We start from the raw sequence: 54,806 nt of genomic DNA, 5'->3' as shown, positions 1-54,806 counted from the left end.
CCTTTATCCGCCTGCCGCCTTCCTGTCGCGCACCGCCCAAAAATCAGACGAACTATGCGGCCGCCCGATTGCGCCGGGCGATACCGTCATGCTGCCAGTCTACGCGCTGCATCGCTCACGCCTGTTGTGGGATGATCCAGACGCATTTAATCCCGACCGTTTTGCCACCGGAAACAAGATCAACCGCTTCGCCTACCTGCCCTTTGGCGATGGCCCGCGGGTCTGCATCGGCATGAGTTTCGCCCTCCAAGAAGCAATAATCATCCTTGCAACGATCTTGTCGCGGTTCAAATTCACACGGGTGGAGGGCAAAGACCCCGCCCCCGTGCTAATCCTGACATTGCGCCCCGAAGGCGGCGCTTGGTTGAACACCGAAAAGGCCTAAAACTTGTAGTCTTTCGGGAAGCCATAAGGCGGGCGTTTGCCCACACCGGCCCGTTTACCAAGCCATTCGGACATGTCTGGCTCATGACGGGTTTTGCCACCGCCCATGCCCCAAGTCAGACCCTCGGCCCAGCCAAATGTGGTGATATCCGACAGACCGCCGTCCAACTCGAACGAGCCTTGCTTGCCTCGCGCCATGTTGTACTTTTGAAGCCGCACACCCTTGCCGCGACCCAGTTCAGGCAGCTCAGTCGTCGGGAATACCAAAAATTTACCGTTCTGGCTGACAATCGCTACGTGATCGCCGCCAATCGGCTTGCAAATCATCGCCCGCACGTCGTCTTTGACATTTAGCACCTGCTTGCCGGTTCGCGTCTGCGCCACGATGTCATCCTCGGACACCATAAACCCGTCGCCAGCAGTCGACGCCACCAGCAGTTTGCGCGCAGGAACGTGGATAAACATGTCCACAATCTCGGCCTCATTGGGCAGGTCCACCATCAAGCGCAACGGCTCTCCCATGCCACGACCACCGGGCAAATTCGCCGCCAAAATCGTGTAGAACCGTCCGTTAGAGCCAAACACCAACACCCTGTCCGTGGTCTCTGCGTGGAACACAAAACGGCTCTCGTCGCCGTCTTTGAACTTCAATTCTCGGGTCAGGTCGATATGCCCCGTCATGGCGCGGACCCAGCCCATTTTGGAGCACACAATCGTCACCGGCTCGCGGTCGATCATCGCCTCTAGCGGCACTTCTGCAATCTCGGTGGCTTCCGCAAACAACGTGCGCCGCGCGCCGCCTTCGCTGTCTTTGCCAAACAATTTGCGCACGTCGCGCAACTGCCCAACAATCTTTTTCCACTGCAAATCTTCGCTGTCCAACAGATCTTCAAGCCCTGCGCGTTCCAGCATCAACTCGTCACGCTCGCGCTTCAATTCCATCTCTTCAAGACGGCGCAACGAGCGCAGCCGCATGTTCAAAATGGCCTCGGCCTGCACCTCGGTCAGCGACGGGTCGCCCGTGCGTTTGATCGGCCCGACATAGTCTTTCTCGTCCATCGCACGCGGATGGGTCTTGCCCCAATCCTCAAACATCAGACCCGATTTAGGGTCATCGTCGTACCGAATAATATCAATCACCCGGTCGAGGTTCAGGAAGGCAAGAATGAAGCCTTCCAACACTTCCAAGCGGTGGTCGATCTTCTCGAGCCGGTGCGTCGAGCGCCGTTGCAACACCTCGCGGCGGTGATCGATAAAGGCGCGCAGCACCTCTTTGAGCGAGCAAACCTTAGGCGTGCGCCCGTCGATCAACACATTCATATTCAACGAGAACCGCACCTCTAGATCAGAACTGCGGAACATCATCCCCATCAGGACTTCCGGATCCACATTCTTGGACCTCGGCTCCAATACAACGCGCAAATCTTCGGCAGATTCGTCGCGAATATCCGCAAGAATTGGCACTTTCTTGGTCTGGATCAGCTCGGCAATCTTCTCGATCAGCCGCGATTTTGGCACCTGATACGGGATCTCGGTCACGACAATCTGCCAAAGCCCGCGCCCCAGATCCTCAACCTCCCACTTGGAGCGCAACCGGAAAGAGCCGCGCCCCGTGCGATACGCCTCTAGGATGTTCTCGCGCGGCTCGACGATCGTGCCACCGGTTGGAAAATCAGGCCCCGGCACATGCTCCAACAAGGTCTCGTCGCGGGCATTTGGCGCCTTAATCAGATGGATGCAGGCGTTGATTAGTTCTTCAATATTGTGCGGCGGAATGTTCGTCGCCATCCCCACAGCAATCCCCGATGACCCGTTGGCCAGCAAGTTCGGGAACGTCGCGGGCAGCACCGAAGGCTCTTCCAAAGTGCCGTCATAATTGGGCCGATAATCGACCGCGTTCTCGTTGAGACCTTCCAGCAGCGCTTCCGCCGCCTTCGTCATTCGTGCCTCGGTATACCGCGCCGCCGCCGGATTATCACCGTCGATATTGCCGAAATTGCCCTGTCCGTGGACCAACGGATAACGGACGTTAAATTCCTGCGCCAAACGCGCCATCGCGTCATAAATCGCAGCATCACCATGCGGATGATAGTTGCCCATCACGTCGCCAGTAATTTTCGCAGACTTCCGAAACCCGCCGTTCGACGCCAGCTTCAACTCGCGCATCGCATATAAAATTCGGCGGTGAACAGGTTTCAACCCGTCGCGCGCATCCGGCAACGCCCGATGCATAATCGTCGACAAAGCATAGGTCAGGTAGCGCTCGCCAATGGCGCGGCGCAACGGCTCGGTCAACTCATTCGGCTCGGTCAGGGAGGTATCGGTATCGTCGGACATGAATGCTGTGTAGCGATGCATTCAAGCAGGGTAAAGACGCCAGATTTAGCTGTTGGGGACTAATTCAGACGGTTTCCCCGTGGCCATTCCATGCTAGGGTATGACAAAAGCATTTATATACCTTTGGGGGGATTTATTCGTGTTTAAGTGGGTCATAGGCCTTTGCGCCGTAATGTTTGGAATTTTGATGCTCCTCGGGGAGCCAACAGCCGAGGAACTTGCGGCCCGTGAAGCCCGCACCGCGCAACAAATAGCGCGCACAGCCAGCGCCACACCCACGCCTGCGAGTGTCGAAATCGCCGCCGTACCTGCCGCCCCCGCCCCTGCACCCGCCTTAGAGAGCGTCAGCGCTGTGGCATTGGTCTCGGCCACCACTGACACCACTGAAATCAGCCCGGCACAGATCCAAACCGCCTCCATCGCGCCCGCACAAACCACCCCCGCCCCCAGCACAGGCAACATCCACCGCGTTACTGGCAAACGGGTTAACCTGCGCTCCGGACCATCGACCACAAACCCCATTGTCGGGCGCGCCGTGCGCAATGACAGCGCCGAGGTCATCGAGATTTTGCCCTCGGGCTGGGCCAAGGTCTACATCCTTGAGACTGGCATCGAGGCCTATATTTCCGCTCAATTCCTCTCGCCTGCGGGCTAGCCGCTTCACGGCGCATAAAATGACACGGACCTCATGACACGCAAAACCATCCTGATCACCGGTTGTTCTTCCGGCATTGGCTACGACACGGCCCACGCGCTGCACAATCGTGGCTGGCGGGTCTTCGCAACCTGCCGCAAGCAAGATGACTGCGACCGCCTAATCAGCGAAGGCTTGGAAAGTTTCGTGCTGGATCAAAGCGATACCGCCTCCATGACCGCCGCCGTCGAAGAGACCCTGACCCGCACCCGTGGCACCCTTGATGCGCTGTTCAATAATGCGGCCTTTGGCATCCCCGGCGCACTCGAAGATTTGCCCACCGACGCCTTGCGGTCAATTTTCGAGACCAACCTATTCGGGTATCACGAATTAACCCGCCAAATCATCCCCGTCATGCGCGCCCAAGGCCATGGTCGCATCCTGAACTGCTCCTCCGTGCTGGGCTTTGTGACCCTGAAATGGCGCGGGGCCTACAGCGCCACCAAGTTTGCCATGGAAGGCCTGACCGATACCCTGCGCATCGAGATGCGCGACACAGGCATCGACGTTATTTTGATCCAACCGGGTCCGATCACTTCCAAAATCCGCCAGAATTCCATTCCCCACTTTGAGAAGTGGATCGATTGGCGCTCTTCCATGCGCAAATCCCACTATGAAGACGTGCTCATCAAACGCCTCTACGAAAGCCGCGATCCCGACACTTTCGAGCTGCCCGCCTCCGCCGTCAGCCATAAGGTTTGGCGCGCCCTAACCGACAGTAGCCCCAAGGCCCGCTACATGATCACCACCCCGACCTATCTGATGGCCGCGCTAAAGCGTTTGCTGCCGACCTTTGTGCTGGATTGGCTAATTAACCGCATGTGAAACGGGTTCGCTTTTCGCGCCCGCTCGGGTAGATGCTAGGGGACCAGCGAAACAAACGGGGGGCTAAAAATGGCCGACGATCCGCTTTTCATACTTGTTGTGATTGCCTGCCTCATCGTCTTGGGGATTTTACTCGTCGGAATTGGCGGCTTCGCTAAGGGCGGTGACTTCAACCGCAAACATGCCAACCGCATCATGCGCTACCGCATCGGGGCTCAGTTTGTTGCCGTGGCTTTGATCCTGATCTTCGTGTTCGTTCGTCGCATGGGCGGGGCGTAACCCATGGTTGTCTTGAACAAAATTTACACGCGCACTGGCGACACCGGGGAAACAGCCCTTGGCAACGGCACCCGCGTCGCCAAGTTTTCCGCGCGCGTTAACGCCTATGGCACCGTGGACGAGACCAACGCCACCGTCGGCCTTGCCCGTCAGCACGCAACCGGCGCGGTGGATACCCAATTGGCCGACATTCAAAACGACCTGTTCGATTTGGGCGCAGACCTGTGCCGCCCTGATATGGAAGACGATGCCAAGGCCGAGTACCCCCCCCTGCGCCTTGCCGCGACGCAGGTTGAGCGGTTGGAAACCCAGATCGACGCCATGACCTCCATCTTGGAACCCTTGCGCTCTTTCATCCTGCCCGGTGGTTCGGCTCTGGCCGCGCAATTGCACCTGTGCCGCACCGTGTCACGCCGCGCCGAGCGCCTCACCGTGGAGCTATCCACCGTGGAATCAGTGAACCCGGACGCGGTGAAATACCTCAACCGATTGTCGGATTGGTTTTTTGTGGCCTCCCGAATGGCAAATAATAACGGCATGGACGATGTTCTTTGGGTTCCCGGGGCCAACCGCTAGCGCAAACATCTTGCGTTTGTAAATTTATCTGTGCTTTTTTCCTTAAACGCGGCGTCATGATACCATTCTGCGTCGATTTTAACCTGTTTTCCGGTCCAGCCCTCGGCTATCCCAGAAGCTGAAAATACAACGTGCCCAATTTCAGGCACAGATCTATGGAGATACCGCCGATGAAGGTCCTCGTACCCGTCAAACGTGTGATCGACTACAATGTGAAAGTTCGCGTCAAAGCGGACGGCAGCGGTGTCGATCTTGCAAACGTCAAAATGTCCATGAACCCGTTCGATGAGATCGCGGTCGAGCAAGCCATTCTCCTCAAAGAGACTGGCAAAGTCGACGAGATCGTGGCGGTTTCCATTGGTGTCAAACAAAGCCAAGAAACTCTGCGCACCGCCCTTGCCATGGGTGCCGATCGCGCCATTTTGATTATTGCAGCCGATGATGTGCACAATGACATTGAGCCGCTGGCTGTCGCCAAATTGCTCAAAGCCGTCGTTGATGAAGAACAACCCGGCCTCGTGCTGTGTGGCAAACAAGCCATCGACAACGACATGAACGCCACCGGCCAAATGTTGTCGGCGCTGCTGGGCTGGTCGCAAGCCACCTTCGCCTCCGAGCTGGACATCGACGGCGACAAGGCCGTTGTCACCCGCGAAGTCGACGGCGGGCTACAAACCATCAAGGTTAATATGCCTACCGTAGTCACCGTGGACCTGCGCCTGAACGAGCCGCGCTACGCCTCGCTGCCCAATATCATGAAGGCCAAGAAAAAGCCGTTGGACGAGAAAACCGCCGCCGATTACGGCGTCGACACGGCCAACCGCCTGACCATCGTGAAGACCACCGAGCCAGAAACGCGCAAAGCTGGCGTCAAGGTTGCCTCGGTCGAAGAACTGGTCGCGAAACTCAAAGACGAAGCGGGGGTGCTCTAAATGGCTGTTCTTTTGATTGCTGAACTAACCGGTGCCGATCTGGCTGTGGATGCCACCGCAAAAGGCGTCACCGCTGCCAAAGTCATCGGCGATGTAACCGTTCTGGTTGCCGGCGCTGGGTGCGCTGCTGCCGCGGATGCCGCCGCCAAGTTGGACGGCGTGTCCAAGGTGCTTTGCGCCGATGACGCGGCCTACGGCAACGGCCTGGCCGAGCCTTTGGCCGATCTGATCATCTCGCTCGCAGATGGTTTTGAACACATCGTCGCGCCTTCTACGGCCTCGGCCAAAAACGTGCTGCCGCGCGTCGCGGCTTTGCTGGACGCGATGGTTATCTCTGATGTGACGGCTGTTGTTGACGCCAGCACGTTCGAGCGCCCTATCTACGCAGGCAACGCCATCCAGACGGTTCAATCCGGTGATGGCAAGAAAGTCCTGACCGTTCGAACCGCCAACTTTGACGCCGCAGGCGAAGGCGGATCGGCACCTGTTGAGGCCGCAACCGCCGCCGCAAACCCCGACCTGTCAACTTGGGTCGAGGACAAAGTTGCAACGTCTGACCGCCCAGAACTGACCTCCGCAGGGATCGTTGTTTCCGGCGGCCGCGGTGTTGGCTCGGAAGATGACTTCGCGCTGATCGAAAAGCTTGCCGACAAGCTGGGCGCCGCCGTTGGCGCGTCCCGTGCGGCAGTCGATAGCGGCTACGCGCCGAACGACTGGCAGGTTGGCCAAACCGGTAAGGTTGTGGCCCCGGACCTTTATATCGCCATCGGTATCTCCGGCGCGATCCAGCACTTGGCTGGTATGAAGGATTCCAAAATTATCGTTGCGATCAACAAAGACGAGGAAGCTCCGATTTTCCAAGTCGCTGATTACGGCTTGGTCGCCGACCTGTTTGACGCCGTTCCAGCGCTCATCGACGCGCTATAAGCCTCTCGCTCACAACATTAAAAGGCCCGCTTCGGCGGGCCTTTTTCTTTTCCGACCAGAACTACAAAACACGTAGCAAACGTTCCGCAATTTTAGAATGCGCCGAAACGCCAATCATTTCCTGTGCCATTGGCATCTCCATGGCAGAAAAAACCATACCATCCAGCTTGCCACGATCATGCGCAATATCGACCTCAATGATCTCGTCAACTACACCCGTCAGTCGCCCAACCAAAGACGCGTCCAAAAACAATGGCTCTGGCCCTAAATCCGCATTTGAGCACAGCTCAGGCTGAGGCTCTCGAAGCCACAATAGCACGCGTCGCCCCTTGATTTGGCGCAACATTAGATCCATTCGGTTAAACCAGGCCGCGCGAAGCTCCATCTCAATCGCGGCAAAGCGTTGCGGCGATATCGTTTTCAAGGACGTCAGCATATGCCTTGTGAATGAAAACTCGGAGAAATCCACCTCCCGGAAAATCGACTGCAACAAAGCCGACGCCTTTAGAAACCTGTCATTGCGGCGCGCGTGAACCGTATAAAACCGGTTCGACATATTCTGTGCACCCATGACTTGAACAACCGTCACCTGCGCATTGCTGCAAAGCCCCATTAGCGACCCGTCATGCACGAAGGCATCCACCCCGGCGTTAACAGCGCTAAAGTTCGCGCAAGGAATACCTTTGGCATCCTCCACTAATTCAGCAAACGGTTTTTCAACAAACTTTCCGTAGGTCTCGGTCCCGCCAATAAAGGCGATATACTCCTTTTTCAGGCTACGCCTTGGTCCTCGAAACAACAGTTTCGACTGCCCATAGCGACATTGTTGATAATCTAATGGACTCGCGTCCGGTCTCACATAGGCCATTGCCCCACCTCTATTTCGACTCACCCAAAACTACTTTCGCAGCCGCAGATTGCCAAAAAGCTAAAGTGTTAATTTTTGAAAAATTTTAGCCTTCATGCCGCCCTTGCACGTAGCCCTTACGACAGCCTATCTTGACCGTAATGGCGATGGAGAAGGTGAACATGGAAATCTCAAAAGTAGGCGTTGTCGGTGCGGGTCAAATGGGCAACGGCATAGCCCATGTGTTGGCGTTGGCCGGGTATAAAGTCCTGCTCAACGACATCTCTCAAGATAGCTTGGACACCGCGATGGAGGTCATAAAAGGCAACTTGGACAGGCAGGTAAGCCGTGAGAAAATTTCTGCGGCCGACCGTGATGCAGCCATGGCCAACATTTCCACCACGTTGAAACTGGCCGATTTAGGGCCGTCAGATTTGATTATCGAGGCCGCAACCGAGCGTGAAACCGTCAAAAACGCAATTTTCGAGGACCTGCTGCCGCATATCCTTCCGCACACGATTTTGACCTCGAATACTTCATCAATTTCCATCACCCGTCTGGCATCCCGCACCGACCGCCCGGAAAAATTCATGGGGTTCCACTTTATGAACCCGGTCCCGATCATGCAATTGGTCGAACTGATTCGCGGCATTGCAACGGACAAAGAGACCTATGAGGCCTGCCTCACCGTTGTGGAGCGTGTCGGAAAAACCGCCGCCAGCGCCGAGGATTTCCCTGCCTTTATCGTTAACCGCATCCTAATGCCGATGATCAACGAGGCCGTCTATACTCTCTATGAGGGCGTCGGCTCGGTAAAATCCATCGACCAATCGCTAAAACTCGGGGCCAACCATCCCATGGGCCCGCTGGAGTTGGCCGACTTTATCGGACTAGATACCTGCCTTGCTATCATGAATGTGCTGCACGAAGGGTTGGCTGATACGAAATACCGCCCCTGCCCGCTGTTGACGAAATATGTCGAGGCCGGTTGGCTGGGCCGCAAAACGCAGCGCGGGTTTTACGACTACCGCCAAGACCCACCCGTCCCAACTCGGTAGCGTTACGTCTTCGCCAAAACTTTCAGAGCCAGCGTTTTTTTACGCAGCCAGGCAACAAAACCGCGTGGATTGCTGGTCCATTTCTTGATCTCTTCGGGATCAATCGGCACGCCCACAATCGGGGCCTGCGGCTTATACAACGCATGACGGACTTCATAAATCAGCAGCCCTTGGCGCAGAGTTGATGAGATTCTATTGGCGATTTGATACGCTCTCGAGTTCTGCCCTTGGAAAAATATCGGCACGACTTGCGCGCCAGAGCGTTGGATCATCTTGGCAGTAAACGGGTTCCATTCGGCCTCAACTGCTGGGCCAAAGGTGGTCTCAGACGTGGCCACCACGCCAGATGGGAACAGCACGATCACGCCTTCATTCTTCAGATGCTCCATCGCTTTACGCCGCATATCCAGATTTTGTTGCAGCGCGTCAGCCTCATGCGGAAACGGCACCGGGATCATGAACATATCAATCGCATTCACACCGGTCAGCAAAGTCCGTGTCAGAATTTTGTAATCGGTGCGCACGCGCCCAATCAACTCCGCCAACACCATGCCGTCCACCAATCCATGCGGGTGGTTCGCAACGATAATAACCGGGCCGGTCTTGGGAATATTGTCGATCTGCTCTTGTGGGGTCGTCAGCTCAATCCCCATCGTATCAAGCGCGTCGCGCCAAAAACCCTGCCCGAACTTCACGCCGCCACGCTCAAATTTACGGATCAGATACAGCAAATGCAGCTTACCGGTCAGCAGTTCCAAAATCTTGATAGCCCAGGACTTCCACGGGTTGGTAAACGTGTTGGCGTAGGACAGGTTGCGCTTGTCATAGGCCACGTATTCCGGGTGATCAAAGGGCACATCCTCGGATGGGGAAACTTCCTTTGGCATCTCGTTCATGTCAGAATCGTCGCTCACTTTCCTTCGCCAAACTTGTCAGCGACCAACGCATCCAGCCCATCCATGGCAGCATCCGCATCAGGCCCTTCTGTGCGCACGTCAATCGAAGTTCCACGCGAAGCCGCGAGCATCAACAGCCCCATAATGCTGTCCCCCGACACATCCATCCCGTCTTTGCTGACTGTAACGCGAGCGTCAAACTGCTCGGCCACCTCCACAAATTTGGCGCTCGCCCGTGCGTGCAGCCCCTTCACGTTCACAATTTCCAGAACACGTTCAACCATGAGAAGTAGACCCACCAAAACTATTTATATATTTACGCCCGGCTTCCATGGCCAACTCAACCGCCACATCGACCTCTACGCCACGCGACTTAGCCAACTTAATCAGCATCGGCAAATTGGCCCCATATAAGATGCGGCGATTGTCGGGATTGCAGGCCAGCAGTGATAAGTTTGATGGCGATCCACCGAACATATCCGTCACAACCACGACCCCATCACCGGTATCAACGCTATCAGCAGCCGCACAAATTTCAGCCTGCTTGTCGGATCTGTCGTGGTTCTCTTCAATCGTAATTGCGCGGATGCCGGTCAGTTTCCCAACCACATGCTCCACGGCCGACAAGTATTCCCTTGCCAGCCCGCCGTGTGCGACGATGACTATACCGATCACCCGATCAACATCCCGTTTGTGTGTCCCCAACGCCCAGCACTGCTCGACGTTCTAATTCCCGATGCCTTATAGACACTTGCCACCCCTTATTTGCAAGGGCCTTACCCATCATTTCCGCTACGGCAACTGAACGGTGCTTTCCACCTGTGCAGCCCAACCCAATAGTAAGATATGATTTACCTTCGTCATGAAACGCTGGAAGAAGAAGGTCAGCCAACCCCATCAACTTGTCAAAAAACGGCTCGAAACGCTCATCCCCCTGCACATATGTCGTAACTTTTTCAGTCCTGCCAGTTAGGTTTCGCAGCTCCGCATCCCAATGCGGGTTTCGCAAAAACCGGCAGTCAAAAACCATATCGACCCCATGCGGCACTCCTCGTTTATACGAAAAAGAGTTCAACGAGACTGACAGACCGGCTTTTCCCGGCGTCCCAAACAGCTTGGTTAGCTCGTCTCGCAACTCGTGTGGCGACAAATCTGACGTTTCAATCAACAGGTCACTGCGAGATTTAATTGCGCCCAGCAATTGCTCTTCGCGCTGAATGCCGTCTTGCAAATTTTCACTTGGGGCCAACGGATGTGGGCGGCGCGTCTCTGAATATCGGCGGATCAAAACCTCTTCTCGAGAATCAAGATACAACAGGCAAATTTCAGCATCAGTACGCTCAGGCAACTCATTGAGCAAAGTCATCATTGCCTTCGTCGTAAAGTCCCGATTTCGGACATCGACACCAAGCGCCATCGAGCGCTCCAGAGGTGGGCCATCCAATAATCGTGGAATCAAGGACAACGGCAGATTGTCTATTGCCTCGAAGCCCAAATCTTCCAACACATTAATTGCAGTCCCACGCCCGGACCCTGACGGGCCGGTAACGATTACCAGTTGGTGCGGCTTGGATGGCAAATCAGTATGCGTCATTGCACCATTCAATCGTGAAACCCGTGCTTTAGAAAGTGGAAAACCGACGCTGCAAAATGCGGGCCCTCAAATTTATTCAAAAGAAACAGCTCATGAGCACCAAATTGGGCACGTTTCATCTCTGGCAACCGTTCTTTTGTCACCTCAGCCATATCCAGAACGGCGACCAACTGCGTATGTTCAATGCAAGGGGCTGCCAGAAGACCAAGACCGCGAGCCTCAATCGCCCGAGGCAAAAGTGCAGGCCGTGCGGCCACCACGCCATCGGATCCCCCCGTAAGGTCGCATCGATCATCAGCCACCAAATGCGCGCCAAATGCCATTAGCTGAAGACCCAGCGCCGACTTTCCCGACCCTGAAGGCCCTACAAGAAGAAGGCCCCGCCCCTCTACACTGATGCAGGTCGCATGGATTTGACAAGGAAGTGGCGGGCAAGAAAACAGCATATTCAGTTGATAGCCCCAAAGCTCAGGACAACCCAGATTATTTTCAATCCCTCGGGAGGGCCGCTAACTATGTCGGCAAGCCCACAACAAACCGCGCGCCCAGCGGCTCAGACGTAATGTCAGCATCCGTGGGGCGAATGTTCTCAGCCCAGATCACACCACCATGCGCTTCGATGATCTGCTTAGAGATAGCTAGCCCCAAGCCAGAGTGATTGCCAAACTGGCGTTCTGGGCGCTCAGAATAGAACCGATTGAATACTTTATTAAGCGCCTGTTCTGGAATGCCAGGCCCCGTATCTTCGACCACGACTAAAATGCGGTTGTCACGCCGTCGCGCCCAAATACGTACGGCATCGCCTTCCTCACAAAAGGAGGTCGCATTGGTGATTAAATTTACGAAAACTTGTGCCAGACGCGCCTCAAGCCCGTGAATGATGATAGGCTCATTCGGCACATCTTTGATAAACTCAATCCCGTTTTCTGCAGCCTGTTGCCCTAGATATTCAGTCAGATTATTGACCATGCGCATCAGGTCGAAGGGCTCTTCGTCCTCTTTAACCAGCTCACTATCCAGTCGCGACGCGTTGGAAATGTCACTCACCAACCGGTCTAACCTTCGCACATCATGCTCAATCACATCCAGCAAGCGACCGCGTTGCTCATCGTTTTTGGCAACATGCAACGTGCCAACAGCCGAGCGTAAAGACGCCAATGGATTTTTAATCTCATGCGCCACATCTGCCGCAAACTGTTCATTTGCATCTATGCGCTCATAAAGCGCGGACACCATGCCTCGCATAGCAGCCGATAATCTCCCGATTTCGTCAGGCCGCGCCGTCAGGTCGGGAATTCGAACACGACTAGGACTGACCCTGCGGGCATTCTTATCCTGCCCCAGCTCAGCGGCTGCCGCGAGATCTGACAGCGGGTTTGCGATCGTCGACGCCAGAACCAAGCTCAGCCCGATAGAAACCAGAATTGCGATCACAAACATCTGAAAAATTTGCTCCCGTTCGCTTCGAACCAGATAATCAATTTGCCCAGCCACGGTAGACAGCGCGATAATACCTATAATTTTTCCATTGCTCTCAATCGGTGTCGCAACAGAGAAAATCCTACCCCCCGCGCCATCACGCCCAGTTCGAACCTTAGTCCCCCCAGTCGCGGCCTCCGTCAGAAGCTTTCGTACCTCGTCTTCACCAGTCACATTGGGCACCGGATTGGCATTTGAGCCAACCACACCCGAGATACCGTCCCAAATATTATTCAAAAAGCTCGTAATAACCGTACCACGAACGTCATTTTGAAGGCCTTCAGTCCCCGGCAGTTCTGGGCGGTCGGCCCCTAACGTGCTGGCCAAAAGCGCTTCGCTTGTGGAAAATACAAAAACCTCCACACTCGGCGCGATATCAAGTGCGCTGAGGGTCGCAGCCGGATTAACCAGAGTGCTGTCCTCGGAAATCGCTATTTGGGCTTCATACACATCCGCAATCAGTTGCGCCTCGGACACAAGAGCCACTTCCCGCTGCGCCACAAGACTGTCGCGAAAGGGGTTCAAAAACAGCACGCCGACCACCAAAATGACAAGCGCCAACAGATTGAACATGATAATTTTACGCGCCAACGGCGAGCGGTTCAGCGAAATCAGATTTCGCTTCTCCCTCTTGGTCCTCAGCTCTTGCTCGACACTGTCTCCCGACTGCGTCCAATCTTCGCCTATGACCAGTTCTGCGTTTCTAGCTGGCCGTGCATCCGCCACAGAAAACCTCGACACTAATGACATGTTTAATCTTCGTTATATCTGTAACCGATGCCATACAGGGTCTCAATCGCAGAAAATTCATCGTCCGCTGTGCGCATTTTCTTGCGCAACCGTTTGATGTGGCTGTCGATCGTGCGGTCATCCACATAAACTTGGTCGTCATAGGCCACATCCATCAGCTGATCGCGTGATTTAACAAAGCCGGGACGTTGCGCCAAAGCCTGTAGCAACAAGAACTCGGTGACGGTCAATGACACATCATTGCCCTTCCAAACAACGGTATGGCGCAAGGGATCCATCGTCAGATCCCCGCGCACCATGGTTTGGACCACTTCACCCTCACCGGCCTCGTCTTTGGCAATCGCCTCTTGGCGGCGCAGGATGGTGCGAATGCGTTCCACCAGCAAACGTTGGGAAAACGGCTTGCGTACATAGTCATCCGCACCCATGCGCAGGCCCAAAACTTCGTCGATCTCGTCATCCTTCGACGTCAGGAAGATCACCGGAACTTCTGATTTTTGCCGTAGGCGTTGCAACAAATCCATGCCATCCATGCGGGGCATCTTGATGTCCAAAACGGCCATGTCCGGCATTTTTCGGGTGAACGCATCCAGAGCGCTTTGCCCGTCATTATATGTTTCAACCTCGAAGCCTTCGGCTTCCAGAGTCATCTGAACGGACGTCAGAATATTCCTGTCGTCATCCACCAACGCAATTTTAGACATTGGAAATCCCTTTATACTGCTCGTTGCTCTTATTTTTTTCCATATCATTGACCTTCAGAGTCGCGGAATCAACGAAATTGTGCCGAATCACTGCCTCAACTGTAGATTTTGACGTTTAGGCCCTAATGTTTGACTAATTTGCCGCACATCTTGCAAATGATAACGCTACCATTCGGCCCCCACCCGGTTCCCTCCCAAAACCTGCATGCTATACGAGGGCCAGCTACCCCGCCGGGGGGCACGTGCGGACACATGACCCGCATGATCCAAAATTCGCGGGGTTGAACACTCCCCCGCAACAGGAGCAAAACCATGATTACAGGACGCGTCAATCCAACGCATACGTTGGAAAAGCAAGGTATCACTGGCCTTGGAGGCGTCTACTACAACTATCTGGAGCCCGCCCTGGTCGATGAAGCCCTAAAGCGCAACGAGGGCACTTTAGGCAAAGGTGGCTCGTTTCTGGTTACCACAGGCAAGCACACTGGTCGCTCTCCTAAAGATAAGTTCGTGGTTCGCACTCCGCTGGTTGAAGACACTATTTGGTGGGAAAATAACGCACCGATGCAACCTGACGCCTTCGATGTCCTCCACGCTGACATGCTGGAGCACATGAAAGGGCGCGATTACTTCGTCCAAGACCTGTTTGGCGGCGCTGATCCGGCGCATCGCCTTGATGTGCGCGTCGTGACCGAGTTGGCATGGCATGGCCTGTTCATCCGCCACTTACTACGCCGCCCAGAAGCCGAAGAGCTGGCCACATTCACGCCAGAATACACCATCATCAACTGCCCCAGCTTCCAAGCTGATCCGGCCAAGCATGGCTGCCGCTCGGAAACTGTCATTGCGATGAACTTCGACAAGAAGCTGATCTTGATCGGCGGCACGGCCTATGCGGGTGAAAACAAAAAATCCGTTTTCTCTTTGCTGAACTACCTGCTGCCCGCCAAAGACATCATGCCGATGCACTGCTCTGCCAATCACGCCCATGGCAACCCTGACGATGCGGCGGTGTTTTTCGGCCTGTCCGGCACGGGCAAAACCACCCTATCTGCTGATCCGTCACGCACATTAATCGGCGATGACGAGCATGGCTGGTCCGACAAAGGCATCTTCAATTTTGAGGGCGGCTGCTACGCTAAAACCATCTCGCTGTCTGCCGAAGCAGAGCCGGAAATCTACGCCACCACCGAGAAATTCGGCACGGTGATCGAGAACATGGTGTTCGACACCGACACCAAGGATCTGGACTTTGAGGATGACAGCCTGACCGCCAACATGCGCTGCGCCTACCCGCTGCACTATATATCTAACGCGTCCGATACCGCACTTGGCGGCAACCCCAAGAACATCATCATGCTGACCTGTGATGCGTTCGGCGTGCTGCCCCCCATCGCGCGCCTGACACCGGCACAAGCCATGTACCATTTCCTGTCCGGCTTCACCTCCAAGGTTGCTGGCACAGAGCGCGGCGTGACCGAGCCAGAGCCTACGTTCTCCACCTGCTTTGGCGCGCCGTTCATGCCACGTCGCCCGGAAGTCTACGGCAACCTGTTGCGTGAAAAGATCGCCACGCACGGGGCAACTTGCTGGCTGGTTAATACCGGCTGGACTGGTGGCGCTTATGGCACTGGCTCGCGGATGCCAATCCGTGCAACCCGCGCCCTGCTGACCTCAGCGCTGAATGGCTCGCTAAACGAGGGCGAATTCCGCAAGGACGCCAACTTCGGTTTCGAGGTTCCCGTCTCGTGCGGTGGCGTCGCAGATATCTTGCTCGACCCACGCCGCACATGGTGTGATGCCAAGGCCTATGACGCCCAAGCCGCCAAATTGGTGGAAATGTTCTCCGAGAACTTTGGCCAATACGTCCCCTTCATCGACGAAGACGTAAAAGCAGCAGCAATCGGATGATCCGCAAAGGGGCCTGCGCACTTCTAACCGCTGGCCTCCTTTGCCTTACACCTCTTGCACAGGCGCAGCGTCTTAATGATGCCGCGCCTGATTTGCTATTTGACGCGGATCTGCTCAAAGGGCTGGATTACGGGCTGGTCTGCCCCTCTGGGCGCGCCAAAGAGCTTCCCGCCCCAAACACCCATATCGGGACCATAAAACAGCGCACAAGACGTCAGAAAATCGAAGCCACCACGCAGGTTATCCCCTTGGTCAAAGGCATCGCCTTTGGCGTGGATACGGCCACTCTCAAGGGCACAAACCTGCGCGGCGTCAAAATCACCGTCTATCACCCCGCCTATAAAGGCACCGACGTGATAGAGGACAGCTGGACCACCGACTTCAATCCCAAGTCATCAAACCTGAACTTCTTCGTGTTCGAATTCCCCTTCGAGATGGTTTCCGGTGACTGGGCGTTCCAAGCCACCCATCAGGGCCGCACGCTTTATTCCGTGGGCTTCAAACTTGTCCCGCCAGATCAGGCCCCGAACACCGCAAGCCTATGTAAAGGCGGGCTGTTCTCCTAGCCTATCACAGCGCGCCGGATCAGGTTCAGCCCCGCCAATAACAACACCCATGACGTCACCCGGCGAAACATTTTCTGATCAATGCGGTCCTGCACCTTAAAGCCCAGCCAAATCCCGATCACCGCAGGCACCACCAAAAGCATCGAGAACGGCAAGGTCTCGGCCCGCAACACGCCCGATTGCAAATGCGCCGCCAAAAGCACCACCGCCCCCAGTCCGAACACCACACCTTGCACCCGCATCTGCTCTTTCTTTGGCGTATCTACCGCCGTGAGGTACAGCACCGTCGGCGGCCCCCAAATACCGGACATCCCACCAATGAACCCGGCAAACGCGCCGATCATCACCTCGGCCCTATGGCTGCGGCCCGCCAATTTCGGGCTCCAGCCCAGCAATTGCAATCCAGTGAACCCCGCCACGGGTAGCCCAATTGCAAGATACAGCACCCGCGGCGAAATCAACGTCACCAGTTGTGCGCTGGCAATCAACATCACCGCGCCCACGCTCAAAAACAGTTTAAAATGTGTCAACGACGTCCACGCCGCCCGCACGCCCTGGCGCAAGGCCTGCATCCCGTTCGCCACTACCGTCGGCAAAATCAGCCCCGCCAATGCCAGCTCCGGTGATATGAAACTCGATAACCCCGATATAAATATCGTCGGCATCGCAAAGCCCACCACGCCCTTAACAAAGCCCGATACCAGCCCGATGAGCACCGCCACAGCCAGTAATTCTGGTGATATGATAGTGAATAATGCGTCCATACTCACTCGTAGCGCGTCTGTTTTCTCGGCGCACCCACAAATACGTCACGACACTTTCATTCAAAAATATACTTTCTTACGCATTAAAGTTGTGCTGCACTTGCAAAATGATTATTCCGAAGGAAAGCAGTATAAAGGATTCGATCATGGCCCTAGCGACCCCAACCAACGCTGTCCTTCCCGACCTATTAGTCCTGACCGCAGCAACGCTTCCTCCGGTGAACGACTTGCTAGCTAAGGCCAAAGACCTCATCCGCACACAAACCACTGAAAATGGGCGTGTTTCCGGCGCCTTGATCGAAGAAAACCAAACCGCAGCACACGGCTTTGCATGGCTTGCCACCTACGCCCAGTCGCTCACCCAAATGCAAAAGTGGGCCGAGAAACTGACGCAACAAGGCAAGTTTTCCGAGGTCGAGCAGCTCATCCACCAGATCGCATTCGGCGAATATCTTGGCCAAATTCAAGGCGGCATCCCAATGTCGCAAGGTGAAATTCTGCGCCTGCACGATATCGGCCTAACCCCAGATGACCACCGCGCGCTGGCCACTCCAGAGATCACAGCCCTGTCCACCGCTGGCAACACCCAAGCCGCGCGCACACGTCTTGTTGAGCTGATGCAGGAACGCTCTGCCGAGATCATTATCGGTGCATCCGGCCTTGATGACGAGTTAGAAATGATCCGCGAGCAATTCCGCCGCTTTGCCGTCGAGAAAGTCGAACCCTTCGCCCATGAATGGCACCTCAAGGACGAGTTGATCCCGATGGAGATCATCGGTGAGTTGGCCGAGATGGGCGTTTTTGGCCTGACCATCCCCGAGGAATTTGGCGGATTTGGCCTGTCCAAGGCGTCCATGGTCGTGGTCTCTGAAGAACTCTCGCGCGGCTATATTGGCGTCGGCTCGCTCGGCACTCGCTCCGAGATCGCAGCCGAGTTGATCCTGTGTGGCGGCACCGACGCGCAAAAAGCCAAGTGGTTGCCAAAACTGGCCTCTGCCGAGACCCTGCCCACCGCTGTATTCACCGAGCCAAACACCGGCTCCGACCTTGGCGCGTTGCGCACCCGCGCACTCAAAACTGGCGACGATTACAAAGTCACGGGCAACAAAACATGGATCACCCATGCCGCCCGCACCCACTTCATGACCTTGCTGGCGCGCACCGATCCTGACACGACCAACTACAAAGGCCTGTCCATGTTCATCGCCGAAAAGACCCCCGGCGACGACGCAAACCCCTTCCCGACCGAGGGTATGACAGGCGGCGAAATCGAGGTTCTCGGCTATCGCGGCATGAAAGAATACGAGCTGGCATTCGATAATTTCCACGTCAAAGGCGAGAACCTGCTTGGCGGCGCAGAAGGCCAAGGCTTCAAGCAGCTGATGCAAACCTTCGAGAGCGCCCGCATCCAAACCGCCGCCCGCGCCATCGGCGTCGCGCAATCCGCCCTCGATGTCGCCATCCAATACGCCCAAGATCGCAAACAATTCGGCAAATCCTTGATCGAGTTCCCCCGCGTGTCGGGCAAGCTGGCGATGATGGCCGTTGAAATCATGATCGCGCGCCAGCTCACCTATTTCTCTGCCGAGGAAAAAGACAACGACCGTCGTTGCGACCTAGAAGCCGGCATGGCCAAACTTCTGGGCGCCCGCGTCGCATGGGCCTGCGCCGATAACGCGCTGCAAATCCACGGCGGCAACGGCTTTGCGCTGGAATACAAAGTCAGCCGCATCTTGTGCGATGCCCGTATCCTCAGCATTTTCGAGGGCGCGGCGGAAATTCAGGCGCAAGTCATCGCCCGCCGCCTGCTTGATTAATCAGGCCTAAACAAATGGGGCGCACCGCGCTAAGCTGCGCCCCATGAAACACCTATTGCTCATAGCACTCACCCTGCTCGCCGCCTGCAAAGACGAAACCATCTCTGGCTATGCCACTGAGGGCACCCTTTGGCAGCTAAAATCCATCAACGGCGCGGCGTTCTCTGCTCGCGCAACACTAACCTTCCCAGAACCCGGAAAAATCGCGGGCCAAGCCCCCTGCAATCACTATTTCGGAGCGCAAACCGCCCCTTATCCGTGGTTTGAAATTGATGCCGTCGCCAGCACAAAAATGGCCTGCCCCGATCTGAAATTGGAAAACCAATTTTTGCAAGCTCTGGCAAAAATGTCCCTCTCCGAGGCCACTGGAAATACGCTCATCCTTAGCAACGATAAAGGTGATGAGATGGTCTTCAAGGCCGCCCAATAACCTCCAGCAAACGCCCTCGCGAGGCAGGCAGCGGCTTGTTGCCAAGTTGCGGGGCCATCCATGCCTCCAGAAAATGCCCTGTCGTCGCCAATGCTTCCGGCACGTCGTCCAACGAGCCATCCCCCACACCGCGCAAACACGCAGGCAGGCCCAACAACCGCGACGCCCACTCACCTGCGCCTTGGCGCGACACTGCGCGGCCAGTTCTAGGCGAGACGTAAATCAACTCCTGCATCGCGCCAGTCACCGCACAAGACGACAGATCCAATCCAAACCCCATCTCCTCCAACAGCGCCAATTCCCACTGCACATAGGCCAGCGGCCAGGCGTCACTCTCGCCCAGCAAATCAAAAACCAGCAAAGACCGCTCATATAAATCGGGGTGCGGGTCACGCTCCGCCAGTGCAAATTGCAGCAAGCCACATAGCGCATTCAGCCCCGCCAAGGCTTTTCGATCCCCCATCACCGCCGCCGCACGCGACTTGATAGGCTCCACCGTGAACGCCCCCAAATGCCCCTCTAGGCGCGCGCGCCACGACACATCCAACTGCGCGCCGGGTTGCAATATTGGGGCCATTTTACGCCCAGCCCCGCCGCGCACCACGCCTGCATGGCGGCCATGATCTGGGGTAAACACATCAATGATGGCCGCGTTCTCGCCGTGGCGACGCGCTGATAGCAAGACCCCTTGGCTCCGCCATTCCATCACAAATTCTCCGTTAGGTTAGACCTTCTTCGTCCAGAAGATGGCGCCCTGCCTTATCCTCGACTTCAATCACCCACAGGTCCGGATCGAACCCGCATTGCTTGGCAATCGCCGCGTCGACCTCACCCTCAACACCCTGCGCCAACACGATCCACGCCCGCGCACCCGTCATCAAATCAAACGATCTCTGATATACCGCAGCTTGCCCGTCCAGCGTGTTCATCTTAACCATAACAACCCCCGCCGTCGCATCACCCTTCGTCGTGACAAAGGCGGGTATTGCCACCAGCCGCAACCGTTTCAGATAGGCTGAGACCCAGAAATCTGTGGTCAGCCGATCAGACATTCCCGTCCTTAAAGTCCAGCCCCATCTCGGAATAGCGCTCTTTATCATCCAGCCAGCCAGGGCGTACCTTCACTTGCAGGAACAAGTGCACCTTACGACCTAAAAACTCCATCATCTCTTCGCGCGCAGCTTTGCCCACGGCTTTGATCGTCTCACCTTTGGCCCCCAGAACAATGCCTTTATGCCCGTCACGGATCACATAAATGATCTGGCTCACACGGGCGGAGCCGTCTTTTTGCTCTTTCCATTCTTCGGTCTCGACCGTCATTTGGTAGGGCAGCTCTTGGTGCAGCCGCAGCGTCAACTTCTCTCGCGTCATCTCGGCAGCAATCTGACGCATCGGCGCGTCTGCAAGCTGATCATCAGGGTACAGCCACGGCCCCTCGGGCACCGCACCCGCGAGCCAACCGCGCAACGCATCAATCCCATGGCCTTTTTCCGCCGAGATCATGAACGTCTCCTTAAATTCAAAACGCTCGTTCAATTCCTTGGTCAGCCCTAGCAACGCATCCGCTTTAACCCGGTCAATCTTGTTGATCGCCAGCACCACAGGCGCGCTACCCGCGCGCTCTGCCAAGCCGTCTAGAATTGCCGCGACACCTTCTGTCACACCGCGATGCGCCTCGACCAGCAGCACCACAATATCCGCGTCAGACGCCCCCGACCAAGCGGCGGCCACCATCGCGCGATCCAATCGGCGACGCGGCTTGAACAGCCCCGGCGTGTCCACAAAAATCAACTGCGCCTCATCCTTCATCGCAATGCCGCGAATACGCGCCCGGGTGGTCTGCACCTTATGCGTCACGATCGAGACCTTCGCCCCAACCATCCGGTTCAGCAATGTGGATTTGCCCGCGTTGGGTTCTCCGATCAGCGCGATAAAGCCCGCGCGGGTTGCCTCAGTCATGTCTCTAGCCTTTCCAAAAGCGCCTTGGCCGCAGCCTGTTCCGCTTGCCGTTTTGTCCCTGCCTTTGCCTCAACCAATTCGCCCGAGGCAACAGTCACAGCAATGGTAAATTTTGGCGCGTGGTCAGGACCTTCGCGCTTGATAATCTCATATACGGGCGGCTCCTCGCCGCGCGCTTGCACAAATTCCTGCAAGGCCGTTTTCGGATCGCGCGCATCCGCGTCCACCTCGCTCACCCGCGCGCCCCACAGCCGCAAAATCAACGCCTGCGCCGCGTCAAACCCGCCATCGCGATACACCGCCGCAATCAGCGCCTCCATCGCGTCGCCCAGCAACGCTTCTTTGCGCCGCCCGCCCGATACCATCTCGGATTTGCCCAGTTTCAACACCGCGCCCAAGTCAATCTCGCGCGCCACTGCGGCGCAGGTTTCTTTGCGCACCAATGCGTTGTAACGCGGGGCCAAAATCCCCTCAGCGGCCTTGGTATCGGCATCCAGCAAGGCCTGCGCCATCACCAAGCCCAACACCCGGTCGCCCAAAAACTCCAACCGCTGGTTATCTGGTCGCGTCACCGATGAGATCGAGCCATGCGTCAACGCCCGCACCAGAAACTCCGGCTGCGAAAAGCTATACCCGATCCGCCCGCAAAATGCTGTCAGCTCTGCCGAAACCTTCATTGCAACCACGTCAAACTCCGCCCCTTAATACCCGCCATATTAAACACTACCAAATCCGCACGCCCGATCACATTCTCAAATGGAACGAGCCCAACACCGCCGCCAGCCTGCGAAAACCGACTATCAATCGAGTTGTCACGGTTGTCACCCAGCACAAACATATGCCCCTCAGGAACCACAAATTCCGCCGTATTATCCGCAGCCAGCCCATCGCGTATGTTCAAAACATCATAGGTTCGGCCACCATCCAAAACCTCACGCGCCCGATGCTTCAAACACGCAGCCCCCAACGCAACCACACCGTTAGAGCAGGCAGGTAAACTCCCATGCATCCGCTGTCGGTATACCTCTTCAAAACCGGCCAAGGCCACCTGCTCTTGGCGCGCACCGTTCAACACCAGCACCCCGTCGCGCAATTGCACCCGATCCTCAGGAAGCCCGACCAAGCGCTTGATGTAGTCGTGCTTGCTTACCGGATGTCGAAAAACCACCACATCTCCGCGCTCAGGCAGGGTGCCAAATGGCCCCAAATCTCCGTCACATAACCCCAAAGAGCACATCAGCCGAGGAAAGCCATAAGCCGCGCGATTGACGACAAGATAATCGCCTATCAACAAAGTCGGCTTCATGGATCCTGACGGTATCCAAAACGGTCGAAAGCACAAAATCGCCAAGGCCACGCAGATCGCAAGCGGTGCAAAGAACACCAGCAACCAGCGATATCTCGGCTCTAGCATGTGCCTTAGTCGATCTTCTTGAAGAACCGGTCGCCGCGCCAAGTCCAAAAATACAGCATCCGGCCACCGGCAGAGGAGAATATCACCCGATCAGCCCGCCCCAAAAGGTTGGCAAACGGCACCATTCCAACGCCACCACCCGCCTGAGAAAACCGGCTATCAATCGAGTTATCGCGATTGTCGCCCATAAAGAAGAAATGCCCCTCAGGGACGTTAAACACCTTCGTGTTATCCGCGCCCAGACCATCGCGAATATTCAAAATCGCATGGGTCACGCCGCCCTCCAGCGTTTCCATAGCCTTCTCTTTGACGCAATCCCCGCCGATACCAACAGCACCGTTGCTACAGGCTGGAAACCCTCTAGCAGAGCCTTGCGCCTCATAGGTTTCCACAAACGGCTCAACCGGCACCTGCTTTTGCGGCTTGTCGTTCAAGAACAACACGCCATTCTTCACTTGCACCTTGTCGCCGGGCAACCCGATCAGGCGTTTAATGTAGTCTTGACCACTTACAGGATGGCGAAACACCACCACATCACCGCGCTCTGGATCGCTGGCAAAAATGCGATCAGGGATCGGGCAAATACCAAACGGGCAGCTATATTTGGAATAGCCATAGGCCATCTTGTTCACAAACAAGAAGTCGCCAACCAGCAACGTATCCTTCATCGAGCCCGATGGAATCCAAAACGGCTGAAAAAACAGGCTGCGGAACACCGCCGCAATGGCCAGTGCATAGACCACCGTTTTGACGGTCTCCATGATGGTTTCGGGCTGTTTTTCGCTGCTAAGTGCCATTGTTTTTCTCATACTTTATAGGTTGGTCGCTACATGAGGGCCGCACGGGTCGGAGTCAACCCGACCCACCGACCAAAGCGCGCGCTTCAATCACCACAAAAGCCTGCGCCCAAGGATGGTCATCGGTCAACGTCACATGGATCAAAGCCTCGTGACCGTCCGGCGTCATCTCGCGCAATCGCTCCGCTGCCCAGCCCGTAACCACCATCACGGGCTGGCCCGTCTCAAGGTTACTGACCGCCATATCTTTCCATGAAATTCCCATGCGCAGCCCCGTCCCCAATGCCTTGGAGCACGCTTCCTTCGCCGCCCACCGCTTGGCATAGGTGCCCGCCACATCTTTGCGCCGCTCCGCCTTGGCTTGCTCAATCGGCGTGAACGCGCGGTTGCGAAACCGATCGCCAAAACGCGCCAGCGTGGCCTCGATCCGCTCGATGTTGGCCAAATCGGTGCCGATGCCCAGTATCACGACAATTTGGCCGTCAAAATTTTCAGGCCCGCAAAGCCAAACATTAACCCAAAGCTGATCTCGAACCAGCGCCGCATCTTCTGGTAGCCGCGGATAAATGCTGCCGTGGAAAACAACAAAGCATAGCCAAAGAACACCAGATTAGAGACCGCGAACAGCGCCGCAAACGCCTCCCAAACCGCGCGCGGATCTGACCCCGGCGGCACGGCTATGGCAAAAATCGCGCCCCAGCCAAACACTGCTTTGGGGTTGGTCAAATGCAACAACAACCCCTTCAAATAAACCGACCGCAACCCGCCTTGCTTGGCCTGAACCTTTGCCAGCGGCTTATCCGTCACGCCAGATCGCAACGCCTTAAAGCCTAAATACATCAGATACGCCGCGCCCACGTAGCGCAAAATTTCTACCAACCACGCATTGGCCAGCATCAATGCGCTCATCCCCAGCGCCGCCGCCACGCCCCAAGCCGCCGAGCCACACACGATGCCCGCCGCCACCGCGACCCCGGCCGCGCGCCCCCGCTCCATCGAGGTGCCCGCAATGGCCAAAGTCGCAGGCCCCGGCGAGGCCCCGCCAATAGCCCACGCCAACAACAGCAATCCAAACTCAAACCCGCTCACGCGCGGGCCTCATCCATCACGCGGCGCATCTGCGCAATCGCCGGGCCAAGCCCTTGGAAAATCGCCTCGCCAATGATGAAATGCCCGATATTCAGCTCCACGATTTCGGGCAGAGCCGCCACTGGCCCGACGCAATCATAGGTAAACCCATGCCCCGCGTGAACTTCCAGCCCTAGGCCATGCGCAAGCGCGGCCATCTCGCGCAGCCGTGCAAACTCGGCGTCTCGCGCCTCAAATTGACCTTCCGCATGGGCGTCGCAATAGGTGCCAGCATGCAACTCAATTATATCTGCGCCAATCCGCGCAGCGGCTCTAACTTGACGCTCATCAGGCCCGATAAATAGTGACACGCGGGTGCCTGCCTCCTTAAACGGTGCAATAAAGCCCGCCAGCCGATTGTCGTCTCCTGCAACCTCCAGCCCGCCTTCAGTAGTGCGTTCTTCGCGGCGCTCTGGCACAAGGCAAACTGCATGCGGCTGTGTTGCCAGCGCAATCTTTTGCATCTCATCCGTTGCCGCCATCTCGAAGTTTAGCGGGATCGAAATTGCACCCTTAATCGCAGCCATATCGGCGTCACGAACATGGCGCCGATCTTCGCGCAAATGCGCCGTGATCCCGTCCGCCCCGGCTTCTTGCGCCAAAACAGCGGCGCGCGCCGGGTCTGGCAAAGCGCCACCTCGCGCATTACGCACCGTCGCTACGTGATCAATATTCACGCCAAGGCGTAACTTAGCCGTCATTAGCTCATTCCTTTAGATAGCTCTCTCAACGGATCATAGGGCAACGCGTGCGCAAATCTCAACACCGCTTATTACGCGCCGCTATCTTCCGCTTTCTTGGCCGCTTTACGGCGCCGGATATCTTCCAACTTAGCCTTAAGCCGCCCCTTGCGGCGATTCTGATAGGCCACAATCAACGGCGCACTCACGTAGAAAGCGATCGTTCCGACAATAACACCGGGGATCAGCCCGCCGATCATGTAAGGGAAAAACACCTCATCATAGAAACCGCTCAAGCGATCCCAATGGGCAACGTCACTAGTAAACATCGCCCAGAAATTATCTTTCAGGTCGCGCCAGGCGCCTGCAAACCGGCGACCCAAATTCATGTTCTCTTCGAACTCGGTCCCTAGCAAGAAGTGGCCAGTTTTTAGCGAGACGACCCCAATCGGTAAATACGTCAACGGATTGCCGAAAAAAGTCCCCATAAGCGAGGCCAGAAGGTTGCCGCGCATGATCTTCGCCATGCCCAGCGCGATGAAGAAATGAAACCCATAGAATGGCGTAAAAGTTGCAAATACCCCCGCAAATATTCCACGCGCAATGCGGTGCGGGTCGTCCGGCAGGCGGCGCACACGGTGTTTGACATACTCAAACGCCCGCCCCCATCCGCCTTTCGGCCAGATCAAATGCAGCGCCCAAAGGGCCCAGGTTTTTGGCGTCCGGCGCTTAAACACGTCTCGTTTCTCACCTCTCCGACCCCTCGGGGCCTCTCTTACGGCTTGCGGCTTAAATCTCTGTGGCGCTCCAGCGCAGCCACATCGCTATCGGCCTCAATCGCAGTCTTGACCCCGTGCAAATGCTCGGCGTCTCGCACATCAACATCCACCAGCAGTTGAAAATAATCCGGCTTGCGATCGACGAAATGCATGTCGGAGATATTCGCCTTCAATTCGCCAATCAATGTGCAAATTCGTCCCAGAACACCAAAACTATTCCCGATGGTCAGGGCCAGTGTGACAGTGTTGCTGGCGGCATGTCGCCCCGCGTGCCAATGGATGTCTAACCAACGCTCGGGTTGCTCTTCAAATTCCACCAACGCATCACAGGCAATCGCGTGTACAAACACCCCGTCACCCCGATGCTTGATGCCAACAATCCGCTCGCCGGGAACCGCTTGGCAACAGGCCGCACGCTTTACTTGCAACCCCTCTGGCAAGCCCACAACAGGGCGCGAAACGCCCCCCTCTTCTGCACCAGCCTTGGCTGCCAAATCGGGGTAAATCGCAGTCACAACCTCGCGCGCTGACAGCTCGGTCGAGCCGACATACTCCAAAAGCTGCGACGCATCCGCCAAGCTCAACTCTTTCGCCGCGGTCTCCAACGCCTTATCTGATGCCTTCTTGCCCACATGCTCAAACGCCACCCGCGTCAACTCACGACCCAGTTTGATATAGCGATCACGGTGCTCTTCGCGCAAAGACTTGCGAATCGCAGACTTGGCCCGCCCCGTTACTGCAATATCAATCCACGTCGGTTGTGGCTTTTGCCCCTCGGCGGTGATGATCTCTACCGATTGCCCGTTGCGCAGCCGCGTCCATAAAGGCACCCGTAAGCCGTCAACTTTAGCCCCCACGCAGCTATGCCCGATCCGGGTGTGGATCGCATAGGCATAATCCAGCGGTGTCGCCCCGCGCGGCAGTTTGATCACCTCGCCTTTGGGCGTGAAACAAAACACCTGATCCGAATACATCTCAAGCTTCACATGCTCCAGAAACTCGCCGTGATCATCGGCCTGCTCAAAGCGTTCTGTCATGGAGGCCACCCAAGTCGAGGGGTCCACCGCAAACGGATTTTCCACCCGCGCACCATCGCGATACGCCCAATGCGCGGCCACGCCAGCCTCGGCCACGTCATGCATTTGCCGCGTGCGGATCTGGATCTCCACCCGCTTGCCATCACGCCCGGAAACAGTCGTGTGGATCGAGCGATAACCGTTCGACTTAGGCTGGCTGATATAATCCTTGAAGCGCCCCGGAACCGAACACCACCTCCGATGCAACGCCCCAAGCATGCGATAACACTCATCCTCGGTTTCAGTTATCACCCGAAAGCCGTAAATGTCAGACAGCCGCGAGAACCCTTGCTTCTTTTCCTCCATCTTACGCCAAATGGAATAGGGCTTCTTCGCGCGACCAGCCACCTCGCCAGCAATACCCGCGGCACTCATCTCGGCACGAATGTCATCCATAATCTTTGGAACGACATTGCCGGTTTCCTTTTGCAGGGTAATGAAACGGCGAATAATCGAAGCGCGCGCCTCTGGGTTGATCACCCGAAACGCTAGGTCTTCAAGCTCTTCGCGCATCCAATGCATCCCCATGCGCCCGGCCAAAGGCGCATAAATATCCATGGTTTCACGCGACTTTTGAAGCTGCTTGTCTGGGCGCATATGCTTGATTGTGCGCATATTATGCAGCCGGTCGGCCAGCTTGACCAAGATCACCCGCAAGTCCTTCGACATTGCCATAAACAGCTTACGAAAGTTTTCCGCCTGCTTAGTCTCGGTCGAGCTTAACTCAAGGTTGGTCAGCTTGGTGACCCCGTTGACCAACTCGGCAATCTCCAAGCCAAACCGTTGTTCAATCTCGGAAAATGTAGATCCAGTGTCCTCAATCGTGTCGTGCAAAAGCGCCGTCACAATCGTGGCATCGTCCAAATGCTGCTCGGTCAGCAGCGCTGCAACTTCAACCGGGTGGGTGTAATACGGCTCGCCCGAATGCCGCGTCTGCCCATCGTGCATTTCTGCACCATAGGCATAGGCGTCACGGATCAGGGCTTCGTTCGCTTGAGGATTGTAGGCGCGGACCAATTCAATCAGGTCGCTGTCAGATATCATCCGTTGATCCGCCGCCAGTATTCATTGAGGAGCTTACTTCGGCCCCTGTGCTTCCATTAAGGCCCGCAACAACTTCTCTTCGGACATGTCATCTTCAGCAGGCTTATCCTGCTCAACACCCATAAGAAGCGCCATGGCATCTTCTTCAGGCTCGTCCACCTCGATTTGTGTCTGATTGCTCTCGATCATGCGCTCGCGCAACTCATCAGCAGTCTGGGTCTCATCCGCAATTTCACGCAAGGACACGACAGGGTTCTTGTCATTGTCACGGTCCACCGTAACAGCACCACCAGCCGCGATCTCGCGGGCGCGATGGGATGCCAACATAACCAGCTCAAAGCGGTTAGGTACTTTGTCTACGCAATCTTCAACCGTCACGCGGGCCATTTGGGACTCCAGTCATTCACAGGGGATGTCAGGCAGCACAATTAGGACCCATCAGGAGTGAATACAACCTTAAATCCCACGCAAAATGTTACTCAATCGGCTGAATTGATCGTTTTTCGGCCTCTGATAGGACGTCGAGCAACTCCGTCAGGGATTTTCCCAACACCGGGTGCACCCAATCAGGGGCAATATCCGCGAGGGGAATCAGTACAAAGGCGCGGTCTTGCAGCCTCGGATGGGGCAAAATCAGCTGATCCGGCACTTCTTTCATTTGTTGCTCAAGCGGTAAATCCAGCCAGTAGCGAAACCCGTCTTCATCGGGGGCAACCATCCCATCGAAGTCCAGTATATCCAAGTCCAGCGTCCGCGCGCCCCAGCGCGTGTCCCGCGTACGCCCAAAACGGGCCTCGACCCTATGTAAATGAGCCAGCAGCCCTCTCGCCGACAGACGCGTTTCCACTGCGAAAACCGCGTTCGCATAGTCCGGCCCACTCCCTTCAGGGAGCGCCGGCGACACGAAAAATCGGCTCTCCGCGATGACCTTAACCGAATCACAAGAAACCGCGTGTTTTACTTCGCGGAGGGTGAATAGGGGTGATCCAGCGCTTGACGTCGCGTTACTACCTAGCGCAACATAGGCTATTGTCAGACCTTTGTGATCCTGTGCGGGTTGCGGCATAAGCATTTTTCCTTATGTTCATCGAAGCGCGTTCGCCTACGCCCTTCACTCGGGGATCATTAATCGGACTGAACGCATATCGGAAGGACATTTGATGTTTTACAAAGACGAACGGCTGGCGCTTTTTATAGACGGGTCGAACCTATACGCCGCAGCCAAATCTTTAGGGTTTGATATTGACTACAAACTCCTGAGACATGAATTCATGCGCCGTGGCAAAATGCTGCGTGCATTCTACTACACAGCCTTGCTTGAGAATGACGACTATTCGCCTATTCGTCCGCTCGTTGACTGGCTGCATTACAACGGCTTCACCATGGTCACCAAACCGGCCAAGGAATACACTGACCGCGAAGGTCGGCGTAAAGTCAAAGGCAACATGGATATCGAACTCGCTGTCGATGCGATGGAGCTGGCCCCGCATGTGGATCATATCGTGATCTTCTCGGGTGACGGCGATTTTCGCCCGTTGATCGAAGCGGTCCAACGCAAAGGCGTGCGCGTCTCGGTGGTCTCCACCATCCGCTCCAACCCGCCGATGATCTCGGACGAGTTGCGCCGCCAGGCCGACAACTTCATCGAGCTGGACGAGTTGCGCGATGTTCTTGGCCGCCCGCCGCGTGACAACGACATGAGCTTCTCGCGTGAGCGCGACGTCGAAAAAGTCGAGATCGACTAGAAACGCCAACTCACATGCTAATTGAAACGCCGGGGCATCGCTCCGGCGTTTCGCGTTTAGCGGTCATTCAATCGCCAGATCATAAGTAACCCAAGCAGTGCGCGCCGCCACTTGGTCATACAGCCCGCGTGCGCGGTAATTATCCTCGGCAGTTATCCAGCGCACCACACTCCAGCCACGCCTGCCGCCCTCGGCCTTTACCGCCTCGATCAAGGCCTCCCCCGCCTTCAAACCGCGCGCCTCAAGCGTCACAAACAAATCATCCAGAAACCCGCCTGTTGCCGCCGCCAAGGGGCGCGCAAAAGGCCGGTAATGCGTCAGCCCGACCAAAGCGCCATCCACCTCGGCCACAAATCCGTTCACCTCGTGGTCGCCATCCATCAACCAGCCCCAAACCCGCGCCCGCATCTGGGCTGTCTGCTCCACCCCGTAAAACGCGGCATACCCCGCATACAAGCGCTCCCACGCGTCCCGATCCCCCTCGGCTACTGCCCTGATAACAACTGACATCTCAAATCCTTCCATTTCCTAGCCACTCATCGCGGACCGCCGCTGCTGAATTTCCGCAGGCCAAGTGCTTTTTATATAGGCCAGTACTGCCCTAATTTGCGCATCCGTCAACTCATCATCAAACCCGCGCATATCGCTCTTGTACCCACCGCCAATCAACGCCTCCGACCCAAACTTGGTAATCGCAAACAACTGCTCGTCCCCATGATGCCACGTATGGCCACTTGCATCATGGGGCGGGGCAGGTATCTTGCCATCCGGCCCGCGTGTTTTCCAACCCGCCTGCCCTTCCAGATTAGCGCCATGACACGCCGAGCACGCCTCATCATAAATCAATGCCCCTTCAGCCACGATCCCCGTATCGGTCAACCCTGCTAACTCCGGCGCGCCTTCACGCCCAACTTGCGACCAAACCACGCCCCCGCCAATCATCGCAACCATGGCTCCTACCGCCCAATATACTCTCATGATTTCTCTCATTCTCATCCAACTGACATCCGCTATGCGCCTTCCAGCAGGGGGAGGGTCAATCCGCTAAATTCACACATTTTCGCGAGCGCCCACTGGACCCCAGCCCCCCCAACCCCTATTTCTGAAACCAATCAGGAGAGCGCCCGATGACCAAGCCCCCCCTCACCCTCTACCTCGCCGCGCCGCGCGGCTTTTGTGCAGGCGTGGACCGTGCCATCAAAATTGTCGAAATGGCGCTCGCCAAATGGGGCGCGCCCGTCTATGTGCGCCACGAAATCGTGCACAATAAATTCGTCGTCGACGCCCTGCGCGACCAAGGCGCGGTATTCGTCGAGGAACTGGATGAATGCCCCGATGACCGCCCCGTCATTTTCTCGGCCCATGGCGTGGCTAAAGCCGTCCCCGCCGCCGCCGCCAAGCGTGAAATGATCTATGTCGATGCCACCTGCCCGTTAGTTTCCAAGGTCCACATCGAGGCCGAGCGCCACCACGCCAACGGGCTGCAAATGGTGATGATCGGCCATGCGGGCCACCCTGAGACCGTCGGCACCATGGGCCAACTTCCCGAGGGCGAGGTCATCCTTGTCGAGACCCCCGCAGACGTCGCCACCATCACGCCGCGCGACCCAAACATGCTGGCTTTCATTACCCAGACCACCCTGTCCATCGACGATACCGCCGATGTGGTCGCAGCCCTGAACGCCCGCTTTCCCGCCATCATCGGCCCCCATAAAGAAGACATCTGCTACGCCACCACCAACCGCCAAGAGGCCGTCAAAGCCATGGCTGCCAAGACCAAAGCCATGCTGGTCATCGGCGCGCCGAACTCCTCCAACTCCAAACGTCTGGTCGAGGTGGGCGCCAAGGCCGGGTGCTCCTACGCGCAACTTGTGCAACGCGCCACCGACATCGACTGGCGCGCGTTGGACGGCATTGATAGCATCGGCATCACCGCTGGCGCCTCTGCGCCCCAAGTGCTGATCACCGAAGTCGTCGATGCCTTCAAAGCGCGCTACTCCGTGACCGAGGAACTCGTCGAGACCGCCATCGAGAACATCGAATTCAAAGTCCCCCGTATCCTCAGGATCCCCGCCTAACACCCGGCGTTTCTGACCGCCGCATCGTACTTCGGTTTTGCGACCTGCTATTCTGGGACCGAATGCCAACCCGCATCCCACCTCTGCCAGCGCCTTGACACAATACCTTTTGGTACTATAAATAATGCGATACCAAAAGGTATTGTATTAAATTTCATGTCACCCCGCACAGCACAGGAACCTCAGCATGAGCAACTTAGACTACTCGAAGACGATCAAAATCAGCGCAACACCAGACGCCATACACCAAGCACTGACCAAAGAGATTAGCGGTTGGTGGAGCGAGGATCTGGTCGCTGACACAGAGGCTTTCACAATCGGGTTTGGTGAAACAAAGAAAACATTCAAAGTTATTGCCCCTCCCCCTGCTAAGGGCAACTTCAAGGTTATCTGGGACTGCACCGCAGCAAATCTGCTCCACCCCGATGTTAACACTCCAGACGAATGGGTCGGAACTCAAATCATTTGGACTGTGCATCCTGATGGGGGCACGACAAACGTCACGTTGACCCATGTAGGGCTAAATTCAAGCCTGCAATGCCACGCAATCTGTATTCAAGGCTGGGATCACTTCTTTCTCGATAGCTTCAAAGGCTTCATGATAACCGGCCAAGGAAAGCCCTTCACATCACCCTAGGCCACGCCGCCTAAACACCAAGCCTAGCGCCCCCGCCCTTACCGCCCCAAGAAACCTTGCAGAGCCTTGCTCTTTTCTACCACTTGCGCTCCAATGAGCCATCTATCAGCAGGACCTCAATCATGATCACCGCACAATTCCTTTTGACCGCCCTCGTCGTCGTCCTCGCCCCCGGCACTGGCGTTATCTACACCTTGGCGCTTGGCCTTGGCCAAGGTCGCCGCGCCGCTATCTGGGCGGCCACGGGCTGCACGTTTGGCATCGTGCCACACCTCGCCGCCGCCACACTTGGCCTCGCGGCGCTGCTCCATACCTCCGCATTGCTGTTCCAAGTGGTTAAATTCGCAGGCGTCGCCTACCTGCTCTACCTCGCATGGCAAATGCTCAAACAGGGCGGCGCGCTACAGGTCAGCGGCCAAACCACACGCCAATCGGGCTGGCAAATTGCGCAACGCGGTGCGTTGATCAACATCTTGAACCCGAAACTGTCGATCTTCTTTCTGGCCCTGCTGCCCCCGTTCCTGTCCGGCAACCCCGCCACAATAACCATCGAGATGACCCTGCTTGGCGCTGTCTTCATGGGCCTCACCTTCATGGTTTTCATCCTCTACGGCCTCTTCGCCGCCCACGCCCGTGACTGGATACTCGGCTCCGAGCGGGTGCTGAAATGGCTCAACCGTTCCTTCGCCGCGATCTTCATCGCACTGGCCGGAAAGCTGGCGCTAGAGCGCGCATAACAAGAGGCAACCACATGCTAGACCTAAGGCCCAACTGCCAACTTTGCGACAAAGACCTTGCCCCCAGCGCCCCCGACGCACGCATCTGCTCCTATGAATGCACCTATTGCGCTGACTGCGTGGAAAACGTGCTGCACAACGTCTGTCCCACCTGCGGCGGCGGCTTCACGCCGCGCCCGATCCGCCCCCAAACCGCCTTCCGCCCAGAGCTAAACCTAGGGCTGGGCAACCATCCGGCCAATACCCAGCGCCGCTACCTCAAATTCACCAAAGAAGACATTCAGGCCCACGTCGCCCGCATCAAGGACATTCCGCCCGATGAGCGGTAAGCAACCCTCTTTGAACCTGTCGCAAGTCGCAGGCCAATACGCTATCGCCCGCCTCGCGCCTGATGCGCCTCTTCCATCTTGGGCGGATGGCGCGGGCTTCGTGTCAATCAGCCGCGCCTCGGACGAATTGACTATTGTTTGCCTGCAAAATCGCATCCCCGATGACGTGCAAAGCGACCGTGATTGGTCCTGCCTGCGCACCATCGGCCCGTTCGGCTTTGACGCTGCGGGCATCGTCACCGCCCTGATCACCCCTGTGTCCCAAACCAACATCGGGGTGTTTGTGGTCTGTACCTTTGACGGCGAGCACCTGCTGGTCCCGACCAAAGACATGAACCGCGCCCAAGACGTGCTCCTCCAAGCAGGTCACCGCTTCATCGGCGCGTGACACCGCCGCCCACCAAGACTAGAACGCTGGTGAAACCTGAAAGAGCACCTCTATGAGCGACCCGGACACCCTCAAAGCCTATGCCGCCAAGGCGCAAGACTATGCAAACCTCGTATCACGCACCACGCCTGATGATGATTTGCAGGCCTTCCTCGACGCCATGCCAAAAGGGGGCCGTGTGCTGGATCTTGGCTGCGGGCCGGGCAATTCTGCACGCATGATGCGCGAGGCAGGGCTAAAAGTCGAAGCCTCCGATGCCTCCCCCGAGATGGTCGCCATCGCGCGCGATCGCCACAACATCGACGCCCGACTGGAAACCTTTGACGACCTTTCCGCCACCGCGCATTACGACGGCATCTGGGCCAATTTCTCCCTGCTCCACGCCCCGCGTGCCGATATGCCCCGCCACCTGAGCGCCATCCACAAAGCCCTCAAAACCGGCGGGCTGCTCCACATCGGCTTGAAAACCGGCGACACGGAAGACCGCGACGAGGTTGGCCGCCTCTATGTCTACTACACCGAACTCGAATTGCGCGACCTCCTCGAAACCGCAGGGTTTCGCATCAACACCATCCGTCACGGCGAAATGACCGGCTTTTTGCGCGGCCCAGCCCCCTTCATGATTGTGACCGCATATGCCTGATCTTTTCGCCTATACAGACGGGGCCTGCTCCGGCAATCCCGGACCGGGAGGTTGGGGCGCCATCCTGATCGCGCGCGACGGCACCACCGTGGTGAAAGAGCGCGAACTGAAAGGCGGCGCCGCCGACACCACCAACAACCGCATGGAGCTTATGGCCGCCATCAGTTCCCTTGAAGCGCTAGATCGTCCGACCAAACTGACCGTAATCACCGACAGCTCCTACGTCAAAGACGGCATCACCAAATGGATTTACAGCTGGAAGTCCAAAGGATGGAAAAAGAAGGGCGGCGAGATCAAAAACATCGACCTGTGGAAACGCCTCGACGAAGCCCGCGACCGCCACGATGTGACATGGGAATGGGTCAAAGGCCACGCAGGCCACCCCGAGAACGAGCGCGCCGACGAGTTGGCCCGCGCCGGCATGGCCCCGTTCAAGAAATGACCGCGCTTCTGTTCCTCGATTACGCCGCCGTTTTTGTCTTCGCCCTAACCGGAGCGCTGGTCGCCAGCCGCGCCCAGCTCGACATCGTGGGCTTTGTCTTCATCGCCTGCCTCACTGCGGTAGGTGGCGGCACAGTGCGCGACGTGATCTTGGACCGCGCAGTCTTTTGGGTGGCAGAACCCACCTTCATCCTCATCGCAGGCCTCGCCGCATTCATCGTGTTCTTCACCGCCCACCTTCTAGAATCGCGCTATCGGACAATCCTGTGGCTCGACGCAATCGCGCTCGCCGTTGCCGTGCCTGCGGGCGTTGCCGCCGCCGTCTCTATCGCCTCTGACTGGCCGATTATCCTCATCATGGGCATCGCCACGGGCTGTTTCGGCGGTCTCATGCGCGATGTGGTCTGCAACGAGGTGCCGCTGGTCCTCAAACAAGGCGAGCTATATCTAACTTGCGCCCTAATCGGCGCGACCACGGCGCTCGCCCTGCTCTATTTCGGCCAACCTCTACCTATCGCCCTGCTAGGTTGCGCGCTGGCAACCTTCGCACTTCGTGGCGGATCACTGATCTTCGGCTGGAGCCTGCCCGTCTACAAAAGCCGCCCGCCGCGCGTCTAGCCCAGCACCTCAGGAGGCGTCCAGCCCAGCAATAAATCCGCCAACGGCCCCGCACGTTTGCCCGCACGTTGCGCCGCCAGCACCTCAATGCTACCGTCGCCCGTCCCGATGAAAAACCCACCATCCACCGACACCGCACCCGCCGCCAATTCCTTTGACGCCACGCGCGATTGCAACAGCTTCAACCGCTCCCCATCCGCGTCACACCACGCCCCCGGGAACGGCGACAACCCGCGAATTAGCCTGTCCACCTCAACGGCAGATTTCGACCAATCAACGCGCGCTTCCGCCTTGTCGATTTTCGACGCATAGGTCACGCCAGCCTCCGATTGCGCCTCTGGCGACAGCTCTGGCAAAGCGGCCAAAGCCTGCACAATCATCCGCGCCCCCATGGCGCTCAACCGATCATGCAACCCGCCCGTGGTCTCCGCCCCGTCAATCGCCGTCGCCTCGCGTAACAATACAGGGCCAGTGTCCAAACCGGCCTCCATCTGCATGATGCAAATGCCAGTTTCCGCGTCCCCCGCCATGATAGCGCGGTGGATCGGAGCGGCCCCCCGCCAGCGCGGCAACAACGAGGCATGAATGTTCAAACAGCCCAGTTCTGGCGCATCTAAAATCGCCTGCGGCAGGATCAACCCATAGGCCACCACCACCGCAATATCGGCGTTCAATGCTGCAAATTCCGCCTGCTCGGCTTCGCCCTTCAACGACACCGGATAGCGCATGGCCAACCCCAGCGCCTCGGCGCGTGCTTGCACGGGTGACGGGCGGTCTTTCTTGCCACGACCGGCTGGGCGCGGCGGTTGCGAATAGACCGCAACGACCTCATGCCCCGCCTTGACCAACGCCTCCAAAGCCGAGACCGAGAAGTCCGGCGTGCCCATAAATACGATTCTCATCTGTTCGCCCCCAGAAGAACTCTCATCGCACCAATTTCCTTGCCTTCTTCACCAGCATTTCGCGCTTGGTGCGGCTCAACCGGTCAAAATACATCTTCCCCGCAAGGTGGTCGATCTGGTGTTGAACCGACGTGGCCCAAATGCCAACAAAATCGCGATCTTCAACCTCGCCCGCCTCATTCAAAAACCGCACCGTCACCGCCCGTGGGCGCGAAATTACCGCCGACACGCCGGGCAAATTCGGCGAAGCTTCCTCGTGCTCGCGCATTTGCCCGCTGGCGTGCAACACCTCTGGGTTGGCCATCAAAACCGTTTGCCCCCGCGCGTCCGACGCATCCACAACTGCCAAGCGCGCCATCACCCCGATCTGCACCGCCGCTAAGCCAACGCCCGGCATCGCATCCATGGTTTCTACCATGTCGGCCCAAATTTCGCGGGTCTCGTCGGTAATTTCTGCAACATCCTCAGCCACGCTGCGCAGCCGTTTGTCGGGCCACATCACAAATGCTCGCTTCATGCCCCGTCCTCGTAATCCAAAATCAAAACGCCGTCCAAATGGTCCATCTCATGCAGCACGCAGGCCGCCGCGATCCCCTCAAATGCGCCACGCCGCTGCGCACCATTTTCCGCGATCCACATCACCTCAATCCGCTCGGGCCGCTCAACCCAAACCGGATGATCCGCGATCGACAGACACCCTTCCTCATTGCGCTGCACCGTGTCAGATCGCGATAAAACCTCGGGATTAATCATCACCAACGGGCTGCGCTCGCCCTCCTTCCAAGTGCTATCCATCACGAACAGCCGGATCGCGTGGCCAACCTGCGGGGCCGCCAAGCCACGCCCTGGCGCATCATACATCGTCTCGAACATATCTGCGATCAGCGGCACCCACTGCTCCGCATCAAGCACCGGCATACACAGCTTTCGCAGTATTGCATCAGGGTGCTGCACGATTGGCAAAATCATGCCTGACGCGCCAGTTCACGTTTCAGCTTTACCATTTTGCGAGTGATCATCTGCTTCTTCAGCGGGCGCAGGTAATCAATGAACAACTTGCCCTCAAGGTGATCAATTTCATGCTGCACACAAGTGGCCCACAGCCCGTCAAACGTCTCCTCTTGCGCATTCCCGTCACGGTCTATCCAGCCCACGGTCACATCACTAGGGCGCGTCACATCCGCATATTGCTCGGGGATCGACAAACAGCCTTCTTCATAGGTGTTCAACTCGTCCGATACGGCCAATACCTCTGGATTGAACATCACTAAGGGACGCGGTGTCTCGCCCTCTTTCTTAATGCAGTCCAGCACAACCAACCGATCCAATATCCCCAATTGTGGCGCAGCCAGCCCGATGCCCGGCGCGTCATACATGGTCTCCAACATATCATCTGCCAGCACCCGCAGCTTGTCCGAAATATCGGCAACTGGGGCACAAACCTTCTTGAGGCGCGGGTCGGGGTGGATCAAAATACTACGTTTCATGGCGCTCAGATACCCCGTCCCGCCTCGTGTCACAAGGGTTGCGGAATTCGACCCCGACAGGCAATATTACACCATCCCCGCAGGAGGTCGTCATGCGAAATGCCAAACACTGGAGCGCTGCCCGCTGGGCCAATGCGGGCTTCGGCGCCATCGGTCTAGGCCTCATCGCGGCAAGCAGTTGGCTCGCCCAGATCTCCGGCCAAGCCCCCTTCGTCTTTTGGGCTGTTGGGGTAGGGCTATTTTGCACCGCCCTTATGTTCCAACTGGTCCTCTACCGAGCGCCCCCAAAAACCACAGGTCTCGTTAATACCGCCGAGTTGCGCCACAACACCCTGCGCAATGTGACCTTAGCGGCGAGCGGCACCTGGCTCTATGTCATCGGCGGGGCCATGGTCTGGGCGCAGTCATCCACAGCAGTATTTTTACTTGGCGCGATCCTCATGTTGCTGGGCGTACTCGCCGGCCTTTGGGGTGGGCTGCCCCTGTTGCGCGCAAAGCGCCTGTCGCGCAGCAACCCCGCCCTCACAGACACGCGCGCAACCGTCAGCCAAAACATCTCTTACCGCAACGCCTACCTGTGCGGCCTGCAAGCCGCCGTGATCCTCGCGCTACTATCTTCATGGAAGATCATCACCCTTCATGCCTCCACCTTAGGTTTCATCATCACCGCCGTCATGGTTTTGGCGCAGGTCACCACCTTGGCATGGCGCGAATGGGCCGATGACGCCGCCTAACGCCCAACTCATCGCCCTGCGGCCCCTATCGTTGCACTTCCAGCCCATTTTCGCCCTTGCAGCCCCTCAGGAAACCCGCAACCTTACGCCTAACAAGCAGGAGAGCTGATCCATGAGTTTCGACACCCCAATCGACCGCCGCGGCACCCATTGCGTAAAATGGGACAGCATGGAGACCCTCTATGGCGTCTCCCCCGATGAAGGCATCGCAATGTGGGTCGCCGATATGGAATTTCAGCCACCGCAATGTGTCCAAGATGCCGTCAAAGCAATGCATGACCACGGCGTCTACGGCTACTTCGGTGACGATCACGCCTACCGCGCAGCAATCCAGTGGTGGATGAAAACCCGCCATGACTGGGACCTGAACCCCGATCACATCTTTACCACCCACGGGCTGGTGAACGGCACCGCCATGTGCGTCGACGCCTTCACCTCGCCCGGCGATGGCGTGGTCCTGTTCACCGCTGTCTACCATGCGTTTGCCAAAGTTATCGCCGCCGCAGGCCGCAAAGTTGTCGAGTGCGAACTCACCAATACCGATGGCCGCCTCGAGATGGATTTCGACACCTACGATGCGCAGATGACCGGCAATGAAACCATGCTGATCCTATGCTCTCCCCATAATCCCGGCGGGCGTGTCTGGACCAAATCCGAGCTGCAAGCCGTCGCCGCCTTTGCCAAGCGCCACGATCTGGTGCTGGTCTCTGATGAAATCCACCACGACCTGGTGTTCCCCGGCAACACCCATATTGCCATGGCCAATATCTCTGGCATCGAGGACCGGCTGGTCATGATGACCGCCACCACCAAAACCTTCAATATCGCAGGCTCGCATTCGGGCAATGTGACCATCGCTGACCCGGACCTGCGCGCGCGCTTTGCCGCCCGTATGGCCGCACTTGGCCTCAGCCCCAACTCGTTCGGACTGTTCATGGCCACCGCCGCCTATTCCCCCGAAGGCGCGGCGTGGGTGGATGATCTGGTTGTCTACCTCGACACCAATCGCCAGATATTTGACGCAGGCATCAACGCCATTCCCGGCCTGAAATCCATGCAACTGGAAAGCACATACCTTGCGTGGGTGGATTTCTCTGGCACCGGAATGTCGCGCGAAGAATTCGTCTCCCGCACACAAGATGTCGCCAAAATCGCGGCCAACCACGGCCCGACATTTGGCAAAGGCGGCGATAGCTTCCTGCGCTTCAACACGGCCGCCCCGCGTGCCGTGATCGAAGATGCCGTCGCCCGAATGCAAAAGGCCTTTGCCGATTTGCAGTAGCGCTCGCTACACCTTAACCAACGCCCCGCGGCCCTGAATGACCTTGGCCGCGAGGCTCAACCCGCTCTCGACCGCCGCCGCCACACCCTTGTCGTAGGCCGCAAAGAACCCCGCGTTAAAACTGTCGCCCGCGGCAGTACTGTCCACCACATCGGCCACAACTTGCGGGATGATTTGCCCGCGGAACGCCTTGTCGCAGAAATCAATCGCCCCCGCGCCATTCTTCACCACCACGCAAGATGCGCCCGCGTCCAGATAGCGCTGCATGGTGCCCTGCGGGCCATCATCGCCAAAAAACACCGCCTCGTCGTCATAGGATGGCAGCACAATATCGCTAACGCGCGCCGCCTCCATCACCGCGTCACACATCTGCGCATCGCTGTCCCACAATCTTGGCCGCAGGTTCGAATCGAACGCCACAACGCTGCCCGCCGCGCGGGCGCGCGCGACCTGTTCCAATAACACCTCGCGCCCCCGACCTTCCAGCACGCCCAACGTGATTCCCGAAAAATACACCATCGACGCGCCGTCAAAAGCCCGCCCCAGAACCGCGCCATCCTCGGCCAAAAGCCGCGCCGCTGCTTGACCGCGCCAGTAGGAAAACGACCGCTCGCCGTCTTGCAATTCGATCATATACAGGCCCACGGTCCGGTCATCACGCCGCTGCACATGCGCCGTTCCCAGCCCCGCATCCTGCAACATCGACACCATGCTGTTCGACACCGCATCACGCCCCACTGCCGTGACGAAATCAATCGCCCAGTCCGGGCGCAATTGGCGCGCATACCAGCAGGTGTTAAATGTGTCGCCCGCAAACCCCATGGTGAACTGACCGCCGCCCGACGGGGCCATCTCCACCATACATTCGCCAACTGCTACAAACCGCTCTGCCACCTGACCGCTCCTCAAAAACTCTTATCTCACGGCAATATCGCGCCCTATTCGCGCGCCCGCAAGACCCGTGCTGGTCGCGTCGCCAATGGCCGCCACGCGAACATCAATCCGGTGATCAGCGTCGCCACCAATCCGCCCGCAATGATTGTCAGCGCCGAGCCTATGGCCACCTGAAATTCCGTCTCCATCACAAAGACAGACACAGCCCAGCCCGCCGCGATGCCCGCAAGCAGCGCAATCACCCCCGCCGTCAGCCCCAGCAATGCCGAGCGCAACGCGAAGTTGCCCAACACCGCCGCCCGCGAGGCCCCCAGAGTTTTCAGGATCGCGCCTTCATAGACCCGCGCCTTCTCGCCCGCAGCAGCCGTGCCGATCAACACAATGCCGCCCGTCAACAGCGTCGCCAACGCGCCATAGGTGATTGCAGCCGCAATGCCTTCCAGCACCTCACTGACTCGCGCAATCGCATCGCGAACGCGGATCGCCGTGATGTTTGGATAGGCCTTCGCCATATCGCGCAATATCGCGCCCTCATCCGCCTCTTCGGCGTAAATCGTGGCAATATGGGTATGCGGTGCGCCTTGCAGCGCAGCAGAGTTCATCGACAAAACAAACCCAAGACCACCGCTCGAGAAATCCACCTCGCGAAAGCTGGTAATCTGCGCCTCAATATCGCGCCCCAGAACATTTACCGTCAGACTATCGCCCAGCTCCAAGCCCAACTCGCCCGCCTCTTCCGCCGCGAAACTGATCTGCGGCGGGCCAGCGTAGCCCTCGCCCCACCATTGCCCCGCAGTGATCTTTGTGCCTTCCGGCAGCGCATCCGCATAGGTCAGCCCCCGATCACCGCGCACCACCCAATGGTCGCCTGCGACCTCTAGGGCTGGTTGGCCATTTATCTGGGTGATGACCCCGCGCAACATCGGGGCGCTCTCCACTTTCGACACGCTTGGGCGTGCCTCCAGCGACGCCTTCAACGGCGCCAACTGGTCCGGCTGCACATCCACGATAAAATATGACGGTGCCACTTCTGGTAAATCTCCTGCAATCGCATTGCGCAGGTTCCAGTCAATCTGCCCGACCGCCGCCAGCACCGACAGACCCAACCCCAGCGACACCACCACCGCCTGCGCCTCGCGCCCCGGTCCGCCAATCGCGCCCAAGGCAAAGCGCAATGTGCGCGCGCCGCGCAATCGCCGCGACGCCCAGCGCGCCAAAACCCGCACGCCCATCGCCGCCAGCACCAGCAGTAAAAATGCAGCCATGATACCGCCCGCAGCCCAAAACGTCAGCATCGCCAAGCCCGACAGCCAAGCCGCCAAGCCAACCAGTACCGCCAAAATACCCGCGCACACCACGATCCACACGGGCCTTGGCCAGCCGCTTAGGCCCTGTGAGGCATCCCGAAACAACGCCGCCGCGCGGATATGTTCCGCCTGCGCCAGTGGCCATAGGGTAAACAGCGCCGCCGCCAACCCGCCATACAGCGCCGCCTCCAACAATGGCCGCGCACGGATCGCCAAATCCACCGGCACCGGCAACCGCGCCTCGATTACCGGCCCCAGCAACATCGGCACCACGCCGCCCAAAGCCAGCCCCATCGCAATGCCCAGCGCTGCCAGCGCGCCCACTTGCAACAGATACACCCGAAACACCAAGCTCCCCGACGCGCCCAAGCTGCGCAGCGTCGCGATCACTTCCGTCTTGCCCGCCAAATATGCCCGCACTGCCGCCGACACCCCGACGCCACCCACGGCCAATCCGGTCAATCCCACCAGCACCAAAAACGCCGACAACCGCTCCACAAACCGCGATATTCCCGGCGCGCCGTTGCGCTTGTCGCGCCAGCGAAACCCCGTGCCCTCCAACACGCGCGAGGCCTCATCCTCCAGCGCCTCCAGCGAAACCTCCTCCGCAACCCGAATGCGGTATTCCGTCTCAAACAATGTCCCCGGCGTCACCAAATTCGCGCCCAAAAGCGCAGCGGTTGCCACCATCGTCGGTGGCCCCAGCGTAAAGCCCGCCCCCGCGCTGTCCGGCATCCGCTCCAACGCCGCCATCACCACAAAATCAGCAGCCCCAAGTTTTACCCGGTCGCCCACGTCCAACCCCAAGCGCGCCAGCAACACCGGATCGACCACCGCCCCCGGCACGCCTCCCTGCCCCGCCAAGGCCACGCTCAATTCCATCTGCGGCATCAAGGCCACCGCGCCATACAGCGGATACGCGCCATCCACGCCCTTCACCTGCGTCAACGCCCGCTCCTCGCCCGCCGCCAGCATCGAGCGGAAATCCACGATCTCCGACACATCGCCCTGCGCCTCAAACCACGCGCGCTCCTCCGGCTCCGCGAACCGATAGGTCAGTTGCATCTCAACGTCCCCACCAAGGATCACCGCGCCTTGCTCGCTCAACCCGCCTTCAATCGCACCGCGCACAGTGCCAATCGCCGCAATCGCCGCCACGCCCAACGTCAAACACGCCAAAAACACCCAAAATCCACGCAACCCGCCGCGTAACTCTCGCCGCGCAATCCGCCAGGCCAGGCTCATTGCGCCGCCACCGATACTTTATCGTCCATCACCTGCCCGTCGCGCAGTTGCACCACGCGATCACACCGCGCCGCCAACTCCGACGCGTGAGTGACCAAAATCAGCGTCGCCCCATGTCGATCACGCAAATCGAACAGCAAATCCATCACCATTTCGCCCGTCGCCGCGTCCAGGTTTCCCGTCGGTTCATCAGCCAGCAAAATCTTCGGGCGCCCCACAACGGCGCGCGCCAAAGCCACCCGCTGCTGCTCGCCACCCGACATCTGCGACGGGTAATGCCCGCCCCGCGCGCCCAAGCCCACGGCCTCCAATTCGGCCTCGGCACGCCCGAAAGCATCCTCCACGCCGGCCAGCTCCAACGGCAATGCTACATTTTCTAGGGCAGTCATTGTCGCAATCAGGTGGAAGGATTGGAAAACCACCCCCATATTGTCCCTACGAAACCGCGCTAAGGCGTCCTCGCCCATCGGCGTCAGGTCTTGGCCCAGCACAGATACCAACCCCGATGAGGCGCGCTCCAGCCCGCCCATCACCATCAGGAGAGACGATTTGCCCGAGCCAGACGCCCCCGTTAGCCCCAAGCTCTCCCCCGCCATCACCTCAAACGAGATGCCCCGCAAAATATCCACCACCCCCGCGTTGCCGTCCAACGATAGGGTCAAATCTTTCAAGCGCATCACGGGGTCGGTCATCACAAAATCCTTGGGGTTGGGGCGTACCCTTGTAGATAGCCCCTTAACGCTGCTTCGCAACCTCACGATCGCAACAGTTTTTGCAACGCCCGCGCTGGCCGAGCCGATCACCATCGCGGCCCTCGGCGACAGCCTGACCCAAGGCTACGGTCTCGCCCCCGATCAAGGCTTTGTGCCGCAACTTCAAACATGGCTTACCAATCATGGCGCGGACGTCACCTTGATCAATGCAGGCGTCTCTGGCGACACCACAGCGGGCGGGCTGTCACGCATCGACTGGACCCTGACGCCCGACGTTGATGCCGTCATCGTAGCCCTTGGCGGCAACGACGTTTTGCGTGGCTTGCCCCCCGAGCAGGCCAAATCCAACCTCGACGCCATTCTCGCGAAACTCGCCTCTCGCGAAATCCCCGCGCTCCTTGTTGGCATTGATGCGCCCGCAAATTTTGGCCCCGAATATGAAGCAAACTTTGAGGCGCTCTATACCGACCTCGCCACCGAACATGGCACGCTCCTGTTCCCAAATTTTCTGGCAGGGCTGGCCTCCATTGAGGACCGCGCAATGGTTTTGGCGCAACACATGCAACGCGACGGCCTTCACCCCGATCCCTCCGGCGTCACATTGGTCGTCGAGGCCATGGGGCCCATCGTGCTGGATCTCATCGCCCGCGCCCAGCGCTGAGTTTGTACACCCTGACCGATATTACGTATGCTATGTACCTCTTGTACAAAATCGGCGCTCGCCGCAGCGCAGCACTTGCGAAGCGTCGCGCAATAACATATCAACAACAGTGACCCATACGAAACTTCCTTGCGCACAGGAGCAGCACATGAGCTTCCGCCTACAACCCCCCACACCGTCCCGCCCGAACCGTTGCCAGTTGTTCGGCCCCGGCTCCCGCGTTGCCTTGTTTGAGAAAATGGCAGCCTCTGACGCCGACGTCATTAACCTTGATCTAGAGGATTCCGTTGCCCCCTCGGACAAGGACACGGCCCGCGCCAATGTGATCAAAGCGACCCATGATGTGGATTGGAACACCAAGTATCTTTCCGTGCGCATTAACGGTCTCGATACCCCATACTGGTATCGTGATGTAGTTGATTTACTTGAACAATCCTCTGAGCGTCTTGACCAAATCATGATCCCCAAAGTCGGCTGCGCCGCCGATATTTATGCCGTGGACGCGCTGGTTACGGCCATCGAGGCCGCCAAAGGCCGCGCCAAAAAGATCACCTTCGAGGTCATCATCGAGAGCGCAGCGGGCATTGCCCACGCTGAAGAAATTGCCGCCGCCTCGCCGCGTCTGCAAGCCATGTCACTGGGCGCCGCAGACTTCGCGGCCTCCATGGGGATGCAAACCACAGGCATCGGTGGCACGCAGGAAAACTACTATATGCTGCAAGGCGGCACCCAACATTGGTCCGATCCATGGCATTGGGCACAGGCAAAAATTGTAGCTGCTGCAAGGACTTACGGTGTTCTACCCGTTGACGGCCCGTTCGGCGACTTCTCTGACGACGAGGGCTTCCGCGCCCAAGCCCGCCGCTCTGCCACGCTAGGTATGGTCGGGAAATGGGCCATTCACCCCAAGCAAATTGCCCTCTCAAACGAGGTCTTCACCCCATCAGAGGCGCAGGTTTCCGAGGCCCGGGAAATCCTTGCCGCAATGGCTGCAGCCAAAGCCAGTGGCGAGGGCGCAACTGTCTATAAAGGGCGTCTTGTTGATATCGCATCAATCAAGCAAGCTGAAGTAATCGTTACACAATTTGAGATGATCAACAGCTAGTCAATCGCCCGCCCCATCGTCACATGGGGCGGGCCTTGCACTATTTAATCGGCAAACATACGTCCGTCAGAAGCTCTTCCGGTGCAGTATCTTGCGGCGCATTCAGGTAAATCTCCATTACCGGAGCATCGCGCGGCTCTTCACCGCTCGTAGGCAACCAGACCCCATACAGGTAATCATAGGCGGCTTTCAGTCCCGAATAGGGGCCTTTGTAGTGCATCACGGCCACCTTGCCGCTGGAAATATCTATGTCTTCCATATCCTTAGGCATCTCAAACTCCGCGCCAACCAAAATACCCGCATGGCTGCGCAGCTCGTTTTCCGGCACGGCGCTTGGGTCATCATAGTAAACGCCGGCCATCCCTTTTGCTTGTGGCCAAAGTCCGCGGGACGCGAACATTGCACTCAGCGCCTCGTATTTTTTACCGATCTCAAGATAGGGGCCTTTGTGGGCCAATGCGGCCAAACGGCCCGATGATCTTTCCGTGATTTCAACAGGATACATAGGATGCTCTCCTTTAAGGGTTTCAGGGCGCGGCGACATCAGTGTCCCCTGCGCACGAAATGAAACCGGAGTAAGGCCAAACCCCTCACGAAAGGCGCGGGTGAAGCTGGCCACATTGTCATAGCCACAGCGCTTCGCCACTTTGTCCACGGGCCAATCCTTCTGCACCAGCCAGCAAGCCGCCCGATGCATCCGAATACGCCGCACCGCAGCGGCACACGTCTCTCCCGTCATCCCATGAAACACCCTGTGCCAATGAAACCGGCTCATCGCCGCTACATCGCTCAACGCATCCAGCGACAGATCGCCCGCAGGGTTGTCATGGATATGCTCCATCACGCGCAGCAGGCGGGTCTCATACGGGTTTGTCATTGTTTTCTCCGTTTCATCTCCCTAACAGCTCTAGCGCAGAGGGAAATTACAAATCTTGCTGAGTTGCATCTACTGCAAAGCATGGTCATATATCTCTCTAGTAATCGGGAGTCTTTACATGTCCAACTACCTTGAGTTCGAAAAGCCCTTAGCCGAAATCGAAGGCAAAGCCGAAGAGCTTCGTGCCATGGCGCGCGACAACGAGGAAATGGACGTCGAGAAAGAGGCCCTAGCCTTAGACAAAAAGGCCGCTGACCTCTTGGTGGACACCTATAAAAACCTGACCCCTTGGCGCAAATGCCTGGTCGCGCGCCACCAAGACCGCCCACATTGCAAAGACTATATCGAAGCGCTGTTCGACGAATACGTCCCATTGGCTGGCGATCGCAATTTCGCCGATGACCACGCTGTCATGGGGGGCTTGGCGCGCATTGGCGACCATTCCATCATGGTGATCGGCCATGAGAAGGGCCACAACACCAAGACCCGCATCGAGCGTAATTTCGGCATGGCCCGTCCTGAAGGCTACCGCAAAGCGATCCGCCTGATGGAGCTTGCCAACCGCTTCAATCTGCCCGTCGTGACCCTAGTGGACACCCCTGGCGCATATCCCGGCAAAGGCGCCGAGGAGCGTGGACAGTCCGAGGCCATCGCGCGTGCCACCCAGAAATGTCTAGAAATCGGCGTGCCGTTGATCTCGGTGATTATCGGCGAAGGTGGCTCTGGCGGGGCTGTCGCTTTTGCCACGGCAAACCGCGTGGCAATGCTGGAGCATTCTATATATTCGGTCATCTCCCCCGAGGGCTGCGCTTCGATCCTATGGAAAGACGCCGAGAAAATGCGCGAGGCTGCCGAAGCCCTGCGCCTGACCGCGCAAGACCTCAAACAACTGGGTGTGTGTGATCGCATTATTCCAGAGCCAGTTGGTGGCGCACAGCGCGACAATAAAGCTGCCATTGAGAGTGTTGGCACAGCGATTATTGAGATGATTGACGACCTATCCAAGCTGGACTCCGCCGCCTTGGTTAAAGATCGCCGTCAAAAATATCTGGGGTTGGGGTCCAAAGGATTAGCGGCCTAGATCACCACATCGTTTTCTTAGCGCGCGTGCCCCAGTCGGCATCATAGCTTTTGCCATCGAAGCCGCTTTTCATCTCGGCCAGCATGTCACCGACCGTCGGCAAATCCACGTCCGCCCCTTGCCCGCGCCACAGCTCCGCACGCATCACCGCACGGGCGCATTGCGAATAGACCTCCCCGATTTTGATCACCACAACCGAGCGCGGCATTCGTCCCTTATCCGTGAACTTCGCACGCAGCCCATTATCTAGCGTCACCTTCGCAGTGCCATTAACCCGTACAACATTGTCCGACCCCGGCACCATAAACAGCAATGCAATCCGCGGATCACGCACGATATTTCGCAAGGAATCCATGCGGTTATTGCCACGCCAATCAGGCATCACCAAGGTTTGGTCATCCAGTTCCAACACAACCGGACCGTCGTCACCGCGCGGCGATCCATCTACGCCTTCCGGTCCCACAGTGGACACGATGCAAAAGCGCGACGCCATGATCCATTGGCGATAGGTCGGGGTCATCTGACGCGCAACTTTAACCAGCGACGCCTCAGCCGGTGTGCCATAAATGGCCTCCAGCTCAGCGATATCGGTCAAAAAGTCCATTTACTCACCCTTCGGCGTAAAGCCCGCTTCAACCAACAACCGATCCGAGGCCGCCTCTACCTTGGCCTCAAGTTCCTCCAAGAACTCTTCTTTCTTCATTCCAGCTTCAATTGGTTCTAAAAACTCGACAATTGCCACTCCGGGTTTGCGGTAAACACCGCGACGCGGCCAAAATACACCCGCATTGGTGGCAACCGGATAGCAAGTCTGACCCAACTGCTCATACAAAACCGCCGAGCCAATTTTATAGGGCTTCTTCACCCCGGGCGCGACCCGCGTGCCTTGGGAGTAAATCACCAATTGGCCGGGCAACGCGTCCCCTTTTTCCACATCCGCCAGCATTTTGGTAATTGCTTGCCCACGCTTACCACGGTTCACCGGAATGCAGCCGATCCGGTAGGCGTATTGGCCCAAAACCGGCGCATAAAGCAAAATGGCCTTCATGATGAACTTACCGCGCGGAACGGCGTCATAGATCATTAAAATATCAAGGAATGACTGGTGTTTAGCCGCCACCAGCACTTCGCCTGTGGGGGGCGTACCGCGCACTTCACTGCGAAGTCCGATCATCCAGCGCGCCGTCCATTTCACATAGCGACAATACCCGTGACAGGCTGCAACAGCCCCGTTCGGGCTAACCAGCATCCACGGCAAATAAATCACCGCATAAACGACCATACCCAGATACATCGACAGGTTGAACACCAGCGAACGTACCCATTGCACGTAATATCCCATTCTCATGTCACCTCATTTAATGTGCGCAAAGCCGCGCTGCGTGTGGCCCAGAATGCCACCAGACCAGCCAGCACTGGAATGGTCAACGGCCAGAGCCATTGCGCGCCTTGAAAACCAAGCCCCGTCAGGAATGCGCCCTCTCCAGCCGCATTTGGCAAAAGGGCGATAGCAACGCAGCCTGCAACGGTGCCAACGGCGGCCCCCACCAAGGCGCGCAGTGTAAAACGCCGCACAAAGGCGCGGGCGATGTAGATGTCACGCGCACCAACCAAGCGTGTGACACGAATGACCTGCGCATTGGCCGCCAAAGCTGCGCGCGCAGCAAGTGTGATCATCGCAGCCGTGGACAAAGAGATCAGCGCGATGGCCATCCAGCCAAGCGTGCGCAACCGGTAAGCGGCATCCACCAACGGGCGCCGCCAACGTGTGTGATCATCTAAGAATGCCCCCGGTGCCTCGCCCGCCAATCGCAAGCGCAGCCCCTCGGCATCATACCCATCACCAGTTTCAACGACCTCAATCAGCCGTGGGATCGGCAGGTCTTCTAACGGCAAATCTGGCCCAAACCACGGCTCCAACAGCAACATTTGCTCTTCCTTGGACATGATTCGTGACATGGAAACTCCGGGCGTGGTGCGCAACACTTCTTGGGCGGCTAAGGTCTGCGCCTCGATTTCTTCCATCGGGGCCGATATCCGCACGGTCGAGGTCTGTGCCAGTTCGCTGGCCCAGCGTTCGGCCAAACGCCCAGTCGCAAGCGACAATGCCAGTGCAAAAACGGCCAAAAATGCCATCGCGCCCGCCGTAAATGTAGTCAGCGTTGCGGTAAATCCGGTCGGGGGCACAACGCGGTCCGCCGCGCGGTCCCCGCCTGCGATTTCCCCCCAAACCGTCACCATGGAGCGCGCTTTAGTGATCCCGCTCATAAATCCGCCCCCGCAAGCTGCAAGCGGCGATCCTTAATGCGCAACACCCGTGCAGACACCTGTGCCTTCGCATTACGGATCAGGTTCAAGTCATGCGTAGCAACAAGCACCGACTTCCCCATTTTGTTCAGCTCGATCAAAAGCGAGAGCAAGCGCTGCGACATTTCCCAATCCACATTGCCGGTCGGCTCATCCGCTAAAATAACATCTGGCCCCATGATCACTGCACGCGCCAAAGCCGCGCGTTGCCGCTCTCCACCTGATAATTCAGGCGGGAACTGGTTTTGTTGCTTCGAGAGCCCAACCCAACCGATCAAGTCAGTCAAATTTTGCATCTCGGCCTCCACATCACGTCCAGACACCGTCAAAGGCAGCGCGATATTTTCCGCAACTGACAGGTGGTCAAGGAACTGACAGTCCTGATGTACAACCCCGATACGTCGCCGCACCAAGGCAATTTGGTCGCGATCTAACCCGGCTACATCCTCACCAAATACCTGCACCAGTCCCTTGGATGCAGCCAATTCCATATAGCATAGCTTGAGGAATGTTGATTTTCCGGCGCCCGACGGGCCAGTCAAAAAGTGAAATGACCCGGGTTGTAGCCGCAGTGAGATATCGGTCAACAAATCGCCACCGCCATAGCTATACGCCACATTTTCCAATTCAATCACAAGAGTGCTCCGAGCTTCTTTGCGCAACAATTACGCCATAGGCGGCAACAGTTGCAATCAATTGGAAACAACAAAGCTTGGAATACCCTTTTCCACAGGATATGACTTAAGAGGATTTGAGGCGCGCCAAAGATTTAGAGCGCGAAAGAGGGAATGACATGCGGCTGGTTTGCCCAAACTGTGATGCGGAATATGAGGTCGACGACACCCTCGTTCCCGCCGAGGGGCGCGATGTGCAATGCTCAAATTGCACCACGACCTGGTTCCAAGCAGGCGCTGACAGCTTGTCGGCGGACCCTGATGTGTCACCCACCACGGAAGAAGACACTGATCCAGAAACAGAGATCGAGGCCGCCCCTGCCGGCCTCACGCCACGCAGACCTGCCGTTGATCCTGCCGCCATGGACGTCATTCACGAAGAAGTCGCGCGGGAAACTGCGGCGCGCAAGGCAGAAGCAGGCGGCCTAGAAACTCAAGCCGATCTTGGGTTGGATAATACTGACACAGAGGCGCGTGCCACCGCTGCACGCGACCGCGTGGCACGGCAACGTGGGATAGAACCACAGCCCGACGCCATAGAAGACACCGACGATGCGCTCACCTCCGCGCCCAAACGCGATCACACCAAGAGCGAGTTGTTTCCAGATATTGAAGAGATTAATTCATCCCTGTCTCCCGAGGCAGCCGAAGCTGAGGCCGAAGCCGCGCGTTTGGCGCATGAAGAGGGCAGCCCCGAGGTTAAAATCCAACGCAGCAATTTTCGGTTGGGATTTGGCCTGATGTTGCTCGTCGCAGTTGGTTTGCTGTTACTCTATATATATGAGCCGCAAATCTCAGAACGGGTTCCGGCAATGTCCGGCCTCCTTGAGAGCTACGTCACCAAAATTGATGCGTTTCGGGTTTGGCTCGATCTATCCACGCAAGGCCTCGTCGACAAAATTGGCGTAACGCTCAGCGACCAACCTGAGGGTTAGAACTGATCCAGCAGCCGTTTTAAATAGTCTCGCTCTATTTCAGGGCGCTGCTGCTCGCCTGACCTACGCCGAAGCTCTTCCAGCAATTCGCGTGACCGGCGTTGTGCGTTTTGCCCTTGATCCATAGCGTCATCCGAGCCCGCCGTCCCGCTCGATCCTTGTTCACGCCCCAATGGATCGCGGTTTTGGCGTGAGGCTTGTCCTCGGTTCTGCCCCTGCTGACCTTGGCCCTCTTGTTGCTCTTGCGCCATGGCCTCACCAAGATCGCGCATCCCTTCGCGCAGAGCCTCCATGGCATCCGATTGAGCACCCAACGCCTCGGCTGTATTGTCATTGCGCAAAGCCTCTTCGGCGCGCTCCATTGCCTCACCTGCACGCCCAATCGCGTCGCGCGCCGCGTCGCCCTCGGGCGAGCCGCGCCCCGGCATGTTACGTTCTTGCTGGCTTAACTCGTCGCGCAAAGCTTGCTGGCGGTTCGCCAATGATCCCTGCCCGCCTTGGCCATCTTGTGATTGTGCAGAATCTTCCCCACCACTCTGGTCGCCTTCTTCGCCGGGTTGTGTGCCACCCTCGCCCTCATGACTTTGACCACGGCCACGGCCACCGTTGCGCCCCTCATTCCCGTCACTCTCACCAACCTGAGCGTTCGGATTAAAATTTTCCTGAAGGTCGCGGAATGCCTCGTCGCTAAGCCCCTGTTGCTCGCGCAACGAGTCTTGCAGACCTTCCATCGCCTGCTCTCCGGGGCTTTTCTGGCTGTCGCTGCCTTGCCCCTGAGTGACTTCCATATTCTTCATCATCTCCATCAACTGATCCAACAGTTGTTGGGCTTGGGCCATTTCGCCCTCTTCCATAAGCCGCTGAATTTCATCAAGCATGTCTTGTATCTGATCACTGTTGATCTCTTGGCTTTCGCCAGACTCTGCCTGCTGCTCGCCTTCCGGATTGTCCTGCCCCTCTTGGGCAAGCTGGTCCATATACTGCTGCATCGCCTCGTTTAGCTCTTGCATCAGCTCGGCAATCTCGTCGTTTGTAGCGCCATCTTTCATTGCGTCTGACAGACGTTCCTGCGCACGTTGCAAGCGCTCCAACGCATCAGACAACCGCCCGTCTTCAAGCAACACAGCCGCCTGCCAAAGCATCTCGGAAATCTCGTTTTGCTTGGCATCTGAGATGCCAAACTCCATGGCCAATTCCAGCCGTGTAATTGCCATTCTCGTGGTTAGGTAGGCCACTTCGCTTGAGAAAAATCCATCGGGATCATGCGTGACCGCGCGCAACACTTGCGAAATACGGCCAGCATTCTCGCGCGACCATAGCAAATCACGCCGCTGCTCAATCAGGGCTTTAGCAATCGGTTGAAAAAAGCGCCGTCCAGGCAAAATAGTAGCGGTGCTTGATGGCCTACTCATCTGTTGTTGACCATCCTCGACCATCAAATCAAGCGTCACGGGAAGGCCAGCCCACGGGTGTTGCGACAGATTTTCAATCACCACTTCATGAAATTTTTCGCGCCCGCCCGAAATGGGCATTGGCAGATCCAGCATAATTTCTTCGCGCACCTCAGGCTCAACGACCAAGCCAAACCGACGCTCGACCGCGCCCAAGTCCAAGGCAATCGTTACCGTTCCTCGCTCCACCCCATAATCATCAGAGGCCATAAATGGCAGCTCCATCTGGCCATCAACTTTGCGCGTAACTTCGCCGTCAATTTCAACAATTGGGCGCTCGTCCACTTGAGCTGTGATCTGCCATTCGGCCAAATCGTCACCCTCAATTCGGATCACCCCATCTTGGGAAATCACACGGCTAAAGGCGGTCTTCGGCGTATCGCCTTCAACCGGACCCCCAGTTTCACCCGACACGGTTTCAACCAACGTCAAGCTACCAACCTGCCCGTAAAGACGCACCGTCAGATCACTACCTTTGGGCACAGTCAGCGTCGAAACTTTCACATCGTTCAAATACAAACTCGGCTTGCCCGTATAGGCCGGAGGCTCGATCCACATCTCCCAAGCAGGGCCAGCAGCAATTGCTTTGCCCAGACCACCGGACGACAAGTCACCCAACGCCCCACCCCGCCAAGCACCGCTAAACGCCACACTCATTACGAAGAACAACAGCGCCACATACCGCAATGCATAGGGGTCGCGCGACGACACCCGCAGGTCTGGCGAAACGGCTTCCGCCTCACTTAGCCGCGCGTGCATTCGTGCCTTATGGGCTTGCCAAATTGCCTTTGAAGCCGCGTCACCACTGCCCAAAGCCTGATGATCCAGCGCCGCTGTGACGGGTCTGCCGGGCATGGTTAAATCAATCCGCTCCAAAGCCGTCGCACG

65 protein-coding genes (2 of these 65 running past the window's edge) are annotated in these 54,806 nt (G+C 57.5%); 27 read left to right on the top strand and 38 right to left on the bottom strand.

The genetic code is table 11. From position 1 onward, the window contains the following. Positions 1–385 carry the end of a cytochrome P450 gene (locus tag AC3Y7R_RS00610; RefSeq protein WP_490040067.1) on the top strand. The gene continues 974 nt to the left of window position 1, outside the view, so the window shows 385 of its 1,359 coding nt (coding positions 975–1,359); its start codon lies off the left edge, out of view; its stop codon occupies positions 383–385. Here AC3Y7R_RS00610 and AC3Y7R_RS00605 read toward each other — a convergent pair. Further along, complete coding sequence (locus AC3Y7R_RS00605) at positions 382–2,721, bottom strand: DNA topoisomerase IV subunit A (RefSeq protein ID WP_490040066.1); 2,340 nt, start codon at positions 2,719–2,721, stop codon at positions 382–384. The two genes, AC3Y7R_RS00610 and AC3Y7R_RS00605, sit on opposite strands and share 4 nt — an antisense overlap. A gap of 100 nt (positions 2,722–2,821) precedes the next feature. Between AC3Y7R_RS00605 and AC3Y7R_RS00600 the strand changes: the two genes are divergently transcribed. The 6 genes from AC3Y7R_RS00600 (at position 2,822) to AC3Y7R_RS00575 (ending at position 6,954) form a co-directional block, all read left to right on the top strand. Next, positions 2,822–3,376, top strand: a complete 555-nt coding sequence (locus AC3Y7R_RS00600) for an SH3 domain-containing protein (RefSeq protein WP_490040058.1) — start codon at positions 2,822–2,824, stop codon at positions 3,374–3,376. A 33-nt stretch (positions 3,377–3,409) separates the two neighbouring features. Further along, on the top strand, positions 3,410–4,240 hold the full coding sequence (locus AC3Y7R_RS00595; protein ID WP_490040057.1) for an SDR family NAD(P)-dependent oxidoreductase: 831 nt from the start codon (positions 3,410–3,412) through the stop codon (positions 4,238–4,240). A 69-nt stretch (positions 4,241–4,309) separates the two neighbouring features. Continuing rightward, positions 4,310–4,519 (top strand): twin transmembrane helix small protein, encoded by a 210-nt coding sequence (locus AC3Y7R_RS00590; RefSeq protein WP_490040056.1) that lies wholly within the window; start codon positions 4,310–4,312, stop codon positions 4,517–4,519. A gap of 3 nt (positions 4,520–4,522) precedes the next feature. After that, positions 4,523–5,095, top strand: a complete 573-nt coding sequence (locus tag AC3Y7R_RS00585) for a cob(I)yrinic acid a,c-diamide adenosyltransferase (RefSeq protein ID WP_490040055.1) — start codon at positions 4,523–4,525, stop codon at positions 5,093–5,095. Positions 5,096–5,265: 170 nt separating this feature from the next. After that, positions 5,266–6,027 (top strand): electron transfer flavoprotein subunit beta/FixA family protein, encoded by a 762-nt coding sequence (locus AC3Y7R_RS00580; protein WP_490040054.1) that lies wholly within the window; start codon positions 5,266–5,268, stop codon positions 6,025–6,027. Then, the gene (locus tag AC3Y7R_RS00575; protein ID WP_490040053.1) at positions 6,028–6,954 is read left to right on the top strand and encodes an electron transfer flavoprotein subunit alpha/FixB family protein; all 927 of its coding nucleotides are present in this window, start codon (positions 6,028–6,030) and stop codon (positions 6,952–6,954) included. A gap of 61 nt (positions 6,955–7,015) precedes the next feature. Here the strand turns inward: AC3Y7R_RS00575 and AC3Y7R_RS00570 are convergent, their stop codons facing one another. Then, positions 7,016–7,822 (bottom strand): DUF6473 family protein, encoded by an 807-nt coding sequence (locus tag AC3Y7R_RS00570; RefSeq protein ID WP_490040052.1) that lies wholly within the window; start codon positions 7,820–7,822, stop codon positions 7,016–7,018. A 161-nt stretch (positions 7,823–7,983) separates the two neighbouring features. Here AC3Y7R_RS00570 and AC3Y7R_RS00565 point away from each other — a divergent pair, with 161 nt between their 5' ends. Next, positions 7,984–8,859 carry a 3-hydroxybutyryl-CoA dehydrogenase gene (locus AC3Y7R_RS00565; RefSeq protein ID WP_490040051.1) on the top strand — a complete coding sequence of 292 codons (876 nt, stop codon included), beginning with the start codon at positions 7,984–7,986 and terminating at the stop codon, positions 8,857–8,859. A 2-nt stretch (positions 8,860–8,861) separates the two neighbouring features. Here AC3Y7R_RS00565 and AC3Y7R_RS00560 read toward each other — a convergent pair whose 3' ends face one another. The 7 genes from AC3Y7R_RS00560 to AC3Y7R_RS00530 form a co-directional block, all read right to left on the bottom strand. Next, a complete protein-coding gene (locus AC3Y7R_RS00560) occupies positions 8,862–9,746 on the bottom strand; it encodes a lysophospholipid acyltransferase family protein (RefSeq protein WP_490040065.1) in 885 nt (294 codons plus the stop codon). A gap of 23 nt (positions 9,747–9,769) precedes the next feature. Further along, positions 9,770–10,039: an HPr family phosphocarrier protein gene (locus AC3Y7R_RS00555; RefSeq protein WP_490040050.1), complete on the bottom strand. Its 270-nt coding sequence runs from the start codon at positions 10,037–10,039 to the stop codon at positions 9,770–9,772. Further along, a complete protein-coding gene (locus AC3Y7R_RS00550; RefSeq protein WP_490040049.1) occupies positions 10,032–10,430 on the bottom strand; it encodes a PTS sugar transporter subunit IIA in 399 nt (132 codons plus the stop codon). Before AC3Y7R_RS00550 ends, AC3Y7R_RS00555 begins: the two co-directional genes overlap by 8 nt. A gap of 4 nt (positions 10,431–10,434) precedes the next feature. Continuing rightward, positions 10,435–11,349: an RNase adapter RapZ gene (gene rapZ, locus AC3Y7R_RS00545; protein WP_490040048.1), complete on the bottom strand. Its 915-nt coding sequence runs from the start codon at positions 11,347–11,349 to the stop codon at positions 10,435–10,437. 8 nt (positions 11,350–11,357) lie between these two features. Next, a complete protein-coding gene (locus tag AC3Y7R_RS00540; RefSeq protein ID WP_490040047.1) occupies positions 11,358–11,795 on the bottom strand; it encodes an HPr kinase/phosphorylase in 438 nt (145 codons plus the stop codon). Positions 11,796–11,862: 67 nt separating this feature from the next. Beyond that, positions 11,863–13,578: a sensor N-terminal transmembrane domain-containing protein gene (locus tag AC3Y7R_RS00535; protein ID WP_490040046.1), complete on the bottom strand. Its 1,716-nt coding sequence runs from the start codon at positions 13,576–13,578 to the stop codon at positions 11,863–11,865. A gap of 2 nt (positions 13,579–13,580) precedes the next feature. Further along, a complete protein-coding gene (locus AC3Y7R_RS00530; RefSeq protein WP_490040045.1) occupies positions 13,581–14,282 on the bottom strand; it encodes a response regulator transcription factor in 702 nt (233 codons plus the stop codon). Positions 14,283–14,594: 312 nt separating this feature from the next. On the opposite strand from AC3Y7R_RS00530, the gene AC3Y7R_RS00525 reads away from it, so the two are divergent. Further along, entirely contained in the window at positions 14,595–16,193 is a 1,599-nt protein-coding gene (locus AC3Y7R_RS00525; protein WP_490040044.1) for a phosphoenolpyruvate carboxykinase, read from the top strand. Next, the gene (locus AC3Y7R_RS00520; RefSeq protein WP_490040043.1) at positions 16,190–16,759 is read left to right on the top strand and encodes a DUF3859 domain-containing protein; all 570 of its coding nucleotides are present in this window, start codon (positions 16,190–16,192) and stop codon (positions 16,757–16,759) included. The genes AC3Y7R_RS00525 and AC3Y7R_RS00520 overlap by 4 nt, the downstream gene beginning before the upstream one ends. On the opposite strand, the gene AC3Y7R_RS00515 is transcribed toward AC3Y7R_RS00520, so the two are convergent. Then, the gene (locus tag AC3Y7R_RS00515) at positions 16,756–17,523 is read right to left on the bottom strand and encodes a sulfite exporter TauE/SafE family protein (RefSeq protein ID WP_490040042.1); all 768 of its coding nucleotides are present in this window, start codon (positions 17,521–17,523) and stop codon (positions 16,756–16,758) included. The genes AC3Y7R_RS00520 and AC3Y7R_RS00515 overlap by 4 nt on opposite strands. A gap of 146 nt (positions 17,524–17,669) precedes the next feature. Here AC3Y7R_RS00515 and AC3Y7R_RS00510 point away from each other — a divergent pair, with 146 nt between their 5' ends. Together AC3Y7R_RS00510 and AC3Y7R_RS00505 are read left to right on the top strand one after the other, a co-directional pair. Then, on the top strand, positions 17,670–19,340 hold the full coding sequence (locus AC3Y7R_RS00510) for an acyl-CoA dehydrogenase family protein (RefSeq protein WP_490040041.1): 1,671 nt from the start codon (positions 17,670–17,672) through the stop codon (positions 19,338–19,340). A gap of 43 nt (positions 19,341–19,383) precedes the next feature. Continuing rightward, complete coding sequence (locus AC3Y7R_RS00505) at positions 19,384–19,770, top strand: META domain-containing protein (protein ID WP_490040040.1); 387 nt, start codon at positions 19,384–19,386, stop codon at positions 19,768–19,770. Here AC3Y7R_RS00505 and recO read toward each other — a convergent pair. From recO to folK, 13 genes are all read right to left on the bottom strand, one after another. Then, entirely contained in the window at positions 19,754–20,476 is a 723-nt protein-coding gene (gene recO / locus AC3Y7R_RS00500; protein ID WP_490040039.1) for a DNA repair protein RecO, read from the bottom strand. The genes AC3Y7R_RS00505 and recO overlap by 17 nt on opposite strands. A gap of 13 nt (positions 20,477–20,489) precedes the next feature. Further along, the gene (locus AC3Y7R_RS00495; protein ID WP_490040038.1) at positions 20,490–20,822 is read right to left on the bottom strand and encodes a DUF1491 family protein; all 333 of its coding nucleotides are present in this window, start codon (positions 20,820–20,822) and stop codon (positions 20,490–20,492) included. Then, on the bottom strand, positions 20,815–21,729 hold the full coding sequence (gene era, locus AC3Y7R_RS00490; RefSeq protein WP_490040037.1) for a GTPase Era: 915 nt from the start codon (positions 21,727–21,729) through the stop codon (positions 20,815–20,817). The genes AC3Y7R_RS00495 and era overlap by 8 nt, the downstream gene beginning before the upstream one ends. Further along, positions 21,726–22,406 carry a ribonuclease III gene (rnc, locus tag AC3Y7R_RS00485; RefSeq protein WP_490040064.1) on the bottom strand — a complete coding sequence of 227 codons (681 nt, stop codon included), beginning with the start codon at positions 22,404–22,406 and terminating at the stop codon, positions 21,726–21,728. The genes era and rnc overlap by 4 nt, the downstream gene beginning before the upstream one ends. Further along, complete coding sequence (gene lepB, locus AC3Y7R_RS00480) at positions 22,403–23,143, bottom strand: signal peptidase I (RefSeq protein WP_490040036.1); 741 nt, start codon at positions 23,141–23,143, stop codon at positions 22,403–22,405. Before lepB (AC3Y7R_RS00480) ends, rnc begins: the two co-directional genes overlap by 4 nt. A 5-nt stretch (positions 23,144–23,148) precedes the next feature. Then, positions 23,149–23,940 carry a signal peptidase I gene (lepB, locus tag AC3Y7R_RS00475; RefSeq protein ID WP_490040035.1) on the bottom strand — a complete coding sequence of 264 codons (792 nt, stop codon included), beginning with the start codon at positions 23,938–23,940 and terminating at the stop codon, positions 23,149–23,151. A 55-nt stretch (positions 23,941–23,995) separates the two neighbouring features. Then, on the bottom strand, positions 23,996–24,409 hold the full coding sequence (gene acpS, locus AC3Y7R_RS00470; RefSeq protein WP_490040034.1) for a holo-ACP synthase: 414 nt from the start codon (positions 24,407–24,409) through the stop codon (positions 23,996–23,998). Further along, on the bottom strand, positions 24,406–25,029 hold the full coding sequence (locus AC3Y7R_RS00465) for a LysE family translocator (RefSeq protein WP_490040033.1): 624 nt from the start codon (positions 25,027–25,029) through the stop codon (positions 24,406–24,408). Before AC3Y7R_RS00465 ends, acpS begins: the two co-directional genes overlap by 4 nt. Then, a complete protein-coding gene (locus tag AC3Y7R_RS00460) occupies positions 25,026–25,769 on the bottom strand; it encodes a pyridoxine 5'-phosphate synthase (RefSeq protein ID WP_490040032.1) in 744 nt (247 codons plus the stop codon). Before AC3Y7R_RS00460 ends, AC3Y7R_RS00465 begins: the two co-directional genes overlap by 4 nt. Positions 25,770–25,840: 71 nt before the next feature. Further along, positions 25,841–26,437, bottom strand: a complete 597-nt coding sequence (locus AC3Y7R_RS00455; RefSeq protein ID WP_490040031.1) for a DUF2062 domain-containing protein — start codon at positions 26,435–26,437, stop codon at positions 25,841–25,843. Positions 26,438–26,523: 86 nt separating this feature from the next. Then, positions 26,524–28,647, bottom strand: a complete 2,124-nt coding sequence (locus AC3Y7R_RS00450) for a RelA/SpoT family protein (protein ID WP_490040030.1) — start codon at positions 28,645–28,647, stop codon at positions 26,524–26,526. Positions 28,648–28,680: 33 nt separating this feature from the next. Then, positions 28,681–29,034 carry a DNA-directed RNA polymerase subunit omega gene (rpoZ, locus tag AC3Y7R_RS00445; protein WP_490040029.1) on the bottom strand — a complete coding sequence of 118 codons (354 nt, stop codon included), beginning with the start codon at positions 29,032–29,034 and terminating at the stop codon, positions 28,681–28,683. 88 nt (positions 29,035–29,122) lie between these two features. After that, entirely contained in the window at positions 29,123–29,713 is a 591-nt protein-coding gene (folK, locus tag AC3Y7R_RS00440; RefSeq protein WP_490040028.1) for a 2-amino-4-hydroxy-6-hydroxymethyldihydropteridine diphosphokinase, read from the bottom strand. A gap of 94 nt (positions 29,714–29,807) precedes the next feature. Between folK and AC3Y7R_RS00435 the strand changes: the two genes are divergently transcribed. Further along, positions 29,808–30,392 carry a LabA-like NYN domain-containing protein gene (locus AC3Y7R_RS00435; RefSeq protein WP_490040027.1) on the top strand — a complete coding sequence of 195 codons (585 nt, stop codon included), beginning with the start codon at positions 29,808–29,810 and terminating at the stop codon, positions 30,390–30,392. Between the two features lie 63 nt (positions 30,393–30,455). Here AC3Y7R_RS00435 and AC3Y7R_RS00430 read toward each other — a convergent pair whose 3' ends face one another. Both AC3Y7R_RS00430 and AC3Y7R_RS00425 read right to left on the bottom strand, forming a co-directional pair. Next, a complete protein-coding gene (locus tag AC3Y7R_RS00430) occupies positions 30,456–30,902 on the bottom strand; it encodes a GNAT family N-acetyltransferase (RefSeq protein ID WP_490040026.1) in 447 nt (148 codons plus the stop codon). A gap of 18 nt (positions 30,903–30,920) precedes the next feature. Next, positions 30,921–31,370, bottom strand: a complete 450-nt coding sequence (locus AC3Y7R_RS00425; protein WP_490040025.1) for a c-type cytochrome — start codon at positions 31,368–31,370, stop codon at positions 30,921–30,923. Between the two features lie 149 nt (positions 31,371–31,519). On the opposite strand from AC3Y7R_RS00425, the gene ispH reads away from it, so the two are divergent. The 8 genes from ispH (at position 31,520) to AC3Y7R_RS00385 (ending at position 36,263) form a co-directional block, all read left to right on the top strand. Beyond that, positions 31,520–32,470, top strand: a complete 951-nt coding sequence (gene ispH / locus AC3Y7R_RS00420; protein ID WP_490040024.1) for a 4-hydroxy-3-methylbut-2-enyl diphosphate reductase — start codon at positions 31,520–31,522, stop codon at positions 32,468–32,470. Between the two features lie 187 nt (positions 32,471–32,657). Then, positions 32,658–33,107: an SRPBCC family protein gene (locus AC3Y7R_RS00415; RefSeq protein WP_490040023.1), complete on the top strand. Its 450-nt coding sequence runs from the start codon at positions 32,658–32,660 to the stop codon at positions 33,105–33,107. A 122-nt stretch (positions 33,108–33,229) separates the two neighbouring features. Further along, positions 33,230–33,844, top strand: coding sequence for a LysE family translocator (locus AC3Y7R_RS00410; RefSeq protein WP_490040022.1), 615 nt, complete (start codon positions 33,230–33,232; stop codon positions 33,842–33,844). A gap of 14 nt (positions 33,845–33,858) precedes the next feature. After that, positions 33,859–34,173 (top strand): DUF1272 domain-containing protein, encoded by a 315-nt coding sequence (locus AC3Y7R_RS00405; RefSeq protein WP_490040021.1) that lies wholly within the window; start codon positions 33,859–33,861, stop codon positions 34,171–34,173. Then, the gene (locus AC3Y7R_RS00400; protein WP_490040020.1) at positions 34,163–34,561 is read left to right on the top strand and encodes an ACT domain-containing protein; all 399 of its coding nucleotides are present in this window, start codon (positions 34,163–34,165) and stop codon (positions 34,559–34,561) included. Before AC3Y7R_RS00405 ends, AC3Y7R_RS00400 begins: the two co-directional genes overlap by 11 nt. Positions 34,562–34,613: 52 nt before the next feature. Further along, entirely contained in the window at positions 34,614–35,204 is a 591-nt protein-coding gene (locus AC3Y7R_RS00395; RefSeq protein WP_490040019.1) for a class I SAM-dependent methyltransferase, read from the top strand. Continuing rightward, positions 35,197–35,646: a ribonuclease HI gene (gene rnhA, locus AC3Y7R_RS00390; RefSeq protein ID WP_490040018.1), complete on the top strand. Its 450-nt coding sequence runs from the start codon at positions 35,197–35,199 to the stop codon at positions 35,644–35,646. The genes AC3Y7R_RS00395 and rnhA overlap by 8 nt, the downstream gene beginning before the upstream one ends. Then, a complete protein-coding gene (locus AC3Y7R_RS00385; protein WP_490040017.1) occupies positions 35,643–36,263 on the top strand; it encodes a trimeric intracellular cation channel family protein in 621 nt (206 codons plus the stop codon). The genes rnhA and AC3Y7R_RS00385 overlap by 4 nt, the downstream gene beginning before the upstream one ends. Here AC3Y7R_RS00385 and fmt read toward each other — a convergent pair. The 4 genes from fmt to def (AC3Y7R_RS00365) are packed head-to-tail and all read right to left on the bottom strand — an operon-like array spanning position 36,260 to position 38,652. Beyond that, a complete protein-coding gene (gene fmt, locus AC3Y7R_RS00380) occupies positions 36,260–37,165 on the bottom strand; it encodes a methionyl-tRNA formyltransferase (RefSeq protein WP_490040016.1) in 906 nt (301 codons plus the stop codon). The two genes, AC3Y7R_RS00385 and fmt, sit on opposite strands and share 4 nt — an antisense overlap. 22 nt (positions 37,166–37,187) lie before the next feature. Further along, positions 37,188–37,682, bottom strand: a complete 495-nt coding sequence (def, locus tag AC3Y7R_RS00375) for a peptide deformylase (protein WP_490040015.1) — start codon at positions 37,680–37,682, stop codon at positions 37,188–37,190. Next, on the bottom strand, positions 37,679–38,134 hold the full coding sequence (def, locus tag AC3Y7R_RS00370; protein ID WP_490040014.1) for a peptide deformylase: 456 nt from the start codon (positions 38,132–38,134) through the stop codon (positions 37,679–37,681). The genes def (AC3Y7R_RS00375) and def (AC3Y7R_RS00370) overlap by 4 nt, the downstream gene beginning before the upstream one ends. Further along, positions 38,131–38,652 carry a peptide deformylase gene (gene def / locus AC3Y7R_RS00365; protein ID WP_490040013.1) on the bottom strand — a complete coding sequence of 174 codons (522 nt, stop codon included), beginning with the start codon at positions 38,650–38,652 and terminating at the stop codon, positions 38,131–38,133. The genes def (AC3Y7R_RS00370) and def (AC3Y7R_RS00365) overlap by 4 nt, the downstream gene beginning before the upstream one ends. A 92-nt stretch (positions 38,653–38,744) precedes the next feature. Between def (AC3Y7R_RS00365) and AC3Y7R_RS00360 the strand changes: the two genes are divergently transcribed. Together AC3Y7R_RS00360 and AC3Y7R_RS00355 are read left to right on the top strand one after the other, a co-directional pair. Further along, positions 38,745–39,386, top strand: a complete 642-nt coding sequence (locus AC3Y7R_RS00360; protein WP_490040012.1) for a hypothetical protein — start codon at positions 38,745–38,747, stop codon at positions 39,384–39,386. Between the two features lie 112 nt (positions 39,387–39,498). Then, entirely contained in the window at positions 39,499–40,668 is a 1,170-nt protein-coding gene (locus AC3Y7R_RS00355) for a MalY/PatB family protein (protein WP_490040011.1), read from the top strand. Between the two features lie 6 nt (positions 40,669–40,674). Here the strand turns inward: AC3Y7R_RS00355 and AC3Y7R_RS00350 are convergent, their stop codons facing one another. The 3 genes from AC3Y7R_RS00350 to AC3Y7R_RS00340 are packed head-to-tail and all read right to left on the bottom strand — an operon-like array spanning position 40,675 to position 44,806. Then, positions 40,675–41,562 (bottom strand): sugar kinase, encoded by an 888-nt coding sequence (locus AC3Y7R_RS00350; protein WP_490040010.1) that lies wholly within the window; start codon positions 41,560–41,562, stop codon positions 40,675–40,677. Between the two features lie 44 nt (positions 41,563–41,606). Next, a complete protein-coding gene (locus tag AC3Y7R_RS00345; RefSeq protein WP_490040009.1) occupies positions 41,607–44,114 on the bottom strand; it encodes an ABC transporter permease in 2,508 nt (835 codons plus the stop codon). Then, positions 44,111–44,806, bottom strand: a complete 696-nt coding sequence (locus AC3Y7R_RS00340) for an ABC transporter ATP-binding protein (protein WP_490040008.1) — start codon at positions 44,804–44,806, stop codon at positions 44,111–44,113. Before AC3Y7R_RS00340 ends, AC3Y7R_RS00345 begins: the two co-directional genes overlap by 4 nt. A gap of 16 nt (positions 44,807–44,822) precedes the next feature. Between AC3Y7R_RS00340 and AC3Y7R_RS00335 the strand changes: the two genes are divergently transcribed. Together AC3Y7R_RS00335 and AC3Y7R_RS00330 are read left to right on the top strand one after the other, a co-directional pair. Then, positions 44,823–45,488, top strand: coding sequence for an arylesterase (locus AC3Y7R_RS00335; RefSeq protein WP_490040007.1), 666 nt, complete (start codon positions 44,823–44,825; stop codon positions 45,486–45,488). A gap of 148 nt (positions 45,489–45,636) precedes the next feature. Beyond that, positions 45,637–46,593, top strand: coding sequence for an L-malyl-CoA/beta-methylmalyl-CoA lyase (locus tag AC3Y7R_RS00330; RefSeq protein ID WP_490040006.1), 957 nt, complete (start codon positions 45,637–45,639; stop codon positions 46,591–46,593). Positions 46,594–46,633: 40 nt separating this feature from the next. On the opposite strand, the gene AC3Y7R_RS00325 is transcribed toward AC3Y7R_RS00330, so the two are convergent. Next, the gene (locus tag AC3Y7R_RS00325; RefSeq protein ID WP_490040005.1) at positions 46,634–47,470 is read right to left on the bottom strand and encodes an AraC family transcriptional regulator; all 837 of its coding nucleotides are present in this window, start codon (positions 47,468–47,470) and stop codon (positions 46,634–46,636) included. A 118-nt stretch (positions 47,471–47,588) separates the two neighbouring features. Here AC3Y7R_RS00325 and AC3Y7R_RS00320 point away from each other — a divergent pair, with 118 nt between their 5' ends. Then, a complete protein-coding gene (locus AC3Y7R_RS00320) occupies positions 47,589–48,551 on the top strand; it encodes an acetyl-CoA carboxylase carboxyltransferase subunit alpha (protein ID WP_490040004.1) in 963 nt (320 codons plus the stop codon). A gap of 1 nt (position 48,552) precedes the next feature. On the opposite strand, the gene AC3Y7R_RS00315 is transcribed toward AC3Y7R_RS00320, so the two are convergent. The 4 genes from AC3Y7R_RS00315 to AC3Y7R_RS00300 are packed head-to-tail and all read right to left on the bottom strand — an operon-like array spanning position 48,553 to position 51,493. After that, complete coding sequence (locus AC3Y7R_RS00315) at positions 48,553–49,155, bottom strand: pyridoxamine 5'-phosphate oxidase family protein (protein WP_490040003.1); 603 nt, start codon at positions 49,153–49,155, stop codon at positions 48,553–48,555. Next, positions 49,156–49,893, bottom strand: a complete 738-nt coding sequence (locus AC3Y7R_RS00310) for a lysophospholipid acyltransferase family protein (RefSeq protein ID WP_490040002.1) — start codon at positions 49,891–49,893, stop codon at positions 49,156–49,158. A gap of 2 nt (positions 49,894–49,895) precedes the next feature. Further along, entirely contained in the window at positions 49,896–50,819 is a 924-nt protein-coding gene (locus AC3Y7R_RS00305; protein WP_490040001.1) for a cell division protein FtsX, read from the bottom strand. Next, a complete protein-coding gene (locus tag AC3Y7R_RS00300) occupies positions 50,816–51,493 on the bottom strand; it encodes a cell division ATP-binding protein FtsE (RefSeq protein WP_490040000.1) in 678 nt (225 codons plus the stop codon). Before AC3Y7R_RS00300 ends, AC3Y7R_RS00305 begins: the two co-directional genes overlap by 4 nt. Positions 51,494–51,651: 158 nt before the next feature. On the opposite strand from AC3Y7R_RS00300, the gene AC3Y7R_RS00295 reads away from it, so the two are divergent. Then, a complete protein-coding gene (locus AC3Y7R_RS00295; RefSeq protein WP_490039999.1) occupies positions 51,652–52,467 on the top strand; it encodes a zinc-ribbon domain-containing protein in 816 nt (271 codons plus the stop codon). Here the strand turns inward: AC3Y7R_RS00295 and AC3Y7R_RS00290 are convergent. Beyond that, a protein-coding gene (locus AC3Y7R_RS00290; protein ID WP_490039998.1) for a TIGR02302 family protein crosses the window boundary here: on the bottom strand, positions 52,464–54,806 show its 3' portion. 270 nt of this gene lie beyond the right edge of the window; the window shows 2,343 of its 2,613 coding nt (coding positions 271–2,613); its start codon lies off the right edge, out of view; it ends in the stop codon at positions 52,464–52,466. The two genes, AC3Y7R_RS00295 and AC3Y7R_RS00290, sit on opposite strands and share 4 nt — an antisense overlap.

Source organism: Litoreibacter sp., assembly GCF_058136045.1.
This window is presented reverse-complemented; position numbering and strand designations above follow the sequence as displayed.

Coding starts and splice junctions, on each gene's coding strand:
- AC3Y7R_RS00605 (WP_490040066.1), bottom strand. CDS start 2,721: ATGTCCGACGATACCGATACCTCCCTGACCGAGCCGAATGAGTTGACC.
- AC3Y7R_RS00600 (WP_490040058.1), top strand. CDS start 2,822: ATGACAAAAGCATTTATATACCTTTGGGGGGATTTATTCGTGTTTAAG.
- AC3Y7R_RS00595 (WP_490040057.1), top strand. CDS start 3,410: ATGACACGCAAAACCATCCTGATCACCGGTTGTTCTTCCGGCATTGGC.
- AC3Y7R_RS00590 (WP_490040056.1), top strand. CDS start 4,310: ATGGCCGACGATCCGCTTTTCATACTTGTTGTGATTGCCTGCCTCATC.
- AC3Y7R_RS00585 (WP_490040055.1), top strand. CDS start 4,523: ATGGTTGTCTTGAACAAAATTTACACGCGCACTGGCGACACCGGGGAA.
- AC3Y7R_RS00580 (WP_490040054.1), top strand. CDS start 5,266: ATGAAGGTCCTCGTACCCGTCAAACGTGTGATCGACTACAATGTGAAA.
- AC3Y7R_RS00575 (WP_490040053.1), top strand. CDS start 6,028: ATGGCTGTTCTTTTGATTGCTGAACTAACCGGTGCCGATCTGGCTGTG.
- AC3Y7R_RS00570 (WP_490040052.1), bottom strand. CDS start 7,822: ATGGCCTATGTGAGACCGGACGCGAGTCCATTAGATTATCAACAATGT.
- AC3Y7R_RS00565 (WP_490040051.1), top strand. CDS start 7,984: ATGGAAATCTCAAAAGTAGGCGTTGTCGGTGCGGGTCAAATGGGCAAC.
- AC3Y7R_RS00560 (WP_490040065.1), bottom strand. CDS start 9,746: ATGCCAAAGGAAGTTTCCCCATCCGAGGATGTGCCCTTTGATCACCCG.
- AC3Y7R_RS00555 (WP_490040050.1), bottom strand. CDS start 10,039: ATGGTTGAACGTGTTCTGGAAATTGTGAACGTGAAGGGGCTGCACGCA.
- rapZ (WP_490040048.1), bottom strand. CDS start 11,349: ATGACGCATACTGATTTGCCATCCAAGCCGCACCAACTGGTAATCGTT.
- AC3Y7R_RS00540 (WP_490040047.1), bottom strand. CDS start 11,795: ATGCTGTTTTCTTGCCCGCCACTTCCTTGTCAAATCCATGCGACCTGC.
- AC3Y7R_RS00535 (WP_490040046.1), bottom strand. CDS start 13,578: ATGTCATTAGTGTCGAGGTTTTCTGTGGCGGATGCACGGCCAGCTAGA.
- AC3Y7R_RS00530 (WP_490040045.1), bottom strand. CDS start 14,282: ATGTCTAAAATTGCGTTGGTGGATGACGACAGGAATATTCTGACGTCC.
- AC3Y7R_RS00525 (WP_490040044.1), top strand. CDS start 14,595: ATGATTACAGGACGCGTCAATCCAACGCATACGTTGGAAAAGCAAGGT.
- AC3Y7R_RS00520 (WP_490040043.1), top strand. CDS start 16,190: ATGATCCGCAAAGGGGCCTGCGCACTTCTAACCGCTGGCCTCCTTTGC.
- AC3Y7R_RS00515 (WP_490040042.1), bottom strand. CDS start 17,523: ATGGACGCATTATTCACTATCATATCACCAGAATTACTGGCTGTGGCG.
- AC3Y7R_RS00510 (WP_490040041.1), top strand. CDS start 17,670: ATGGCCCTAGCGACCCCAACCAACGCTGTCCTTCCCGACCTATTAGTC.
- AC3Y7R_RS00505 (WP_490040040.1), top strand. CDS start 19,384: ATGAAACACCTATTGCTCATAGCACTCACCCTGCTCGCCGCCTGCAAA.
- recO (WP_490040039.1), bottom strand. CDS start 20,476: ATGGAATGGCGGAGCCAAGGGGTCTTGCTATCAGCGCGTCGCCACGGC.
- AC3Y7R_RS00495 (WP_490040038.1), bottom strand. CDS start 20,822: ATGTCTGATCGGCTGACCACAGATTTCTGGGTCTCAGCCTATCTGAAA.
- era (WP_490040037.1), bottom strand. CDS start 21,729: ATGACTGAGGCAACCCGCGCGGGCTTTATCGCGCTGATCGGAGAACCC.
- rnc (WP_490040064.1), bottom strand. CDS start 22,406: ATGAAGGTTTCGGCAGAGCTGACAGCATTTTGCGGGCGGATCGGGTAT.
- lepB (WP_490040036.1), bottom strand. CDS start 23,143: ATGCTAGAGCCGAGATATCGCTGGTTGCTGGTGTTCTTTGCACCGCTT.
- lepB (WP_490040035.1), bottom strand. CDS start 23,940: ATGGCACTTAGCAGCGAAAAACAGCCCGAAACCATCATGGAGACCGTC.
- AC3Y7R_RS00460 (WP_490040032.1), bottom strand. CDS start 25,769: ATGACGGCTAAGTTACGCCTTGGCGTGAATATTGATCACGTAGCGACG.
- AC3Y7R_RS00450 (WP_490040030.1), bottom strand. CDS start 28,647: ATGATATCTGACAGCGACCTGATTGAATTGGTCCGCGCCTACAATCCT.
- rpoZ (WP_490040029.1), bottom strand. CDS start 29,034: ATGGCCCGCGTGACGGTTGAAGATTGCGTAGACAAAGTACCTAACCGC.
- folK (WP_490040028.1), bottom strand. CDS start 29,713: ATGCCGCAACCCGCACAGGATCACAAAGGTCTGACAATAGCCTATGTT.
- AC3Y7R_RS00435 (WP_490040027.1), top strand. CDS start 29,808: ATGTTTTACAAAGACGAACGGCTGGCGCTTTTTATAGACGGGTCGAAC.
- AC3Y7R_RS00430 (WP_490040026.1), bottom strand. CDS start 30,902: ATGTCAGTTGTTATCAGGGCAGTAGCCGAGGGGGATCGGGACGCGTGG.
- AC3Y7R_RS00425 (WP_490040025.1), bottom strand. CDS start 31,370: ATGAGAGTATATTGGGCGGTAGGAGCCATGGTTGCGATGATTGGCGGG.
- ispH (WP_490040024.1), top strand. CDS start 31,520: ATGACCAAGCCCCCCCTCACCCTCTACCTCGCCGCGCCGCGCGGCTTT.
- AC3Y7R_RS00415 (WP_490040023.1), top strand. CDS start 32,658: ATGAGCAACTTAGACTACTCGAAGACGATCAAAATCAGCGCAACACCA.
- AC3Y7R_RS00410 (WP_490040022.1), top strand. CDS start 33,230: ATGATCACCGCACAATTCCTTTTGACCGCCCTCGTCGTCGTCCTCGCC.
- AC3Y7R_RS00405 (WP_490040021.1), top strand. CDS start 33,859: ATGCTAGACCTAAGGCCCAACTGCCAACTTTGCGACAAAGACCTTGCC.
- AC3Y7R_RS00400 (WP_490040020.1), top strand. CDS start 34,163: ATGAGCGGTAAGCAACCCTCTTTGAACCTGTCGCAAGTCGCAGGCCAA.
- AC3Y7R_RS00395 (WP_490040019.1), top strand. CDS start 34,614: ATGAGCGACCCGGACACCCTCAAAGCCTATGCCGCCAAGGCGCAAGAC.
- rnhA (WP_490040018.1), top strand. CDS start 35,197: ATGCCTGATCTTTTCGCCTATACAGACGGGGCCTGCTCCGGCAATCCC.
- AC3Y7R_RS00385 (WP_490040017.1), top strand. CDS start 35,643: ATGACCGCGCTTCTGTTCCTCGATTACGCCGCCGTTTTTGTCTTCGCC.
- fmt (WP_490040016.1), bottom strand. CDS start 37,165: ATGAGAATCGTATTTATGGGCACGCCGGACTTCTCGGTCTCGGCTTTG.
- def (WP_490040015.1), bottom strand. CDS start 37,682: ATGAAGCGAGCATTTGTGATGTGGCCCGACAAACGGCTGCGCAGCGTG.
- def (WP_490040014.1), bottom strand. CDS start 38,134: ATGATTTTGCCAATCGTGCAGCACCCTGATGCAATACTGCGAAAGCTG.
- def (WP_490040013.1), bottom strand. CDS start 38,652: ATGAAACGTAGTATTTTGATCCACCCCGACCCGCGCCTCAAGAAGGTT.
- AC3Y7R_RS00360 (WP_490040012.1), top strand. CDS start 38,745: ATGCGAAATGCCAAACACTGGAGCGCTGCCCGCTGGGCCAATGCGGGC.
- AC3Y7R_RS00355 (WP_490040011.1), top strand. CDS start 39,499: ATGAGTTTCGACACCCCAATCGACCGCCGCGGCACCCATTGCGTAAAA.
- AC3Y7R_RS00345 (WP_490040009.1), bottom strand. CDS start 44,114: ATGAGCCTGGCCTGGCGGATTGCGCGGCGAGAGTTACGCGGCGGGTTG.
- AC3Y7R_RS00340 (WP_490040008.1), bottom strand. CDS start 44,806: ATGACCGACCCCGTGATGCGCTTGAAAGATTTGACCCTATCGTTGGAC.
- AC3Y7R_RS00330 (WP_490040006.1), top strand. CDS start 45,637: ATGAGCTTCCGCCTACAACCCCCCACACCGTCCCGCCCGAACCGTTGC.
- AC3Y7R_RS00325 (WP_490040005.1), bottom strand. CDS start 47,470: ATGACAAACCCGTATGAGACCCGCCTGCTGCGCGTGATGGAGCATATC.
- AC3Y7R_RS00320 (WP_490040004.1), top strand. CDS start 47,589: ATGTCCAACTACCTTGAGTTCGAAAAGCCCTTAGCCGAAATCGAAGGC.
- AC3Y7R_RS00315 (WP_490040003.1), bottom strand. CDS start 49,155: ATGGACTTTTTGACCGATATCGCTGAGCTGGAGGCCATTTATGGCACA.
- AC3Y7R_RS00310 (WP_490040002.1), bottom strand. CDS start 49,893: ATGGGATATTACGTGCAATGGGTACGTTCGCTGGTGTTCAACCTGTCG.
- AC3Y7R_RS00305 (WP_490040001.1), bottom strand. CDS start 50,819: ATGAGCGGGATCACTAAAGCGCGCTCCATGGTGACGGTTTGGGGGGAA.
- AC3Y7R_RS00295 (WP_490039999.1), top strand. CDS start 51,652: ATGCGGCTGGTTTGCCCAAACTGTGATGCGGAATATGAGGTCGACGAC.